At 58.7% G+C, this 57,671-nt stretch carries 41 protein-coding genes (1 of these 41 cut by a window edge); 33 read left to right on the forward strand and 8 right to left on the reverse strand.

Annotated elements, in window-relative coordinates:
* Positions 1–95: 95 nt before the first annotated feature.
* The 15 genes from ACFOTD_RS15520 to ACFOTD_RS15590 all read left to right on the forward strand — a co-directional run bounded on the left by ACFOTD_RS15520 (position 96) and on the right by ACFOTD_RS15590 (position 17,847).
* On the forward strand, positions 96–1,130 hold the full coding sequence (locus ACFOTD_RS15520; protein ID WP_378120250.1) for a Gfo/Idh/MocA family protein: 1,035 nt from the start codon (positions 96–98) through the stop codon (positions 1,128–1,130).
* Between the two features lie 208 nt (positions 1,131–1,338).
* The gene (locus tag ACFOTD_RS15525) at positions 1,339–1,680 is read left to right on the forward strand and encodes a DUF2512 family protein (RefSeq protein ID WP_378120252.1); all 342 of its coding nucleotides are present in this window, start codon (positions 1,339–1,341) and stop codon (positions 1,678–1,680) included.
* 131 nt (positions 1,681–1,811) lie between these two features.
* Positions 1,812–2,309, forward strand: a complete 498-nt coding sequence (locus tag ACFOTD_RS15530; protein WP_378120253.1) for a DinB family protein — start codon at positions 1,812–1,814, stop codon at positions 2,307–2,309.
* A gap of 50 nt (positions 2,310–2,359) precedes the next feature.
* Positions 2,360–3,355 carry a helix-turn-helix transcriptional regulator gene (locus tag ACFOTD_RS15535; RefSeq protein WP_378120255.1) on the forward strand — a complete coding sequence of 332 codons (996 nt, stop codon included), beginning with the start codon at positions 2,360–2,362 and terminating at the stop codon, positions 3,353–3,355.
* Complete coding sequence (locus ACFOTD_RS15540) at positions 3,352–3,657, forward strand: putative quinol monooxygenase (RefSeq protein ID WP_378120257.1); 306 nt, start codon at positions 3,352–3,354, stop codon at positions 3,655–3,657. Before ACFOTD_RS15535 ends, ACFOTD_RS15540 begins: the two co-directional genes overlap by 4 nt.
* Before the next feature lie 311 nt (positions 3,658–3,968).
* Positions 3,969–5,297, forward strand: a complete 1,329-nt coding sequence (locus tag ACFOTD_RS15545; RefSeq protein WP_378120259.1) for an ABC transporter substrate-binding protein — start codon at positions 3,969–3,971, stop codon at positions 5,295–5,297.
* Between the two features lie 105 nt (positions 5,298–5,402).
* Positions 5,403–6,290 (forward strand): carbohydrate ABC transporter permease, encoded by an 888-nt coding sequence (locus ACFOTD_RS15550; RefSeq protein WP_378120261.1) that lies wholly within the window; start codon positions 5,403–5,405, stop codon positions 6,288–6,290.
* Positions 6,278–7,120, forward strand: coding sequence for a carbohydrate ABC transporter permease (locus ACFOTD_RS15555; protein ID WP_378120262.1), 843 nt, complete (start codon positions 6,278–6,280; stop codon positions 7,118–7,120). Before ACFOTD_RS15550 ends, ACFOTD_RS15555 begins: the two co-directional genes overlap by 13 nt.
* Before the next feature lie 37 nt (positions 7,121–7,157).
* A complete protein-coding gene (locus tag ACFOTD_RS15560; protein WP_378120264.1) occupies positions 7,158–8,987 on the forward strand; it encodes a cache domain-containing sensor histidine kinase in 1,830 nt (609 codons plus the stop codon).
* Complete coding sequence (locus ACFOTD_RS15565) at positions 8,981–9,757, forward strand: response regulator transcription factor (protein WP_378120266.1); 777 nt, start codon at positions 8,981–8,983, stop codon at positions 9,755–9,757. The genes ACFOTD_RS15560 and ACFOTD_RS15565 overlap by 7 nt, the downstream gene beginning before the upstream one ends.
* A 12-nt stretch (positions 9,758–9,769) precedes the next feature.
* Positions 9,770–11,530 (forward strand): glycoside hydrolase family 35 protein, encoded by a 1,761-nt coding sequence (locus ACFOTD_RS15570; RefSeq protein WP_378120268.1) that lies wholly within the window; start codon positions 9,770–9,772, stop codon positions 11,528–11,530.
* 56 nt (positions 11,531–11,586) lie between these two features.
* Entirely contained in the window at positions 11,587–12,753 is a 1,167-nt protein-coding gene (locus ACFOTD_RS15575) for a Gfo/Idh/MocA family protein (RefSeq protein WP_378120270.1), read from the forward strand.
* Complete coding sequence (locus ACFOTD_RS15580; protein ID WP_378120272.1) at positions 12,750–13,937, forward strand: trans-sulfuration enzyme family protein; 1,188 nt, start codon at positions 12,750–12,752, stop codon at positions 13,935–13,937. The genes ACFOTD_RS15575 and ACFOTD_RS15580 overlap by 4 nt, the downstream gene beginning before the upstream one ends.
* On the forward strand, positions 13,927–15,600 hold the full coding sequence (locus ACFOTD_RS15585) for a DUF4091 domain-containing protein (protein ID WP_378120274.1): 1,674 nt from the start codon (positions 13,927–13,929) through the stop codon (positions 15,598–15,600). The genes ACFOTD_RS15580 and ACFOTD_RS15585 overlap by 11 nt, the downstream gene beginning before the upstream one ends.
* 171 nt (positions 15,601–15,771) lie before the next feature.
* A complete protein-coding gene (locus tag ACFOTD_RS15590) occupies positions 15,772–17,847 on the forward strand; it encodes a penicillin-binding transpeptidase domain-containing protein (protein ID WP_378120276.1) in 2,076 nt (691 codons plus the stop codon).
* Here the strand turns inward: ACFOTD_RS15590 and ACFOTD_RS15595 are convergent.
* On the reverse strand, positions 17,813–18,517 hold the full coding sequence (locus ACFOTD_RS15595; protein WP_378120278.1) for an FHA domain-containing protein: 705 nt from the start codon (positions 18,515–18,517) through the stop codon (positions 17,813–17,815). The two genes, ACFOTD_RS15590 and ACFOTD_RS15595, sit on opposite strands and share 35 nt — an antisense overlap.
* A gap of 148 nt (positions 18,518–18,665) precedes the next feature.
* Between ACFOTD_RS15595 and ACFOTD_RS15600 the strand changes: the two genes are divergently transcribed.
* From ACFOTD_RS15600 to ACFOTD_RS15615, 4 genes are all read left to right on the forward strand, one after another.
* Positions 18,666–19,622, forward strand: coding sequence for a D-2-hydroxyacid dehydrogenase (locus ACFOTD_RS15600; protein ID WP_378120280.1), 957 nt, complete (start codon positions 18,666–18,668; stop codon positions 19,620–19,622).
* Positions 19,623–19,884: 262 nt separating this feature from the next.
* Positions 19,885–20,385 carry a hypothetical protein gene (locus ACFOTD_RS15605; RefSeq protein WP_378120282.1) on the forward strand — a complete coding sequence of 167 codons (501 nt, stop codon included), beginning with the start codon at positions 19,885–19,887 and terminating at the stop codon, positions 20,383–20,385.
* A gap of 72 nt (positions 20,386–20,457) precedes the next feature.
* Positions 20,458–21,126 (forward strand): MarR family winged helix-turn-helix transcriptional regulator, encoded by a 669-nt coding sequence (locus ACFOTD_RS15610; protein ID WP_378120283.1) that lies wholly within the window; start codon positions 20,458–20,460, stop codon positions 21,124–21,126.
* A 103-nt stretch (positions 21,127–21,229) separates the two neighbouring features.
* Positions 21,230–21,613, forward strand: coding sequence for a VOC family protein (locus tag ACFOTD_RS15615; protein WP_378120285.1), 384 nt, complete (start codon positions 21,230–21,232; stop codon positions 21,611–21,613).
* 354 nt (positions 21,614–21,967) lie between these two features.
* On the opposite strand, the gene ACFOTD_RS15620 is transcribed toward ACFOTD_RS15615, so the two are convergent.
* Entirely contained in the window at positions 21,968–22,846 is an 879-nt protein-coding gene (locus ACFOTD_RS15620; protein ID WP_378120341.1) for a LysR family transcriptional regulator, read from the reverse strand.
* Positions 22,847–22,965: 119 nt separating this feature from the next.
* Between ACFOTD_RS15620 and zwf the strand changes: the two genes are divergently transcribed.
* The 4 genes from zwf (at position 22,966) to gndA (ending at position 28,678) form a co-directional block, all read left to right on the forward strand.
* Positions 22,966–24,501: a glucose-6-phosphate dehydrogenase gene (zwf, locus tag ACFOTD_RS15625; RefSeq protein WP_378120287.1), complete on the forward strand. Its 1,536-nt coding sequence runs from the start codon at positions 22,966–22,968 to the stop codon at positions 24,499–24,501.
* The gene (gene tkt / locus ACFOTD_RS15630; RefSeq protein ID WP_378120342.1) at positions 24,485–26,470 is read left to right on the forward strand and encodes a transketolase; all 1,986 of its coding nucleotides are present in this window, start codon (positions 24,485–24,487) and stop codon (positions 26,468–26,470) included. The genes zwf and tkt overlap by 17 nt, the downstream gene beginning before the upstream one ends.
* Positions 26,471–26,520: 50 nt before the next feature.
* Positions 26,521–27,186, forward strand: coding sequence for a fructose-6-phosphate aldolase (gene fsa / locus ACFOTD_RS15635; protein WP_090115946.1), 666 nt, complete (start codon positions 26,521–26,523; stop codon positions 27,184–27,186).
* A 73-nt stretch (positions 27,187–27,259) separates the two neighbouring features.
* Positions 27,260–28,678 (forward strand): NADP-dependent phosphogluconate dehydrogenase, encoded by a 1,419-nt coding sequence (gndA, locus tag ACFOTD_RS15640; protein ID WP_378120289.1) that lies wholly within the window; start codon positions 27,260–27,262, stop codon positions 28,676–28,678.
* A gap of 184 nt (positions 28,679–28,862) precedes the next feature.
* On the opposite strand, the gene ACFOTD_RS15645 is transcribed toward gndA, so the two are convergent.
* The 3 genes from ACFOTD_RS15645 to ACFOTD_RS15655 are packed head-to-tail and all read right to left on the reverse strand — an operon-like array spanning position 28,863 to position 37,412.
* Positions 28,863–29,030 (reverse strand): hypothetical protein, encoded by a 168-nt coding sequence (locus ACFOTD_RS15645; protein ID WP_378120291.1) that lies wholly within the window; start codon positions 29,028–29,030, stop codon positions 28,863–28,865.
* Entirely contained in the window at positions 29,023–30,702 is a 1,680-nt protein-coding gene (locus tag ACFOTD_RS15650; protein WP_378120292.1) for a hypothetical protein, read from the reverse strand. Before ACFOTD_RS15650 ends, ACFOTD_RS15645 begins: the two co-directional genes overlap by 8 nt.
* Positions 30,699–37,412, reverse strand: a complete 6,714-nt coding sequence (locus ACFOTD_RS15655) for a DUF7507 domain-containing protein (protein ID WP_378120294.1) — start codon at positions 37,410–37,412, stop codon at positions 30,699–30,701. Before ACFOTD_RS15655 ends, ACFOTD_RS15650 begins: the two co-directional genes overlap by 4 nt.
* Positions 37,413–37,684: 272 nt before the next feature.
* On the opposite strand from ACFOTD_RS15655, the gene ACFOTD_RS15660 reads away from it, so the two are divergent.
* Entirely contained in the window at positions 37,685–41,458 is a 3,774-nt protein-coding gene (locus ACFOTD_RS15660) for a cadherin-like beta sandwich domain-containing protein (RefSeq protein WP_378120296.1), read from the forward strand.
* Between the two features lie 77 nt (positions 41,459–41,535).
* Here the strand turns inward: ACFOTD_RS15660 and arsC are convergent, their stop codons facing one another.
* Genes arsC through ACFOTD_RS15675 form a run of 3 tightly spaced genes read right to left on the reverse strand, consistent with a single transcriptional unit; the run spans position 41,536 to position 43,598 of the window.
* Positions 41,536–41,961, reverse strand: coding sequence for an arsenate reductase (thioredoxin) (gene arsC / locus ACFOTD_RS15665; protein ID WP_378120298.1), 426 nt, complete (start codon positions 41,959–41,961; stop codon positions 41,536–41,538).
* A gap of 15 nt (positions 41,962–41,976) precedes the next feature.
* Positions 41,977–43,269, reverse strand: coding sequence for an arsenic transporter (locus ACFOTD_RS15670; protein ID WP_378120300.1), 1,293 nt, complete (start codon positions 43,267–43,269; stop codon positions 41,977–41,979).
* A gap of 14 nt (positions 43,270–43,283) precedes the next feature.
* Entirely contained in the window at positions 43,284–43,598 is a 315-nt protein-coding gene (locus ACFOTD_RS15675) for an ArsR/SmtB family transcription factor (protein ID WP_378120302.1), read from the reverse strand.
* Positions 43,599–43,868: 270 nt separating this feature from the next.
* On the opposite strand from ACFOTD_RS15675, the gene ACFOTD_RS15680 reads away from it, so the two are divergent.
* From ACFOTD_RS15680 to ACFOTD_RS15720, 9 genes are all read left to right on the forward strand, one after another.
* A complete protein-coding gene (locus ACFOTD_RS15680; RefSeq protein WP_378120304.1) occupies positions 43,869–45,710 on the forward strand; it encodes an assimilatory sulfite reductase (NADPH) flavoprotein subunit in 1,842 nt (613 codons plus the stop codon).
* Between the two features lie 29 nt (positions 45,711–45,739).
* Positions 45,740–47,458, forward strand: a complete 1,719-nt coding sequence (cysI, locus tag ACFOTD_RS15685; RefSeq protein WP_378120306.1) for an assimilatory sulfite reductase (NADPH) hemoprotein subunit — start codon at positions 45,740–45,742, stop codon at positions 47,456–47,458.
* A gap of 167 nt (positions 47,459–47,625) precedes the next feature.
* A complete protein-coding gene (locus tag ACFOTD_RS15690) occupies positions 47,626–49,056 on the forward strand; it encodes an extracellular solute-binding protein (RefSeq protein ID WP_378120308.1) in 1,431 nt (476 codons plus the stop codon).
* 428 nt (positions 49,057–49,484) lie between these two features.
* On the forward strand, positions 49,485–50,474 hold the full coding sequence (locus tag ACFOTD_RS15695; RefSeq protein WP_378120310.1) for a zinc-dependent alcohol dehydrogenase: 990 nt from the start codon (positions 49,485–49,487) through the stop codon (positions 50,472–50,474).
* A 24-nt stretch (positions 50,475–50,498) separates the two neighbouring features.
* Entirely contained in the window at positions 50,499–51,455 is a 957-nt protein-coding gene (locus ACFOTD_RS15700; RefSeq protein WP_378120312.1) for an ABC transporter permease, read from the forward strand.
* 31 nt (positions 51,456–51,486) lie between these two features.
* Positions 51,487–52,374: a carbohydrate ABC transporter permease gene (locus ACFOTD_RS15705; protein ID WP_378120314.1), complete on the forward strand. Its 888-nt coding sequence runs from the start codon at positions 51,487–51,489 to the stop codon at positions 52,372–52,374.
* Positions 52,375–52,520: 146 nt separating this feature from the next.
* The gene (locus ACFOTD_RS15710; RefSeq protein WP_378120316.1) at positions 52,521–54,137 is read left to right on the forward strand and encodes an extracellular solute-binding protein; all 1,617 of its coding nucleotides are present in this window, start codon (positions 52,521–52,523) and stop codon (positions 54,135–54,137) included.
* Between the two features lie 89 nt (positions 54,138–54,226).
* Entirely contained in the window at positions 54,227–56,293 is a 2,067-nt protein-coding gene (locus tag ACFOTD_RS15715) for a hypothetical protein (RefSeq protein WP_378120318.1), read from the forward strand.
* A gap of 592 nt (positions 56,294–56,885) precedes the next feature.
* Positions 56,886–57,671 carry the 5' end (the start) of a carbohydrate-binding protein gene (locus ACFOTD_RS15720; RefSeq protein ID WP_378120320.1) on the forward strand. Its footprint extends 1,689 nt past the window's final position, so the window shows 786 of its 2,475 coding nt (coding positions 1–786); the start codon lies at positions 56,886–56,888; its stop codon lies beyond the right edge, outside the window.

Here is a 57,671-nt window from a genome sequence, read left to right on the forward strand (position 1 = left end):
TGCAATCGAAACGAAAGCCTTTTCAGTCTAAAATATAAAAAGATAAGGCAAGCTTGCACCCATCACATTCGATACATAAAGGGGATTAATAAATCATGTTGAAGGTCGGCGTTATCGGTACGGGCGGCATTTTCAAATTCGCGCATTTGCCCGGTTGGCTATCCCACAAGGAAGTGGAGCTCGTCGCGTTCTGCGACGCCTTTCGCGCTTCCGCCGAATCCGCGGCGCTCGCGTTTCCCGGGGCCAAGGTGTATGAGGATTACCGCGAGCTGATCGCGGATCCGTCGATCGACATCGTGGGGATCAGCACGCCGAACCTGTACCACTCCGAGATCGCGATCGCGGCGCTTCGCAAGGGCAAGCACGTGTTCTGCGAAAAGCCGGATGCCGTGAATGCGGAGGAAGCGCAAAAGATGGCGGACGCCGCGCGCGAATCGGGCAGGCTGCTGATGACGATGCGCAACAACCGCTTCAGCGAAGAAGCCAAGTTCATCAAAAAGTTGATTATGCAAGGCAAGCTTGGCGAAATGTATATGGGCCGCTGCGGTTGGATCCGCCGCAGGGGCATTCCAGGACGCGGCGGCTGGTTCACGACGAAGGGCCTGTCCGGCGGCGGTCCGCTGATCGATCTTGGCGTCCATATGATCGACATGGCGATGTGGACCGCGGGCAATCCGAAGCCGGTCACCGTATCCGGCTCGACCTACCGCAAGTTCGCGGACCGTCCGGATGCCTCCGGCAACGTTCCCGAAGGAACGTTTGACGTCGAAGACCTGGCAGCGGGCTTTATCCGCTTCGACAGCGGCGCCTCGCTCCAGATCGAATTCAGCTGGGCCTCGAACATCGAAGAAGAGCAGAAGTTCCTCGAGTGGCGCGGCACGGAAGGCGGGTTCAGCCTGATCAACGACAAGCTGAAGCTTTATACGGAAAAGGAAGGCGTGCTGATCGACGAGCAGCCGCGGTTCCCCGAATCGGCGGTACCGCAGCATACGGCCAACATCCGCCATTTCGTGGAATGCGTACTCGGACACGAGTCGCCGATTTTCCTGCCGGAGCACGGCGTCGACATGATCAAGATTTTGTCGGCTATTTATGAATCCGCCGAGCGCGGCCAAGAGGTCAGACTGTAAAATTAATCCCCTCTATACACAATTGATCGAACAAATCCCCGTTCTTCGCCTTTCGGCGATGGGCGGGGGTTTTTGCGTTTGGATTTACCGCTCGTGATCGGGGCAAATTAAAAGCTGTGCAAAGAAAAAGGCTGGATCGTGCCGCCTCCGCTGCAAATTCAGCGTCCTGAAGCGGTACACGGTACATGCCTAACAAGGAGGCCTCCTAATGAAATTCGTATTGAAATGGCTTGTGAACGGCGCTGTCGTAACGACCCTGCTGATGTATTATTCCAACGCCTCGTTTCTTGGCGCAGCAACGACCGCCACGATTCTTACGATCATTGCGTATATCGTCGGGGATCAGATCATTCTTCGCTCGACCAACAATATGATTGCGACCGTATCCGATGGCATTATGGCTTACTTGGTGCTGTGGATCGCTGCTTCCACGATGAACTGGACAATCAGCGCCGGAGAAATTTTAATCGTTGCGATCATCACAGGCGTAGCGGAATTTTTCATTCATCGGTATGTATTCCAGTCCAGATTGTCCTACCAACGCGCTTAAACCAATACGTTAAAGCTCCGCGCCTCGACGCGGTTTTTATTTTTCCGTTATTAAAAATGACTGACCGATTCTGTCAGGGATTGAGGCTTATAATCGTGATCGTTAGAGAAAACGATCATGGAGGAATGGCTATGTTTACATCCATCGCAAGTTTCGTAGAAGAGTGGGAACGTGAAGCTAAAATGACAGCCGGTCTGCTGGACGCGTTGACGGATGAATCGCTTGACCGGAAAATCGACGGCAACCGGCGCTCGTTAAGCGGCCTTGCGTGGCACTTGATTGCATCGATCGAATATATGGGTCCGCTCGGACTTTCCTTTGAAGGCGCAGGCGATGAGGACGCCACCAAAAGATCGGCTGCGGCGCTCGCGCACGCTTATCGGTCGATCAGCGACCGCTTTATTGAAGCGATGCAAGAGCAATGGAGCGACGCCAATCTGGCGGACCAGCTGGAGATCGCGGGCGAGTTATGGAAAAACGGCGATTCGCTCCGTTTCTCGCTTATGCATCAAGCGCATCATCGCGGACAGATGACCGTCCTGATGAGACAGGCCGGACTTCGGCCGCCAGGCTTGTACGGCCCGGTCTACGAGGGTTGGATCGAACGGGGAATGGCGCCGCTGGCTTGATTGACTTACAATAGACGGGACGGTAACGACGATCGGAAGCAGGTAGGACCATGACCAAAGCGGATAACATGCTGTCGATCTTGTGGATGCTGCGAACCGGCAGGCGCAAGACCGCCAAGCAGCTTGCGGAAGCGCTCGACATTCATGTGAGAACGGTCTATCGCTGCATCGATTCGCTTTGCGCAAGCGGCGTGCCTATCGTCGCGGATTCGGGGCCGAACGGCGGGTACACGATTCTGAGCCGGTTCGCAGATTCGCCGCTCTTATTCGATGCCGAAGAGCAGAAGGGATTGGTCCATGCCGCGATCTTCGCCAGGGAAGCGGGCTATCCGCATTCGGACGCGCTGAACAGGGCGACGAATAAGCTGAAGCGCTACGCGAACGACGAACAGCTGACGGCGCTAGAGCGTCACGGTCTTGGGTTGTCGGTAATCGATTTGCCGATCGACGGCGCCTACCAGTCGCATTTGCAGTGGTTGGAGGAAGCCGCCGGCCAAGGACGTACATTAGAAATGGATTACGATAAAGGCAGGGGCGAGCCTTCGTCATCGCGTCTTTTCGATCCCTACGGCATCGTCTATTGGAAGGGCCATTGGTACGCGGTCGGACATTGCAGATACCGGGAGGAAGTGAGAAGCTTTCGGGTCGACCGCATACGCGGACTCCGGCAGACCGACGAACAGTTCGATCGGCCCGCATCTTTTTCTGCCAAGGATTATTTGCTCGGTCAGCTGCTTCGCGATTCGGCGGATCACGCGGACTGGGAGACGGTACGGATCCAAGCCCAAGAAGAGGTGCTGAACGAACTGTGCAGGCATTGGCTGTTCGGACATGCCCTGATGGAGCGCCAGCCTGAATCGGCGACATTTAAATTGGAACGATCGACGTTATCGACGTACGTACCTTATTTTCTGATGCCTTACGGCACGGCCTTGCGGATCGAATCTGCGCTGTTGGTCCGGCGAATGCGGGAAGCCGGCGCAAAGCTGCTCGCACATTACGAAGACATGCTGCCTTCGGACGCTAAAAGAGAGGATGAGAAATGATGAACAAATTCGCGATGTTCGGAAAACTGACAGCCTTGCCGGGTAAACGGGGGGAACTCGCCAAGATGATGCTGGCGTCGAGCGATACGCTTCGGGGCATGGAAGGTTGCATATACTATATCGTTCACGAGGCGGAGGAAGAGCCCGACGTGCTGTGGATCACCGAACTGTGGGAGAGTAAAGAAGCGCATGCCGCCAGTCTCCAAAACGAGCAAGTGCGCGAGCTTATCGGCAGCTGCATGCCGCTGATCGCGGAAGCGGGCGGCATCAAGGTCAATCCGATCGGCGGAATAGGGTTTTAAAACTTGAACGAAACCTTGAACGGCGATGAGCCGCGCAAGGTTTTTTTTAACGTGCGCAGCTGAAAATACGTAATGTGTACGTTGGATCGTGAGTGGATGTTAGGTAAAATTACATATAAATCAACCGGACACAAGTATACGCTTCCACCAATAAATGTAAGCGAGCGCAATTGGATTTCAAGCTGCCGAATCCGGACAATAAACAAAAATAAGCTAATAAAAACAATTTGCGGCCATTTGAATGTAATTTAAATTAACATACTATTGGTTTAGGCCAGAACAATAAGCAGAAGCGGGGAGAGAAACGAGAGATGAAAAAAAATGTAGCGGCAACAATGGCAATGGCACTGGGCGTCGGCTTGCTCGCGGGCTGCGGCAGCGCCAATAACGACGATGCGAACGCGTCGGCATCCGCGCCGGCAGCAAGCGCATCCGGTTCGGCGGCGGCAAGCCCATCCGGCTCCGCGGCGAGCGGAGAAGCGGCCGAGGGCAACCTCACGGGCACGATTACCTGGGCGACGCACCGTACCGAGCTGGTCGATACGGACCTTAAAAAGTACGTCGAAGCGTTCGAGGCAAAGTACCCGGGAACGGAGGTCAAGATCGAAGGCCTCAAGGATTACGAGCAGACGATCCGCGTGCGGATGGCGGCGAACGAATTGCCGGACGTCCTGTCGCTCGTCGAGACGACGAAGGCGGACCTGCCGAAGTTCTACGAGCCGCTCGACGATCTCGGCCTCGACGACAATATTTACTTCAAAGACTACAACTCCTATGAAGGCAAGCTCTACGGGATCACGCAGCAAGTGGCGATCAACGGTCTGCTGTACAACAAGCAGGCGTTCGAAAAAGCGGGAATCACCACGCCGCCGAAGACGCTCGACGAGCTATATGCAGACGCCGACAAGCTCAAAGCGGCAGGCATCGTTCCGATGGCGACGGCGTTCAAGGATGCCTGGACGCTGCAGTACTGGACGGATCCGGCCGAGTTCATCTACGGCAGCACGAACCTGCGCAACGACAAGATCAACTCGGACGCGCCGTTCACGGCAGACGGCGCCTACGGACAAGGCCTGGGCATCCTGAAGAACCTTTACGACAAGGGAGAGCTGGAAAAGGACGTATATTCCGCAACGTGGGATCAGACGCAAAAAGATCTGGCTTCGGGCAAGGCGGCCATGATGTACATCGGCAACTGGGCAATCTCCAACCTGATCAGCAACGGCCTGCCGCTCGAACAAATCGGCTTCGCGCCGCTGCCTTACGACAACAGCGGGACGGTCAAGGGCATGATGCGCAACGACTGGGCGTATGCAGTCAGCTCCACGAGCAAAAACAAGCCGCTGGCCAAAGCGTTCATCAAGTTCATGATCGAGGAATCCGGCGACTATGCGGACCACATGATCATCTCGCCGCTTAAGGACCAGCCGCAAGACCTGGCGCCGATCGCGGATTTCATGGCCAACAAGCCTGAAATGCTCGAAGCGCAATCGGTGAGCGAGCAAGTGACGGCTGTAGAAAACAAGATGCAGTTCGATCCGTTCAAGTTCATCCAGGAAGTGACGGTCGGCAAAATGCAAGACGTGTTCGACAGCTATAACAAGAAATGGAAAGCAGCGAAAGCCGCCGTCGCGAAGTAAGCGAGCGACAGGTTCCGCCGCTCGATCCGACCGACAAAACGGATGGCCGGTCCGCGCCGTCCGTTTTGTCGTCTCTCGGGCACGGATGAAAAGGAGTTGAATCGGATGACCGATCGTCTATCGTATGCCAAACAGAAAAAAATGCTAATCATCCTGTTCTTGCTGGTGCCGATCGCACTGCTGGCGATGTTCGCCCTTTATCCGGCGCTATACCTGGTCTATCTCAGCTTTATGAGCTGGGACGGCTTCAGTCCCGAGAAAACATGGGCGGGCGTCGGCAATTATAAAGAAGTATTCGAAAACAAGGAAATCTGGGCGGCCTTCCTCCACAATCTCGTCTACCTCGGATGGGGTCTTTTCCAAAACGCGCTCGGTTTGTTCTTCGCGCTGCTGCTTAATTCGCAGCTCAAAGGCCGCAACGCTTACCGGGTCATGCTCTTCATGCCTTATATCATGAATGGCGTCGCGGTCGCTTACATGTTCAACTACGTATTCAATTCGGAGTACGGCTCGTTCAATACGCTGCTGCGCAGCGTCGGTCTCGACTCGCTCGCCATCAGCTGGTTCGGCTCGCCGCATGCCGTCAACCATGTACTCGGCTTCATCACGTTATGGAAGTTCATGGGACTCAATATGGTTATCTATCTGGCAGCCTTGCAGTCGGTTCCGTCGGAAATCATCGAGGCCGCGCGCATGGACGGCGCGTCCCGCCTGCAGACGTCGCTCCGCGTCGTACTGCCGAATATTACGAAGGTCATCGAGCTGAATCTGTTCCTGACGATTATCGGCACGCTCGAGATTTTCGATCTGCCGTTCATCCTGACGGGCGGCGGTCCGCTCGGCGCGAGCGAGACGTTCCTGACCAAGACGATCGATACGGCGTTTAAGTTCAACAACTTCGGCATGGCATCCGCGATGAGCGTCACCTTGATCGTCGCCGTCATTGTCGTGCTAGGCATCCAGCGTTTTGCGACCAGGAGGTGGTCGGATTGACCGCGGCGAAGTTTAGTCCGTTTTCCGTCGTCAAGCACGCCATCTTGTGGGTCGCCGTCGTCATGATTCTTTTCCCGCCGTCGATTCTGATGCTGAACGCCTTCAAGAGCAAAACCGAGTTTTCGCAAACGAGCGTGTTTAAGCTGCCTTCAAGCTTTCTGAACTTCGAGAACTTCGGCACGGTCATGACGAGAGCGCATCTGGACCGCGCGTACCTCAATACGCTGACGATTATCGTCGCAGCGGTCATCGGCAACGTGCTGCTCGGCACGATGGTGGCCTATATCCTCGGCCGCTTCGACTTCAAGCTGAAGAAGACCGTCATGGGCGCCTATATCGCCGTATCGTTCGTACCGACCATCACCACGCAGGTGGCGACGTTCACCGTCGTCCACAACCTGCATCTGTACAACACGATCTGGGCATCCATCGTGCTGCATCTGGGCACGAGCGTGCTGCAGCTATTCATTTATTTGCAGTTCCTGGTCAACATTCCGCGGGAGCTTGACGAGGCGGCGATGATGGAGGGCGCGTCCCTGTTCCGCATTTACCGTACGATCATTTTCCCGCTGCTGACGCCGGCGACGGCGACCATCGTCATCATCAAGACGATCGACATCTACAACGACATGTTCATTCCTTATCTGTACATGCCCGCGCAGAAGCTCGCCGTCGTCTCGACGAGCCTGATGAACTTCTCCTCGGAGCGCAGCACGGAGTGGGAGCTCATGTCCGCGGCGATTCTGATGATCATGGTGCCGATCGTCGTCATCTACTTGTTCTTTCAACGGTACGTGTTTGCCGGGATCGTAAACGGTGCAGTAAAATAGCTGTACTCGCAAAGGCAGACACGGAGGGGTACGACGGATGAGAGGAAGCATTAAGGGAGCGGCCGGCAAAATAGGAGAGCGATTGTGGCTCGCGTTCGCCAATCTGAACATGCAGCAGAAGCTGCTGATCGTCTTCCTGACGCTGGTCTGTCTCCCGCTGGTCATGATCAGCTATGCTTCCTCTTATTATTACACGCGGTCGATTAAGGCCAACACGTCCGCTTACGGCACCGAGATGACGTCGAAGATGCTGCAAAAGCTGGACGACTACGTGACCGACCTTTACAACATGTCCGCCATGCCGCTTTACAACAAGGACTTCCTCAATTGGCTGGCCAATCCGGAGACCTCGCTCGATAAGACGCGCGGCATGGATTTGTATATCACGAACCTGAACAAAATCAAGCCGGATACCGTGTCGGTCTACGTGTTCGACAACTACGGCACGGTAACATTAAACGTTAAAACGGGCGGCAAACGCAACAATCTGGACCAGGTACGAACCGAATGGGCGAAGACCGCCGCGGAAGGCGACGGCAAGCCGATGCTCGTCAGCACGCAGGAGGTGACCACGGGCAAAGAGGCTTATTATGCGTTCTCCGTCATCCGCGAGCTGAAGCAGACTCAGGATTTGAGCCCGATCGGCTTCATCGTGTTCGACACGAACATTACGGCGATCAAGCGTCAGATTCAAGATTTCGACCAAGTGACCAAAGGCAAGACGGTGCTCGTCGACGACCGCGACCGCGTCGTGTTCGACAGCGAAGGCCAGATGACGACCCGCGATCTGTCCGCCGACGCCTCGATCCGGAGAGCGACCGGAAACGAGGGTTCTTTTCCATATGAGATCGACGGCAAAAAGTATATTACGACGTACGCCAAGTCGTCGCTCACCGGTTGGAAGATGTTCGTCTATATTCCGATGGCGGACGCGACCCGGCAGGCGACGGTCACGCGCAATGTCACGCTGCTCACGTCGGCAGGCTTCGTCATTCTGGCGCTGCTGATTGCCATCGCGATCTCGTACGCCCTGACGCGGCCGCTCAGCAAGATCAAGACCCTCATGCAAGAGGTGCAGACAGGGAACCTGGACGTGAGCTTTAATCAGAAATACCGCGACGAGGTCGGACTGCTCGGACGGCACTTCAACATTATGGTGACCCGCATCCGCGATCTGCTCGAGGAAGTCAAGGAGACGCAGACGCGCAAGAAGGAAGCCGAATATGCCGCCCTTCAGAGCCAGATCAATCCGCATTTTATTTACAATACGCTCGAGACGATCCGCATGAAGGCCGAGCTGAACGACGACGAGGAAGTCGCCGATATGACGTTCACGCTCGGCAAGCTCCTCCGTTACGGCGTGAATCACGGCGAACAGAGGGTCGCGATCGCGGACGAGCTCGAGCATTTGTATAATTACGTCGCCTTGCAGAACATGCGGTTTTCGAACAAATATACGCTGATCGTCGACATCCCGGAGCGGGACTTCAAAATTCCTTCGATCAAGCTGATGCTGCAGCCGGTCGTGGAAAACGCAATCCACCATGCCTTCAAGCAGCGGATGGGGCCGGGCACGATCCGGATCGGCGTCCGGCACGAAGGCGAGCAGAGCGTATTTACCGTGACGGATGACGGCAGCGGCATGAATGAAGACCAGCTCAAGGAAATTCGCGATCACGTATACGGCAGGCGGCCGCTCGCGGTGGCCGGCAGGGGCATCGGACTGCGCAATGTGCATGAGCGGATCAAAATGCAGTTCGGAGAGAGCTATGGGCTTCGCATCGACAGCCGTCCCGGCGAAGGGACGACCGTGGAGCTCGCCATTCCGGGCCGTCAGGACGAAAAGGAGGCGGAAGATCGATGCTGAAGGTGATGATCGTCGACGACGAGGAGCACATCCGGCTGGGCATCGCGAAGATATTGTCGAGGTACCCGGGCGGACTCGAGATTGCGGGCCAGCATGCCAACGGACTCGAAGCGATGCTCCGGCTGTCGGATATGGAGCCGGGCGATCTGGACGTTATCATCACCGACATCGAGATGCCGATGATGGACGGCCTGCGCTTCATCGAGCAGGCGAAGGCAAAGCTGCCCGACGCATTTATCGTTATGCTGAGCGGCTACAACGATTTTGAGTATGCTCGCCAGGCGCTGCGGGCCGGCGCGGCCGATTACTTGCTCAAGCCGATGGACAAGGTCGAAGTGTTCAAGCTGCTCGACCGCTTCGCCGCGCAGAAGAGCGAGCGCCTGGACGGTGCCGACGACGCTGTATCGCAGCGGGCCGCGGTCGCATCAACGCCTGCCGAAAGCGTCTCGACGGCCGACCGAATCTGCCGTTTGATCGACCAAGAATACAACAAGGAGCTCGATCTGTCTTATATCGCGGACAAGGTCGGCTTTAACGCGAGCTATATCAGCAAGCTGTTCAGCCGCGAGCGGGGAGAGACGATCACGGACTACTTGAACCGGGTGCGCATCGACAAGGCCAAGCAGTTTCTGCGCGATCACCCGGGCCTTAAGGTGTACGAGATCGCCCATATCGTCGGCTACGGCGACAAAATTTATTTTCAGAAGCTATTCAAACGAACGGTCGGCGTCACGCCAAACGAGTATCGGGGCGGAGGGGCCGACGGCTAGGAGCGATTCGACATGGCTACATTCGCGATCCAAGGCGACGGCTTCGCGTATAACGGCGAGCCGATGCGCATCATCAGCGGGGCGATGCACTACTTCCGCATCGTGCCGGAGTACTGGGAGGACCGGCTGCGCAAGCTTCGCGCCTGCGGCTTCAATACGGTCGAGACGTACGTTGCCTGGAACCTGCACGAGCCAAAGGAAGGCGGCTTCCGGTTCGAGGGCATCGCGGACGTGGAGCGCTTCGTCCGGCTGGCGGGCGAGCTCAGGCTGCACGTCATTTTGCGTCCGAGTCCTTATATATGCGCGGAGTGGGAATTCGGCGGCCTGCCGTCCTGGCTGCTTGCCGAACCGGACATGCGGCTGCGTTGCAGCCATCCGGTCTATCTGGCGAAGGTGAAGGCTTACTGCGACGAGCTGCTGCCGCGGCTGAAGCCGCTGCTGTGTACGTCCGGCGGCCCGGTCATCGCGCTGCAGATCGAAAACGAATACGGCAGCTACGGCAATGACAAAAATTATTTGAAATTTCTAAAAACGGAGCTTGAAAACGGCGGCATGGACGTACCGCTCTTTACGTCCGACGGGTCGGAGGATTATATGCTGCAGGGCGGTACGTTGCCAGGCGTCCTCGCTACGCTGAACTTCGGCGCAAGGCCCGAGGAGGCGTTCGCCAAGCTGCGCGAATATCGGCCCGAAGGACCACTCGTCTGCATGGAATATTGGAACGGCTGGTTCGACCATTGGGGCGACGAGCATCACGTGCGCGGCTTCGCGGACGTGGTCGACGTGCTTGACCGCATCCTGGCGGCGGGCGCTTCGGTCAACTTCTATATGTTCCACGGCGGCACGAACTTCGGCTTCTACAACGGCGCCAATCATATCGAGCATTACGAACCGACGGTGACGAGCTACGACTACAATGCGCTGCTGTCCGAATCGGGGGAGCCGACGGACAAGTATTGGGCGATCCGGGAAGTGATCGGACGTTACGTCGAGCTGCCCGAGAAGCCGTCTGCGACACCCGCGAAGCGAAGCTACGGTACGGTGCGGATGGAGGAACGCGTATCGCTGTTCGATGCGTTCGAGTCGTTGGGCAGCGCCGTGCAGGCGGTCGTCCCCGAGACGATGGAGCGGCTTGGGCAGGACTACGGCTTCATCTGGTACGAGACGGACATCAGCGGACCGCAGGCGGACTGCGAGATTATGCTGCAGGAGGTGCGCGACCGGGCGACCGTATACATCGACGGCGCATGCTGCGGTACGGTCGAGCGTTGGAGCGGCGATGATTCGGTGAGAGCGGACATTCCCGCCGGAGGCGCGAAACTCGGCATCCTGGTCGAAAATATGGGACGCATCAATTACGGCGCGAAGCTGCGCGATCCGAAAGGCATCACCGAGGGCGTCAAAGCGGGCGCGAAGCTGTACCACCATTTTATGTTCGGCTGGAACATTCGCTGTCTGCCGCTGGACGATTTGTCCGGACTACGCTTTGGGCCTGGCGATGGAGCGCCGCAAGCGGAGGAGCCCGCATTCTACCGCGGTTTTTTCGAGGTGGATGACGCTGGGGATAGTTTTTTGAAATTGGACGAATGGAAAAAAGGCGTTGCTTTCGTGAACGGGTTTAATCTGGGACGCTACTGGGAAAAAGGTCCGCAGAAAACGCTGTACGTGCCCGGTCCGCTGCTGCGCAAAGGGCGCAACGAGCTCATCGTGTTTGAGCTGCATGGAACGTCTTCGCCGCATGCGATGCTGCAGGATACGGCGGAGCTCGGTTAATGCCGTCAAGATTGAGCGGACGGTGGACTGTCGCAAGCTGAAAGGAGTTCATCGAAATGAAAATCGGAATCATCGGCTACGGCACGCGGATGCACTATTTTCTCGATCGGTTATTGGAGCTGGATGCGGGCGTCGAAGTGGCTGCGATCGCGGATATCGACACCGCCAAGGCCGCGAGGCTCCTCGCGGAAAAAGGAATCGAGGCGCCGGACGTGCGCTTTTATGAGGACGCGGACGAGATGCTGGCGCAAGAGGCGCTTGACGGCGTCATGATCGGTACCCGCTGCGCGCTTCACGCCGAGATGGCTGTCAAGGTCATGCAGCGCAATCTGCCGCTTTTCCTCGAGAAGCCCGTCGGGATCACGTTCGCGGATTTGCAGCTGCTGTCGGAGGCCGAGGAAGCGTCCCGTTCGGAAGTCATCGTCTCGTTCCCGCTGCGCAACACCCCGATCGTCAAGCTGACCAGGGAGATCGTAGATTCGGGACGGCTTGGGACGATCGAGCATGCCCAAGCCGTCAATAACGTGCCTTACGGCGGCGTCTACTATCACAGCTGGTACCGGGACGAAGCAGAGACCGGCGGCCTTTTTTTGCAGAAGGCGACGCACGATCTGGACTGTCTGAATTACTTGATCGGCCAGCAGCCGGTATCGGTCGCCGCGATGGCATCTAAGCAGGTTTTCAAGGGAGACAAGCCGGCAGGCTTGCGCTGCGGCGACTGCGCGGACAATCGCGTCTGTCCGGAAAGTCCGTACGTGCTGAAGCGGTTCAGGGACGAAGAGGTGACCGGCGATCAGTGCGCGTTCGCGGTCGATACGGGCAATCACGATTCGGCGAGCGTGCTTATCCGTTACGCGTCGGGCATGCATGCGGTCTACTCGCAGAACTTCTACTCGCGCAAAGCGGCCGCCCGGCGCGGCGTCCGGCTCATTGGCTATGAGGGCACGGCTGAGTTCGACTTTTACCGCGACGAGGTTAACGTATTCATGCACCATACGCGGCGGGTAGAAAATTATAAACTGGAAGCGGCCGAGCTGCCGCACTTCGGCGGGGATTCGGCGCTGGCGCTTAACTTCATCGGCGTTATGACAGGCCAAGAAAAATCGGCGACGCCGCTCTCCATGGGCATCAGGAGCGCGCTGACCTGCCTCGAAGCCGAGCGGTCGTCGAAGAGCGATGCCTTCCGGGGCATCCCTGCCATGACGGCGGGGGCCGCGATATGAAGAGCGGCATGTCGATGCATTCCGCCGTGACGCATGACGCCCATGACGAACGGCACTTCGGCGCCGTGCACACCCCCATTTACGACAGCAGCCTGTTCACGTTTTTGAACGTCGCAGATATGGAGCGCGCGGGAGGAGACGTTGACGCCTTCATTTATTCGCGCGGCAACAATCCGACCGTCCGCGCGCTCGAGGACAGGCTCGCGGAGCTGGAGGGCGGGGAGCGCGCGCGCTGCTTCGCTACGGGCATGGGCGCAATCTCGGCGGCCGTGCTGTCATCCGTGAACGCGGGCGATCATATCGTATGCGTCGATCAAGCTTACGGGCCGGCGCGCGCGCTGATGGGCAGCTACCTGAAGCGGCTTGGAATCGAGACGAGCTTCGTCGACGGCGCCGATATCGACGATATCTTCTCGGCGATCCGGCCGGAGACGAAGCTGCTCTATCTGGAGAGTCCGACCAGCCTGATGTTTGAGCTGCAGGATTTGCGCCGTTGCGCATCGCTGGCGCGGGAGCGGGGGATTCGCACGATCATTGACAATACTTGGGCGACGCCGTGCTATCAGAACCCGCTCGCGCTCGGCGTCGATCTGGTCGTTCACTCGCTCACCAAGTACGCGGGCGGACACAGCGACGCGATGGGCGGCGCCGTCGTCGGCAGCGCGGAAGCGATTCTGGCGCTGAGCCGAAGCGAGCTCGTCCTTCTGGGGGCGGTCATGCTGCCGCAGACGGCCGCAGCGATCATGCGCGGACTTCGCACGCTTCCGCTGCGGATGGAGCGTCATCAAGCAGGCGGCTTCGCCGTGGCCGAATATCTGGCATCGCTGCCTTACGTCGATGGCGTCCGCCATCCGGGATTGGCCTCGCATCCGCAGCACGCGCTTGCAAAGTCGCAAATGTCGGGTTTCGGTGGACTGCTCTCGTTCGAGGCCGGCACGGATCGGGAACGACTGGAGCGGTTCGTCGATTCGCTCGCTTATTTTCGCATCGGCTTTAGCTGGGGCGGCTACGAAAGCCTGGTCTCGCTTCAGGAAGGCGCTGCGGGACGGCCGCGCACGACGCGGCCCGTCGTGCGGCTGTATGTCGGGCTGGAGGAGCCGGCCGAGCTGATCGCAGACTTGGCGCGCGGGTTCCGCGCGGCGGGTTTCGATTCTCAAGAGGAGGTACAGGAGAATGTCGGGTAAGATCGCGTTTGAAACCCGTTGTTTAAGCTCGCTCGCCAAGGTGTTCCCGGACGCATCGCTAGCGCCGGACGAACGCTTCGGAACGGGTACCGCGCTGCGGGGAGAATTTTATTCGTTCCAGGTCGCCTATCGGGCGCCGGATCTGACAAGGGCTGCGCGCGTTCGCGTGAAGGTCGCGGCGCCCGGGCTTGAAGGCAAGATCGTCGTCAAAGCCGTCGGACTCGCGCCGTCCGCGCTGCCGTGCTACGGCGATCCGGACGAAGGTATTTTGCGCGGCGTGCCGGGGCTATATCCGGATCCGCTGCTCCCGCTCGGCCGGGACGACACGATCAAGGCGCCCCCGCGTCAGTGGCGATCGCTATGGATCGAGATCGCGGTCGGCAGCGACACCCGTGCGGGCGCCCATGCGATCGAGATCGCGTTTGTCTCCGAAGACGGCGATGCGCTGGGACATGAAGTTTTCGCGCTGGAGGTCGTGCCGGCCGAGCTGCCGGAGCAGCAGCTGATCCATACGGAGTGGCTGCACGCCGATTGTCTCGCGACGGAATACGGCGTCGATATATTCGGCGAGCGGCACTGGGCGTTGATCGAATCGTACGTCGGTACGGCGGCGGCGCATGGCATGAACATGCTGCTCACGCCGCTGTTCACGCCGCCGCTCGATACGGCGATCGGCGGGGAGCGGCCGACGGTGCAGCTGATCGACGTACGGCTGGACGGAGAGGCTTACCGCTTCGGCTTCGACAAGCTGACCCGCTGGATCGAGCTGGGGCTTCGCAAGGGCATCCGTTACTTCGAATTCTCCCATTTGTTCACCCAGTGGGGCGCAAAGCATGCGCCTAAGATCGAGGCGCTGGCGGAGGGCGTGCCGGTCAAGCTGTTCGGCTGGCATACCGATGCGGCCGGCGAGCCTTACCGCCGTTTTCTCGAAGCCTTCCTCCCCGAGCTTGTCGATTATATCCGTGATCGCGGTCTGCAGGACCGCGTTTATTTCCATGTATCCGACGAGCCGCACGAAGCCGACGTCGAGTCGTACCGCGCCGCCGCCGCGATCATGCGCAAGCATTTGCCCGGGTTTCCGATCATCGATGCGCTGTCCGACTTCGCATTTTACGAGTTGGGGCTGGTCGGGCAGCCGATCCCTGCGAACGACCGGATCGATCCGTTTCTGGCGGCCGGCGTGCCGGATCTGTGGACGTATTACTGCTGCGCGCAGTACAAGGACGTCGCCAACCGCTTTTTCGACATGCCTTCCGCCCGCAGCCGCATTCTCGGCTTGCAGCTATACAAGTACGGAATCAAGGGCTTCCTGCACTGGGGCTTCAACTTCTGGTACGCGCAGTATTCGGAGCGCCCGATCCGGCCGTTCGAGGTGACCGACGCGGACGGCGCATTTCCGTCGGGCGACGCCTTCCTGGTGTATCCGGGGAGAGAAGGGGAGGATCCGATCGAATCGATCCGGATCAAGGTCGTGCGCGAGGCGCTGCAGGATCTGCGCGCCCTGCGGCTGCTCGAGACATTGGCCGGCCGAGAGGCGGCGACGGCGCTGATGGAAGGCGGACTCGAAGAACCGCTGACCTTTGCCGCATATCCGCGCGACGCCGACTGGCTGCTGCGCAAGCGGGAGCGAATCAATCAGGCGATCCGGGATTTTAACCGGTAACAGCGTCGTTTAGCGTTCGAAGCAGCTTGGATTTGCGCTTATCAGCCGTCTATCATTTTTCTTCTATTGAATGGAAAGAGTTGCCGCTCTATGATAGCAGTAGAATCGATTGCATGTTAAAGCGGTCGAAGCAGCGTCGTTAGCGGACAACTCGAGCCGGGAGGCGGAAAAATGATCATACGCAAAGGGGCGATAGCGGCCCTGCTGGTTTTGACTGTGCTAAGCGGTTGCAAGGGCGGCGCCAACAACCTGAAGCCGGAACCGACGCCGGAGCCGACGGCCGAAGACGCGATCGGCGCCTATCTTAAGGAATGGCAGCAGCTCGATTATGCGGGCATGTACGCGATGCTGACGCCCGATGCCCGGGGCAAGCAGACCGCGGAGCAATTCGCCGAACGCTACGGCAAAATTTACGAGGGCATCAAGGCTGCCAAGCTTGAAGTCGAGGACGTCTCTCCGGCGCCGGCAAGTTCGCCATCAAGTTCGCCGGCCTCTACCGCTTCGACTGCTCCTGTCGTCCAGAAATTCCAGTATGCCGTTCAAATGGAAACGGTCGCCGGGCCCGTGACGTTCAAGCACGAGGGCACGGCGAGGAAAACGCTGGACGGCGAGGAGCAGAAGTGGCGGATCGACTGGGATTCGTCGATGATTTTCCCCGAGATGAAGGACGGTGACAAAGTGCGGGTACAGACGCTGGCCTCCGAACGGGGCGAGATCGTCGACCGCACGGGCGAAGGGCTTGCCGTTAACGGTACTGCGCCGCAGCTTGGCATCATTCCCGGGCAGCTCGGGGACGACCCCGCGGCCGTCAAAGCCAAGGTAGCCGCGAAGCTTGGCATTACCGTGGCCGATATTGACCGCAAGCTTGGCGCTTCCTGGGTCAAGCCGGGCCTGTTCGTACCGATCGGCATCGTGGACGAAGCCGAAATGGATGTTTTCGACGGCGTGCCCGGCGTCACCTTTCAGCAAAAAAAGCTGCGCGAATATCCGCTCGGCGAAGCCGCGGCCCATTTGACCGGGTACGTCGGAGAGATCAATGCCGAGCAGCTGGAGCGTCTCAAGGACAAAGGCTACAAGACCGGCGACGTCATCGGCAAAGCGGGACTGGAGCAGGTGCTTGAGGACAAGCTGAGAGGAACGGACGGCGTCGTCGTCGCGATCGAGGACGCCGGCGGCCAGCGGAAGGCCGTGCTTGCCGAGAAGCCGGCTGAGCCGGGAACGTCGTTTCAACTGACCGTGGACGCAGGCCTGCAAAAAACGATTTACGAGGAGGTTAAAGCGGATGCGTCGTCGGCTGCGGCGATTGAGCCCCGGACCGGCGAGGTGCTGGCGCTGCTCAGCAGCCCGTCCTACGATCCGAACGCCTTCGTGCGCGGCTTGTCCTCCAAGCAGTATGCGGCCTGGAACGACGATCCGCGTCATCCGTTCCTGAACCGCTTTTCCAAAGGCTACGCGCCCGGCTCGTCGTTCAAGCTCGTCACGGCGGCGATCGGACTGGACGAGGGAACGCTCGATCCGGATAAGGCCGTCGAGATTTCCGGCATGAAATGGACGAAGGACGGCTCGTGGGGCAGCTATTACGTGAAGCGGGTTCATGCCGTCAATCCGGTCGACTTGTCCAAGGCGCTCACGTACTCGGACAACATCTACTTCGCGCAGGCGGCGCTCGCGCTCGGCAAGGACAAGTTCGCGGAGGACGTCGCCAAGTTCGGCATCGGGGAAGCGATTCCGATCGTCTATCCGCTGGCCAAATCACAGCTGTCCAATAAGGGTCTCAAGAATGAGATTCAGCTCGCGGACTCGGGCTACGGCCAAGGCGAAGTGACGATGACTTCGCTTCACGTGGCGCTTGCTTTTTCGGCGATCGTCAACGGCGGTAATATCGCCTATCCTCGCTTGACGCTGGAGGACGATCCGGATTCGCCGCAGATCTGGAAGGCGGCCGCGATGACGCCCGAGTCGGCAGAGCTTTTGAAGAAGGATCTCGTTCAGGCGGTGGCGAGTCCGGAGGGCGTCGGTCACGGCGCCTATATTCAAGGGGCGGCGATCGCCGGCAAGACGGGCACGGCCGAGCTCAAGGCGACCAAAGGCGTAAAGGGCGAGGAAAACGGCTGGTTCGTCGGCTTTGACGCGAACGATCCCAAGCTGCTGCTCGCCGTCATGGTCGAAGACGTCAACGGGCGCGGCGGCAGCACCTATGTCACGCCGAAGGTCAAACGGATTTTTCAGCAAGCGATGAAAGGCTGAGCACGAACCCTTTGCCGCGCACGTTTTCGATGGAGAGGACGGGACCCGTTTTTTTGCGGATACGGTACAGAAGAGAGTTGATCTCTTCCGATCCGGCCGCCGGGCTCCCGTCCTTGCCGGTTCGTTCGGGCCATACGCAGCGGGCGATTTCCTCTTTGCCGACGAATCTCCGCTCCTTGCGCAGGAGCAGCTCGATGCATTTGTATTCTTTGTCGGTAAACGGGTAGGTCGTGTCGCTAACGGTGAGCGCTTGCCTGACCGGATCCAGTGCGTAGTCGTCCTTACCGGTGCCGGGCTGTATCGGTTTTTCGCGCTCGATCTGGAGCTCCAGCGTTTCTTCCAACGCCCGGCTGGAAAAAGCCAGGCAAACCGAGCCTTTGGAAAAGGCGACGGTGTCGGAGGCCCGCAGGATGACGGGTTTGAATGGCAACGCCCGGGTGCCGTTTACCGTGGTACCGTGCTTGCTGCCAAAGTCCGTCAATGTGCAGATTCCTTTTTCGCAAACGATTCCGGCATGTTTTCTGGACACATAGGCATTGTCGAACCCGATATCGGGCGCCCACTCGGCGTCCTTGCGGCCCAGAACGACGTTCGGCCGTTCCAGTGCCAGAACGGTACCCTCGTCGTAGGGATAGCCGCGAATGACGACGAGGCAAGGGGATGGATTCATTTTTTTCTGCACCTCGATTTTTACAGATTCTGAGATTATGCTGTAAATAAGACGTGCGATGAGGCCTGCAGGTTACGTCCTGTGCCGTCCCGTCATCGCTGGATGGAGCCGCAGTGATGCGGACCCGCTGGAAAGGGAGATGATCATTATGAAAATCGTCGTGCTAGACGGCTATACGCTAAATCCTGGCGATCAGTCCTGGAGGGATTTCGAGCGTCTGGGCCAAGTGGAGGTATACGACCGTACGGCGCCGGAGCTCGCGGAGGAGCGGGCGCGCGATGCGCGCATCGTGCTGACTAACAAGACGCCGATCCGTGCCGAGCTGCTGGCAAAGCTGCCTGCGCTCGAATATATCGGCGTGCTGGCAACCGGTTACGATATCGTCGACGTCCGGGCGGCTGGCGAGCGAGGCGTCGCCGTTACGAACGTCCCGGGGTACGGGACGGATTCCGTCGCGCAATCCGTATTCGCCTTGCTCCTTGAGCTTTGTCAGCATGCGGGAATGCACGATCGCTCCGTCAAGGCTGGAGAATGGGCGGGCAGCCCGGATTTCAGCTATTGGAAAACGCCGCTCACGGAGCTGAGCGGGAAGACGCTCGGCATCGTCGGCTACGGCCGCATCGGCGAAGCGGTTGCGCGTATTGCGCACGCCTTCGGCATGAAGGTCGCCGCGTACAAGCGTCATCCCGACGGGGCGCCTCCGTTCGAAGGCTTCGAGTGGGTATCCTTGCCCGAGTTGCTGGGAAAATCGGATGTAGTCAGCCTGCACTGCCCGCTCACGCCGGATACGGAGGAGCTGATCAACCGCGACAGTCTCGCGAGGATGAAGCAATCCGCTTTCCTGATCAACACGGCACGCGGACGCTTGATCGCGGAGAAGGATCTCGCCGACTGCCTGAACGCCGGCGGCATCGCAGGCGCGGGGCTGGACGTATTGTCCGCGGAGCCGCCGCCGGCCGATCATCCGCTGCTGTCCGCCGTCAACTGCATCATTACGCCGCATCAGGCGTGGGCGACGCGGGAAGCGCGGGAGCGGCTGATGGCGATCGCCGTCAGCAATCTGGAGGCGTTTCTGGCCGGGAAGACGGCCAATCGGGTCGTGTGAGGGGCGGGAAGGCGCGCATCGCCTTCTATACGAGAGGGGATGCGGCGGTTGGAGCCTCCGTGGCGCTCATCGCCTTCTGTACGAGAGGGGATGCGACGCTTAGAGCCTTTGAAGTGCGCATCGCCTTCTGTACGAGAGGGGATGCGGCGGTTGGAGCTTCCGTGGCGCTCATCGCCTTCTGTACGAGAGGGGATGCGGCGAGTGAACTTCCGTGGCGCTCATCGCCTTCTGTACGAGAGGGGATGCGGCGGGTGGAACCTCCGTGGCGCTCATCGCCTTCTGTACGAGAGGGGATGCGGCGGTTGGAACCTCCGTGGCGCTCATCGCCTTCTACACGAGAGGGGATGCGGCGGTTGGAACCTCCGTGGCGCTCATCGCCTTCTGTACGAGAGGGGATACGGCGGTTAGAGCCTCCGTGGCGCTCATCGCCTTCTGTACGAGAGGGGATGCGGCGGTTGGAACCTCCGTGGCGCTCATCGCCTTCTGTACGAGAGGGGATGCGGCGGGTGGAACTTCCGTGGCGCTCATCGCCTTCTGTACGAGAGGGGATGCGGCGGTTAGAGCCTCCGTGGCGCTCATCGCCTTCTGTACGAGAGGGGATGCGGCGGGTGGAACTTCCGTGGCGCTCATCGCCTTCTGTTTGAGAGGGGATGCGATGGTTAGAGCCTTAGCTTTTCGATCGATGTGCCCTATCCAAGCTTATCTGAGTCTTGCCGATTTCGGCGAGGCTTTTTTTATGGCTAATAAGGGTTTGACTAATTAATAAGGTACCTGTATTATAAAAACAAGGCACCTGATTATCAGGCCCCTGAATAAAATGTAGGAGGCTATCGCCATGGAAAATAGTCAATCGAATTTAATGGAGCAATTGTTCCGGATCGTCATATTACTGCGTCGTTATCAACATCATTTGCTGAGAGAAGGCGCGGGGGGCGGCGACCCGCTTCGCGGGCAAGGACGCGTTCTGTCGCTGCTCAAGCTAAAGCCGGAAATCACCCAAAAGGAGCTGTCGTATTTGCTGGATATGCGCAATCAATCGCTGGGCGAGCTGCTCGGCAAGCTGGAACGCAACGGGTATATTACCCGGATGCCGTCCGAGCAAGACCGCCGGGTAATGAACGTGAAGCTGACGGAAGCGGGCTCGCAGGCAGCCGAAGAAATGGAAAAGCAGCAGGAGAACCATAACAAACTGTTCGAGTGCCTCAGCGAGGAGGAGCAGCGAACGATGGGCGAGTACCTGGACCGGTTGATCGGGGAGCTGGAGCGGCAATTGGTCGGAACGGATGGTCAGGATGGACGTGACGACGATCGGCGCGGAGGGAGAGGACTTCACGGGCATGGCTTCGGACCTCGGGGCTTCGATCCACACGGAAGAGGATACGGCGAACATCCGGAACGCGGAAGAGGACACGGCTTCGATCCGAATGGCGGACGCCATCGCAGACCCACGCTTGGCGGAGAAGGCTGGGGTCTCCGCCCGAGACCGGGCCGGGATTCGTTTTGATTTGACGGACTGCTATCTGATCGAATTGAGCAATCGAAAAGAAACGGTTGCTGGCGGGGCATGTTAGACTGGAGTCATCCGAAACGAAGGGCGGAGGATGGGCTTGAAGCTCTCACATGTTCGACTGCTGGCGTCGAATATCCACGAATGCTTTTTGTTTTATCGCGACGTTATCGGTCTTGAAGTTCGTTACGGCGACGAGACGACGCCGTTTGCGGAGTTTGCGACGGGAGACGTCAGCTTCGCGCTCGAAACGCCGATGGCAGAAGATCCGGTTGAAGCGAGATCGGCTTCGATGCCGTTCAGCGGCCGCGACCAAGTCGCGCTCGTATTCCGAGTAGGAGATATCGATGCTGTATACGAGAAGCTGCAGTCAAAGGGCGTTACATTTGTTCAACCGCCACGCGATACGCCTGAGTGGGGCCACCGCGTTGCCTATCTCCGGGATCCGGCGGGGAATATACTCGAGTTGAATCAAGGTATTTAATGAGGTTAATAAACGAGCATGCAGACATATTGCCTGCATGCTCGTTTTTTGTTGAGTTTGTTTGATTGAAGCGGACCATAGCGTCGTTATTTTGGAGGTTATGGCTATTTTAGAGGATCAACGGACCGTGGATCCGCTAAGTTAGGCGAAATCGGCACTTATACGGGGAATGGACACAGCTAGCGGATTCTCTGTCCTTAAGTGGGCGCATTAGCCGAAAAACAGCCAAATAGCGGACCCACGGTCCGCCAGCCGCTCTGAGTACCCAAGTTCCAACCCGCCAGCCGCCAACCGCCAACCGCCAACCCGCCAACCGCCAACCCGCACACGCCTAAACACATTCGCCTTTACTCTCTATTTCACCAAGCCGATAAACGCATGCGCCGCGCTGGACAGCGGCATATTTCGCATCGTTAACAATCCGACGTGGGACGGAGGCAGCGGAATGTCGATGGCCACCTCGAATAACGAGCCTTCCTCAAGCTCTTTAGAAACAAACTCCCGGGTTACGTAGGAGATACCGAGCCCCCGCCTCGCGAATTCGATGAGCAGATCGACGCTGCCGACTTCGATCTCCGGCTTGATCGAGTAACCATAGTTGTGAAAAATCTCCGTTATCGTCATCCGGGCCCGGCTGTTCCGCGAGAACAAAATGATTGGATGCTGCAGCAGGGCATCGATCGTCAGCACCGTGTTTTTCAACTCGGCATACCTGGCGCCGGCGACGAAGCAGTCCTGCAGCTGAAAGCTCTCGGTCACCTGGAGCTGGGGATCGACGATCGGCATGCGCACGACGCCCAGATCGATTCGGCCTTCCTTCAGAAAAGTGATGACCTCCGGCGTCGTGCCGTGATTCAGATGCAGCTTCACGCCGGGATGGCGCTTGTGGAACTGCTCCAGATAGGGCAGCACGTAATGCTTGAACAAAGAATCGCTGCCGCCGATTCGAAGCTCGCCGCTGTCCAAGTTTTTAAGCGCGGCCATTTTCTCTTCGGCCAGCGTGATCAGAATTTGCGATTGCTCGATGTACGAGTACAGGACCATGCCTTCCTGCGTCAGCTCGACGCCTTTGGAATTGCGGTAAAACAGCGAAACCCCGAAGCTTTCCTCAAGCTGCTTGATGGCATGACTCACGCTTGGCTGCGTCAAAAATAGCGCCTTAGCCGCCTGCGTCAAACTCCCCGTTTTGGCCGCCCAATAGAACACCTTGTAAAGCTCGTAATTGTTACCCATAGACATGGTCTATATCTCCTGTGAAATATATTAATTACTTGTATGGCTTCGATTCGTATTATAGTGAAAATACAAATCAGAAACCAGAGCGAATCCTCGCTCGGGGAAGGAGAAGGAAGATGGAACCGACTACCTTTGTACTATTCGGTGCGACAGGAGATTTGGCCAAGCGCAAAATCTATCCTGCCCTTTATAACTTGTTCATCCGCGGCAAGCTGCCGCAAGCCTTCTCCGTCGTCGGCCTCGGCAGAAGGGAATGGACCGACGAAGTTTTCCAGGCCGCCGTCGAACGCTCGTTATATCAGTTTTCGAGAACGGAGCCCGACAACAAGGAACAGCTGAACGCCTTCTTGGAGGCTTTCCGATACAGCGTGCTTGACATCAGCCGCGAGGAGGACTACCGCAAGCTGCTGGCGCTCGTCGAATCGCGCGAGCAAGCGCTGCAGATGCCGCCGAACCGCTTGTTCTATCTGTCCGTCGGACCAGAGCACTTCGAACCGATCGCCGACAACATTCGCGCAAGCGGGCTTGGCTCCGCCGACGGCTGGAAGCGGCTCGTCATTGAAAAGCCGTTCGGCCACGATCTCCCGTCCGCTCGCGCGCTGAACGCGAAGCTGTCCGAATCGTTTGCCGAGGAAGAAATCTTCCGCATCGACCACTACCTGGGCAAGCCGGTCGTGCAGCGCCTCGAATCGCTGCAGCAGGCCAACCCCGTGATCCAGGCGCTGTGGACCAACCGGTATATCGCCAACGTGCAAATTACGGCCAGCGAAGCGGTAGGCGTGGAGGAGCGCGCAGGTTACTACGATCACGTCGGCGCGATCCGCGACATGTTCCAGAACCATCTGCTCCAGCTGCTCATGATGGCGGCGATCCACCTGCCTTACGACAGCAGCTCCGAGAAGGTTCGTTTTAAAAAGAAAAAGATCATGGAGGCGCTGGTCCCCGTCGCGGAAGAGGACGTCGGCCTGCATCTCGTGCGCGGTCAATACGCGGAAGGCAGCATCGGCGGACAGCCGGTCGAAGGCTACAAGTCCGAGCCGGGAATCGCGCCGGACTCCATGAACGACACGTTCATCGCCGCCCGGCTTCGCATCGACAACGGCGATTGGCGCGGGGTGCCGTTCTACATTCGCACCGGCAAGCGCATGAACAAAAAATCGACGCGAATCGTCGTCGAGTTCAAGGAACCGCTGAAGCAGGCTTGGTCGCAATCGGAAGAAGACGGCGTCGCGCCGAACCTGCTTGTCATCGAGATCGGTCCCGGCGAGAGCATCACGCTCAGGCTGAATACGAAGGAAGCGGGAGCGAACGGCGGCTTCAAGCCGATTCATGTGGACCTTCATTCGACGCCGGCCGATTCTCCCGAAGCCTACGAGAACTTGATCGGCGACGCCATGAAGGGCGATCCGACGTTCTTTGCGCATTGGGACGAAGTGGAGATGTCCTGGGAATGGGTGCAGCCGGTGCTGGACGCATTTGCGGAAAATACGGTGCCGCTGGTCAGCTACGCCGCCGGCAGCCACGGACCTGCGGAGTCCGACGCCTTGCTGGCCGAGGACGGGTATCACTGGTGGTACGACGAACAATCCGAAGCGCTGCCTAAATCCGATAATAAAGAAGGAGCAGATTATGCCTATCACGCAAACCATTGAACAATTGTCCGTCGATACGATCCGGACGCTGTCGATCGACGCCATCAACGCGGCCAACTCCGGTCACCCCGGACTGCCGATGGGAGCGGCGCCGATGGCGTACGCCCTCTGGTCCGAACATCTGAATCACAACCCTTCGAACGCCAAGTGGTTCAACCGCGACCGCTTCGTGCTGTCGGCCGGACATGGCTCCGCGCTGCTGTACAGCTTGCTTCATCTGTTCGGCTACGGAGTAACCATCGATGACCTCAAGCAGTTCCGCAAGCTCAACAGCAAGACGCCGGGCCACCCCGAATTCGGCCACACGGACGGCGTCGACGCGACGACAGGGCCGCTGGGCCAAGGGATCGCGATGGCGGTCGGCATGGCAATGGCCGAAGCGCATCTGGCTTCGAAGTTTAATCAGTCTGGCTTCCCGGTCGTCGATCATCATACCTTCGCGCTCGTCGGCGACGGCTGCCTGATGGAAGGCATCTCGTACGAAGCGATGTCGATGGCCGGACATATGAAGCTGGGCAAGCTAATCGTGCTGTACGATTCCAACGACATCTCGCTGGACGGGGACCTGAACCTCAGCTTCGGCGAAAACGTGCAAAAGCGCGCCGAATCCTCGAACTGGCAGTACCTGCGCGTCGAGGACGGCAACGATCTGGCGGCGATCTCGGCAGCCATCGCTGCGGCGAAGGCGCACGGCGATCAGCCGACGCTCATCGAGGTCCGCACGATCATCGGCTACGGCAGCAAGGCGGCCGGTACTCACAAGGTTCACGGCAACCCGCTCGGTCTCGAGGAAGCGAAGTCGACCAAACTGAATTACGGTTGGGCATACGAAGAGGAATTCACGGTGCCGGACGAGGTGCGCGGACACTTCGAGCTGCTGAATCGGAAGGGCGCCGCCAAAGAAGAAGCCTGGCAAAAGCTGTTCGCCGCCTACGGCGAGGCGCATCCGGCGCTCGGCCAGGAGCTGGCAGGCGCGATTAGCGGCAAGGTCACGCTTGAGGACGCCGACATTCTGACGTTCGATACGGCGAAGTCGATCTCGACGCGCGTAGCCAGCGGCGAAGCGATCAACCACTATGTGAAAAAGGTGCCGTCCATCTTCGGCGGCAGCGCGGATCTGTCGCATTCGACGATGACCGACATCAAGGGCGAGCCCAAGTTTGCGATCGATTCCTACGCGGGCCGCAACGTGTACTTCGGCGTCCGCGAGCATGCGATGGGCGCGGCCGGCAACGGTATGGCGCTGCATGGCGGCGTCAATGCCTTCGTCAGCACGTTTTTCGTATTCAGCGATTATTTGCGCCCGTCGATCAGACTTGCCGCGCTGCAGAAGCTGCCGGTCGTCTACGTATTTACGCACGACTCGATTGCCGTCGGCGAAGACGGCCCTACGCATGAGCCGGTCGAGCATCTGGCGGCGCTTCGCACGATTCCGGGCCTGACGGTCATTCGTCCGTCGGACGCCAACGAGACGGCAAACGCCTGGGCTTATGCGCTGACCCAACAGAAAGGACCTGTAGCGCTGATCCTCAGCCGGCAAAATCTGCCGACGTACGAACAGACGAAAGCGAACCGCGAGCAAGTCGCGAAGGGCGCTTACGTGCTGGCCGAGACGAATGAACAGCCGGACCTTATTCTCATCGCCACCGGTTCGGAAGTATCCCTCGCGGTGAACGCGAAAGCGGAGCTCGAGAAGGACGGTGTCTCCGTTCGCGTCGTGGCGATGCCGAGCCGCGAATTGTTCGACCGTCAGCCGGATGACTACAAGCAATCCGTACTGCCCGATGCCGTAACGAAGCGGTTGTCCATCGAAGCGGGGATCTCGCTCGGCTGGGACCGTTACGTGGGCAAAGACGGCAAAGTACTGTCCATCGACACGTTCGGGGCATCCGGCTCCGGCGGCGCGGTTATGGAATACTTCGGCTTTTCCGCAACGAATGTCGTGCGCATCGCCAAAGAACTGCTATAATTTGTAACGGCAGCACAGCCAAACTTAAAAATAATGGAGGTTTTTGAATCATGAAGTTTTTCATCGATACCGCGAACCTGGCCGACATCAAAAAAGCGTACAAAATCGGCGTACTATCCGGCGTTACGACGAACCCTTCCCTGGTTGCCAAGGAAGGCGTTAAGTTCGAAGACCGCATTGAAGAGATTCTGAAGGAAGTGCCCGAAGTCGAATCGGTATCCGCCGAAGTAACGCCGGACGCCCTTACGGCAGAAGAAATGATCGCCCAAGCCAACGAGCTGATCAAGATCAACAACAACGACAAGAACATCACCATCAAGCTGCCGATGACGCTGGCCGGTCTCGAAGCTTGCCGCTATTTGACCAAGAAAGGCGTCAAGACGAATGTCACGCTGATTTTCACGGTCAACCAGGCATTGCTCGCCGCACGCGCCGGCGCAACCTATGTATCTCCGTTCCTGGGCCGCCTGGACGACATCTCCGAAGACGGCGTCCTGCTCGTCGCGAAGATCGCGGAGCTGTTCCGCATCCATAACCTCGACGCGCAGATCATCGCGGCTTCCGTCCGCCATCCGGACCACGTAACCCGTGTCGCCATGGCAGGCGCGCATATCGCTACGATTCCTTTCTCGGTCATCGAGCAGCTCACCAAGCACCCGCTTACCGAGCAGGGCATGGAAAAGTTCGCGGCCGACTGGAAAAAAGCGGTTCAATAATCAGCGATAAGCGTTCCGCTAAAATAGCGTTTGAAAAATAGAGAGAGCATGAAGCACAGGAGGATGGGGAAAGATGAGCAAGCAGCAAATCGGCGTGGTCGGACTTGCGGTAATGGGCAAAAATCTCGCCTTTAACATCGAGAGCAAAGGCTTCTCGGTCGCGGTATACAACCGTTCGCCAGAGAAGACGAAGGAACTGCTGGAAGAAGCGAAGGGGAAAAATTTCGTCGGCGCGTACAGCGTCGAAGAATTCGTGCAATCGCTGGAGACGCCGCGCAAGATCCTGATCATGGTCAAAGCGGGCAAACCGACGGACGATACGATCGAGCAGCTGGTACCGTACCTCGATCAAGGCGACATTTTGATCGACGGCGGCAATGCGTACTTCCCGGACACGCAGCGCAGAAATAAGGCGCTGCAGGAAAAAGGCTTCCGCTTCATCGGAGCCGGCGTATCCGGCGGGGAAGAGGGCGCACTGAACGGTCCTGCGATTATGCCGGGCGGGCAAAAGGACGCTTATGCGCTCGTCGAGCCGATCCTGACGGCGATCTCCGCCAAGGTGAACGGCGATCCTTGCTCGACGTATATTGGCGCCGACGGTGCAGGCCACTATGTCAAAATGGTGCATAACGGCATCGAGTACGGCGATATGCAGCTAATCGGCGAAGCCTATCACTTGCTGAAGGACGTGCTGGGTCTGGGCGCCGGCGAGCTGCACGAGATTTTCGCCGAGTGGAACAAGGGCGAGCTGGACAGCTACCTGATCGAGATCACGGCAGACATCTTCTCCAAGACCGATCCGGAGACGGGCAAGCCGATGGTAGACGTCATCCTCGATTCCGCGGGGCAAAAGGGAACGGGCAAATGGACGAGCCAAAGCTCGCTCGATCTGGGCGTGCCGCTGTCCATTATCACCGAATCCGTCTTCGCCCGCTTCCTGTCGGCGATGAAGGAAGAGCGCGCGATCGCGAGCCGCAAGCTTACCGGTCCGGAGACTTCGAGCTACGACGGCGATCCTCGCGAATTCATCGAAGCGGTACGCCAGGCGCTTTTCGCCAGCAAGATCGCTTCTTATGCCCAGGGCTTCGCGCAGATGCGCGCCGCTTCGGACGCATACGGCTGGGATCTGAACTATGGCGGCATCGCCATGATCTTCAGAGGCGGATGCATTATCCGCGCCGGCTTCCTGCAGAACATCAAGGACGCATACGACCGCAATCCGGAGCTGCAAAACCTGCTGTTGGACGAATACTTCGGCGGCGTCGTTCGCGACTATCAGGGCGCATGGCGCAAAGTCGTCGCCGCGGCCGTTACGAGAGGCATTCCGGTACCGGCCTTCGCCTCCGCGCTCGCCTACTACGACAGCTACCGTACGGAGCGTTTGCCGGCCAACCTGCTTCAAGCGCAGCGCGATTACTTCGGCGCGCACACGTTCGAGCGGCTTGACCGCGAAGGCAGCTTCCATTTCCAATGGATCGGCGGCCAGCAATAATCGGAATAGACGATCGCAGGTGTTGGGCTAGCGTCGTACTTTCGACGTAATGCCTGCAATTATACATCCAATTTTACCTATGACTGCCATTTGGGACGGGATAGGTGCAAAAGCGCAGTTATTTTAGTCCAGTTTCCCGATTTTCGGCTTTTGTTTTAAATATACCTGCATATTTGCAGGCTTTTCATCCCGATTCGCGCATCGGCGGAAAATAGATGTATAAATGCAGGTTATCGGCCCCCGCCAAGCTTTCGATAGGCTCGGGCACGCCGAACGCAATAAAGCACGCCGCATCCTCGGCGTGCTTTTTGCATTCGAATTCTGCTTGTTCCCCTATGAGGCGCTCATTCATCGCTACCCTCGACCAGCACCCTGTACTCGTTCGATTGCGACGCGCCGGCGTGCTCCCGGCCGTTCAACGAGAACGTAAACCTCGCCGTCAAAAATCCTTCGATGATTTCCAATATCGTGTTGTCGGGAACGATCACGCGGTAGCCGATCCGTTTGATCCGATCCGGGTCCAGCGTTCCTAATACGGCGGATCCGTCCAGCGAGATCGCGACGGGCGTGCCGTCGACCTGGATGCCGTAACCCGCGAGCCGGGTTCCCGCGGGAACCAGTCCTTCCACCACGACGGATGCCGCGATATTGCCCGTGTTCTTCACCTCGACCCGGAAAACGATCTCGTCGCCCGGGAAGACTTCGGCGGGCTTGGCTGTTACCGATATGCCGATCAATGGAGCTACGGTTACGGTAACGACGGTACCGGATGCCGTGACCGCTCGCACAGCCCGACCGTCGTTCAATCGGAACGCATAGATCAGTTGTGCTTGATTCGTATAGGAAGGCAAGATGTCGGCACCGCTGGCGAGCGATGGAATGCGCGCTTGAAAGGTGACGGTCACGCTGCCGCCCGGTCCGATCGTGCCGAGCGCTATGCCCGATGCGGGCGAAGCCGAAGAAACGGGCTGCCCGGCGACGATTACGCTGCCGGCGATAAAGGTCAGCCCGCCAGGCAGCAAATCCTGAAGGGTCGCTTCGATGGCGATCCGCGAAGCGTTGTATGCGACCAGCGTGTACGTGATCGGGTCTCCAGGCGCCGCTTGACTCGGGCTTACCGATAACGTCAGCGATACCTCGGGCTTAACGACGACGACGGAAACCGTGTTCGTGCCGGTCGAATACGACTCGCCCGACGACGAATAGGAGACGAGGGCGTTCACCTGCAGGACGCTGCCGTCGGGCAGGTCTCCGACCTGCCCGGCAAACGTAACGATCGCGGACCCTCCAGCGGCAATCGTCCCGACCTCGACGCCGGACAACGGCGAAGCGCCGGGCGCGCGGACCTGGTCGACCGTGACGCTGCCCGCGAGGAAGGTCAAGCCCTGCGGGAGCGCTACGACGACATTGACGCCGGAGACAGGCGCCGATCCTTCGTTCATCACGACGACATCGTAATACACAACGTCTCCGGCGAACGTCTGGCTCCACCTGGTGCCGACCATCGCCGACAGCTTGACGCCGATGACCGTTATCGTTACTTCGTTGGACTCCGCCTCTCCGCCGGAGGTTCTGCCGTCCGGAGTCGCGAATTCGAACGCTGCGCGCGCCCGGTTCGAGATTTCTCGCGAGTCGGGAATCGCGGTCACGATAAGCTGAAACGTTACGGCGACTTGCCCGCCGGGCGCAAGGGTGCCGAGCGGGATGCCGGCAGGCGGATCTGCGCCGGGCAGCGGCATGCCGTCGAGCAGAACCGAGTTCGAGACGAGGGACGTGCCGGCCGGGAGCGGATCGTACAGCACGGTATCGGCCGGCGCATTGCCCCCATTGGCGACGGTCAGCCGGTACACGATCGTGGATCCAAGCTCGGCCTTCGCAGCGTCCGTCGTCTTGCTGACGGAGATCGCCGGTCCGTATAGCGGAATCGAAACGACGTTGGAATAGGTGACGGACGGATAAGTCCCCGACGTGAACCGGACATGCGATTGATTGCGCAAATACGGATCCGGCAGGAGGGGCGTCATATCGTTACGACCCTGACCTGGAACGTAACGGTAACGGTCGCACCGGCCGCGATCGGGCCGATTACGATGCCCGTATTCGGGTTAGCTGCGGGCCGTGCGGCGCCGTCGACCGTGACGCTGCCGCTAACGAATACCGTGCCCACGGGGACGGGATCGACGATAACGACATTGTTAACGGCCTCGATACCGCTGTTCGTTACCAGGATCGTATACGTGATGACATCGCCTACGATGGCGTCGACGGCGTTCGTGCTCTTGGTTACGACGACGTTCGGCGCGGACACCGGAATGACGAGCGTATTCGATGCGGCGCTTCCGGTGAGCACGCGGCCGTCCGGCGGCGAATACGTGTAGGTCGCCGTCGCCTGATTGGACAACTGCTGCGGAGAAGGCAGCGCGTCAACGGTTACTTCAAGGTTGACGGTCACGTTCACGCTGGCGCCGGGAAGCACAAGGCCGACAGGCACGCCGTTCGACGGATCGACCCCCGGCTGCGGCACGCCGTTTACCAGGACGCTGTTCGGCACGAAGGCAGCGCCGGCAGGAATCGTATCCGTCACCGTCAGGTCGGCGGCCAAGTTTCCGGTATTCGTAATATTGATGCTATAGAGAACAGTATCGCCAACGGTAGCGTTCGTCGTATTCGCGGACTTCAGCATGCCGATAATCGGCTGGAACACCGGCGTATCGACCGTATTGGAGAACGTAGTCGCAGAAAATGCGCCGGACGTGAAGCTGACGGATGCGCGGTTGCTGAGCGTATTGGGAACCGGCAGCGAAGTGACGTTAATCGTAAACGATACGGTAACCGTGACGCCCGGCGCGATCGAGCTAAGCGAGATGCCCGCCTGCGGATTCGCGTTCGCCCGGGGCACGCCGTCGACGAGCACGCTGCCGGGGACGAAGACGGCGCCGCTTGGCGTCGGATCGCTCAGAACCACGTTGTTGACATTTTCGATTCCGTTGTTCTGCACGGCGACGGTATAGACGAGATTGTCGCCCACGACGGAGTCGGTCGCCGAGGCGGTCTTCACTACGCCGACGTTCGGCGCGCTGACCGGCACGACGAGCAAGTTTGAAAGAAAAGAGCCGCCGAATAGCCGTCCGTCAGGAAGCGTATAAACGTACGTGGAGGAAGCTTGGTTAGAAAGCAGTTGACCGGGCGGCAGGGAGCCGATGACGACAGAGAAAACGACCGTTGCCGTCGTGGCGACGCCGGGCACGAGGATGCCCGCGGATGGATCTGCGCCTGCGGCCGCCTGTCCGTTAATCAGTACGCTGTTCGGCACGAGCGTAGTTCCGGCAGGGATATTATCCGTTACCGTAACGTTCGCGGGATAATTCCCGGTGTTCGACAGCGTGATCGTATAAGCGACGGTATCGCCGACCGTAGCGTTGGAAGTGTTGGCGGTTTTGGCCGCGGACAGGATCGGTATATAGACCGGCGTCGTGACGGTATTCGAAAAGGTAACGCCGGAAAACGCGCCGGACGTGAACGTCACCGTCGACTGGTTGGATAACGTCTGCGACGGCGGCAGCGAAGTGACCGTCACGTTAAATGCCACCGTAGTCGTCGCGCCTGCGGCGATCGTCGTAATGCTGACGCCAGTCGCCGGATTTGCCGCAGGACGGGCGACGCCGTCGACCGTCAGCGAGCCTGGTACGAATGCCGTTCCCGCGGGGAACGGATCGGTGAAAATAACGTTGTTAACGCTGGCGATGCCGTTGTTCGCAATGACGGTCGTATACGTGACCGTATCGCCGAGTGTCGTCGATGTCGTCGGCGTGCTCTTGGATACGGCGACATTGGGCGCGGATACCGGAATCGTAACCGTATTGGATAGGACAGATCCCGTCAGCGTGCGCGAATCGGGCAGCGTGAACGAATACGAGGCCGTTCCCTGATTGACGAGCTGCTGCGGCGACGGCAAGGTGTCGACGACGACGGAGAACATGACCGTGCGGGTGCCGCCGGCTTCGACCGGGCCTAGCGCGATTCCCGTCGACGGATCGGAGCCGGGGATCGGGAAACCGTTAATGATGACGCTGTTAGGCACGAAGATCGTGCCGGCAGGCACATTGTCCGTCAAGGTCGTCGTCGCGGGGTAATTGCCCGTATTCGACACCACAAGCGTATAGGTAACCGTATCGCCGACCGTCGCGTTGGCCGTGCTGGCCGACTTCGCGGCAGAGATCGACGGCTGGAAGACGGGGGTGGAGACCGTATTCGAGAACGTCGTCCCTGAGAAGGCGCCAGATGAGAAGCTTACGGAAGCTTGGTTGCCGATCTGCGCAGGACTCGGTACCGAGACGACAGTTACGCTGAAAACGACCGTCGAGGTGCCGCTTGGCGCAATCGTGCCGAGCTGAATGCCGCCCGAAGGTATCGCCGCAGGAGCGGGAACGCCGTTTACGATCACGCTGCCGGTCACGAATGCGGTGCCGGCGGGGACCGGATCCGTGAACAGGACGCTGGTGACGGCTGCGATGCCGCTGTTCAGGACGGTCACCGTATACGTGACCGTGTCGCCCAGCGCGACCGAAGTCGAAGGCGTCGTCTTGGAGACGGACACATTCGGTGCGGATACGGGGAACGTGACGGTATTGGACGTCACGTTCTGCGTGATGGTGCGTCCGTCCGGCGGTACGTAGGTTAGTACGGCGGATGCCGTATTGGACAGCTGCTGCGGCGAAGGCAGGGAAGTGACGACGACGGCAAACGTCACGACGACGGTCTGTCCGGGGACGACGATACCGATCGGAATCGGCGTCGTCGGGGTGGCGCCGGGCTGCGGGACGCCGTCAACGATGACGCTGTTCGACGAAAAGGTGGTACCGGCAGGGATGGTGTCGGTAACGGTGACGCTTGCGCCGAAATTGCCCGAGTTTGTGGCGGTTATCGTATATACGATCGTATCGCCGACGGTTGCGTTGCTCGTATTTGCGCTTTTGACGAGCGCGATTTGCGGTTGGTACACGGGCGTGACGGTCGTATTCGAATTCGACGTGCCCGAGAAGACGCCGGACGTGAAGCTGACCGTCGATTGGTTGGTAATTTGAGACGGTATCGCCATCGTGATTATCACCTCGAATGTGACGGTAGCCGAAGCGCCGGGGGCCAAGGCTCCGATTATAATGCCGGATGTCGGATTCGCGAGCGGCCTCGCGGCGCCGCCCACAAACACGCTTCCGGGCACGAACGAGACGTTCGCCGGAAGAGGATCGCTGAATACGATATTGTTCACCGCAGTGATCCCGTTGTTTGTGACGACGGAGCTGAACGTCAGCGTATCTCCGACGATGCCAGACGCAGGCGCGACTGCTTTGACGACGCGCACGTCAGGTGCGGAGACCGGAACGGACAGCACATTGGATACGGCGGAACCTGGAATCTGCCTGCCGCCGGGCAGCGTGTACGTATACGAAGCGGAGGCTTGATTGTCCAGGCGTTGGGACGCCGGCAGCGAGTTGATCGTGACGACAAAGCTGACGACGACGGTCTGCCCGGCACCGACGGTGAGCGGTATGCCCGTGGCGGGATTCACGCCGGGCGTCGGAACGACCCCGACGATGACGCTGTTGGTCTGGAACGTAAGGCTCGGCGGCAGAATGTCGGTAATCGTCGTTTGCGCTGCGGTATTGCCTGTATTGGAGGCCGTAATGAAATAGGTGAACGTATCCCCTACGGTCGTGCGCGTCGCACTTGCGGATTTAACGAGCGACAAAGCAGCCTGGAATACGGCGGTAACGGCCGGCGCGGAAGCCGAAGTGCCCTGGAATGCCCCTGACGTGAAGCCGACGGTCGCCTGATTGGACAGCTGGGCCGGATTCGGCAAAGAGACGACGGTTGCCTGGAAAACGACAGTGACGGGTACGCCGGGAGTGAGCGTGCCGAGCGGGACGCCGGCGAACGGATTGGCGGTCGGCTGAGCCACGCCGCCGATCGTAAGGCTGCCTGGCACGAAATTGGCGCCGGTCGGAACCGGATCCGTCAAGATCGCATTCGTGACGGCAGAGATGCCATTGTTGGCGACGACGATCGTATAGACGACCGTATCGCCGACCGCCGCGTTCGCCAGGTTTACCGACTTCGTGACGGAGACGTTCGGTGCCGAGGCGCCGATCGTCAGCGTATTGGATGCCGCCGTGCCGGACAGCGTACGTCCGCTTGGCAGCTGGTACGTGTAGCCCGCGGCGCCCTGGTCCACCAGCGTGGGCGGAGTGGGGAGCGAGTTAAGCAGCGTGCGGAAGGTCACGGACACGGAGGCGCCCGCCGCGATCGCGCCGATCGGAATGCCCGTCAGCGGCGATGCGGCAGGCTGCGATACGCCGCCTACGGTGACGCTGCCCGACACGAAGGTGGAGCCTGCCGGAATATTGTCGGTGAGCGTTGCTTGAGTGACGGCGATATTGCCTGAATTCGCCACGTTTAGCGTATATAGAATGGTGTCCCCAACCGTGGCGTTCGTACGGTCCGCGCTTTTCGCGACGGTGACGATCGGCTGATAGACCGGCGTCGTTATCGTATTGGACAGCGACTGGCCGTTAAATGTGCCGGAGCTATATGAGACAGACGACTGGTTATTCAGCTGTGCAGGATTCGGCAGCGACACGACCCGCACTTGGAAGGTTACGGTAACCGAAGCTCCGGCTGCAAGGGTGCCGAGCGCGATGCCGCTTGCTGGCGAAGCGGCAGGACTCGAAGTGCCGCCCACGACGACGCTCCCCGCAACAAACGAGGTCCCGCCGGGCAGCGCATCGGAGAAGATCGTGTTCGATATCGCTTCGGTGCCGTTGTTGGCGACGATCGACGTATAAGTAAGCGTCTCGCCCACCGCGACATCCGTCAGACCGGCGCTTTTGACGACAGATACGTTCGGCAGCCTCACGGGAACGGTAACCGTATTGGAGGACGAGGAGCCGGAAACGGTTCGCAAATCCGGCGGCTGGAACGTATACGTACTCGTCGCCTGATTGACGAGCTGCGACTGGGCCGGCAGCGCATTGACGCGCACCTGGAAGCTGACGTTCGTCGTCGCGCCCGCCCCGATCGTACCGATGGCGACGCCCGTCGCAGGATTCGCGCCCGGAACGACGACGCCGTTCAGACGGAAGGTGTTCGGTTCGAATGCAGTGCCGGCCGGAATATTGTCAAAAAACGTCGTCGTCGCGCCGATATTGCCGGAGTTCGCGATCGAGACCGTGTATGTCACCAGACTGCCGACCGTCGCATTGGCCGTACTCGCAGTCTTGGTCATCGTAAGCACCGGCGAATACACGGGGATCGTGTACGTATTCGACGGAATGACGCCCGAAATGATCGAACCGCCGGCAACGCTCTGGAACGTAAAGGCGGCATTCGCGACATTGGTTAATTGCTGCGGACTTGGCAGCGAAGTAATTCTAGCCTGGTAGGTCGTCGTGATCGAAGTGCCGAGCGCCAGCGACCCGAGCGATACGCCGGTCGTGATGTCGAAGGTCGGGCGAGAGACGCCAGCCACGACGACGCTGCCCGCGACGAAGGTCGCGCCGGGCGACAGGGCGTCGGTGAGCACGACGCTTGCCGCGCTGGCGGTTCCGGAGTTGCTGACCGTGACCGAATACGTCACGGTATCGCCCACGATCGGCCCCGTTACATTCGAGCTCTTGGAGACCGTGATGATCGGCGCGTTGATGTCGACCTGGATGGCGTTGCCGTTCAGGACATAAGCGTCGCCGGACGTCGTCAAGCTGAGCACGGCCGAAGATTGGTTGTTCACCAGACGCGCGGATACGTCGACGTTGGTAATATCCCAGCCTTGACGTCCGCCTACGATATTCGAGCCGGGCGCGCCGTTGACCTGGTTTCGCGTGCCGAACGTGCCCGTCGTATTCAACTGTCCGAGATCGTTGTTGATTTGCGACGCGAAGAAGTTGGCCGCGAAGTTATTAGGTCCGGACAATGCGACAAGGGAAGAAGCCGTCGGTCCGAACAGCGCCTGGTCGCCGGTCCGGTTCGCGTCGCCCTCCTGCGCGCTGAACAGCGCCCTGCCGCCCAGCGCGCCGGAGATCGGCGTCGCGAAGCCGGTGAGCGTCGTATTGACGGGACCCGACGAGGCTTGAACGAGCACCGCCCCGGCCCGCAGCGACATGTTGCGAAACGGCAGCGTCGGATTCTGATAAATAACGCCAAGCGTCCAGCCCGCGTGGTTCGCCGTTCCGTCGCCAGGGATGACGATCGTGCCGACGACGCCGGCGGTCACGTAAGTTCCGGCGCCTCCCGCTTGAATAAGCGAGGTGACATTATTGGAGCGCACGTAAGCCAACGCGCCGTTGCCCAGATCGACGGAGTTGGCGGTTGCCGCATCGGGCGAGATGCTGAACGTGCCTGCCGGCGTCGTCAAGCTGACCGGGTTATTGATGGCCGCGGTCAGGTTGACGTTACCGTTGACATAAGTCCCGCCCCAGATCAGCTCCGCATACAGCACGGTACTACCCGCAGGGAGGACGAGGACGGCCGCGGCGCTGTTGACTAAATAATTGCTTGTCGTACCAACGGGATAAGTACCGAATTGCGAGGCGGCGCTCGTCGTCGTAAAAGCCCCGATGCTGTCCAGCGTGCCGGGGACGCCAGCCGTATCTGAACGGCTGAGCCCGAGCGTATTGCCGGTGAACGTAATGGCGCCCGTCGCGTTGAAGGTCGCCCGGACGATAAGCGGAATTGGGAACACCTCCTTTCCGACCCATTAGCGATGACAATGCGCGCTTGCCGGCGTGCATTGCGCATTATTTGAACTATATGAGAGATAAGGCGGAGAATTGTTCGTCCACCTATAAATTTTACCGAGGTGCGAAGGACCTGGACCGAAGATCTTGTTTCGTAAAAATCCATATAGATGAATTTCCAGTTTTTCGATTATAATCGAGTGATTGTGACAATATTTTCAGGCGGATGATGCGATGTGACCCTGCCGCGGTTCACGCAACTTAAAGGAGTGTAGCCATGATTCGTAGTTGGGGGATTTTCGCGCTCGTATTTTTGCTGATCGGGGTGCCTGTATTGACGTCGTTCGGCGGGTCCGCCAACGCGGCCGCATCGTCGCGCATCGCGGTGATCAGATCGCTGAGCGGCGACGTGCAGGTACAAAAGGCAGGCGGCGCCAAGACGTTCAAGGCGTTTGCGAAGCTGAGCCTGAACCAAGGGGACAAGCTCATGACCGGGAGCGACGGCGCTGCCGAGCTTCAATTCGCGAACGGTACGACCGAAGACGACCTGCTCAGCGTAGGCGAGCATACGACGCTCACCTTTTCGAAGCTGTCGGATAAAAAAGGAACGGTCACCAAAGTAAGCATGCTGAAAGGGACGGCCTGGGTTGACGTGAAGTCCATCAAAAGCAAGGAGGACGACTTCCGCCTGGAGACGCCGACGGCGGTCATGGGCGTCCGCGGAACGGCTTTCTATGCGGCCGTGAATCCCGCGTCGGGCTCGACGACGACGGCCGTATTGTCCGGCGTCGTTCAATTTGCGAAAACAGGAAAAGCGTCCGCGGGACAGAAGGCGCTGAGCCTGTATCCGACGCAGGAGATCACGGCGCGTCCGGACGGCGGCCCGGTCGTACCCGATCAGGTCACGCTCATGAACATCGGCGAGCTTGTGAAGGGAATGCCGCAGGCAGTCGTCGGCTCGCTCCTTCGAAGCAAGCAAAAAATCGACGATGAAAATCGGGAGATGGCCGTCCGGTTCGCACAGGACAAGCTGCCTACCTCGCTAGGGACGACAGCCGAGGATCTGGCCCGATTCAGGCAAAATACGCTCGACCTATCCGGCATTTTCGCGAAGCAGGCGATCGAGCAGAAAAAACTCGACCTCGCGCAGCTGCGGCAGATCGAGCGGGAAGAGCGGACGACGTTTAATCTCGACAAAACGGATTTGCAGCTGACGGAAGCGGACATACAAAAGCAGGAAGCCGCCAAGCAGCAGGAAGTCGAAGCTGTCAAAAAGCAGGCAGCTGGTGACGCGGCGAAGCTCAAGGCGCTACAAGATCGGCTCGCGGATCGGCTGCAGACGATCGAGCAAGCGAAGCAGGCTCAGCAGGCCGCCAACAAGCAAGCGGCAGCGGCAGCGCAGGCGAAGGCGGAGGCCGCGCTGCTGTCGCAATTGAACGAGTCTCAGCAGCAGCAGTTTTTGACGGATAAGACGTCGAACCAGAACTCTTCCGGCGTGCCGGCTGCTGCACCCGTTACGGCGCCGGCGCCCTCTTCCGAAGCGGGACTAGCTTCCTTAGCCGTTTCCGGCGTCGCGATTAACCCGGCCTTCTCGCAAAATCAGCTGAACTACTCGGCGATCGTCAACGGCAGCGTAGCAAGCGTAGAGATTAGACCAGTCGCGCTGGATTCGGCCGCGGCGATCGCCGTAAACGAGCAATCGCTCACAAGCGGGGCCAGGACGTTGGCGTTGGACTACGGCGCGAATGCCATCGATGTTCAAGTAGTGTCGCCGGACCGATCGCTCACGCGCCACTATAACATCTCGATCGCGAGGGAGCTTCTAGGCGTAGCGGATATTGCCGTTGGCTCAGGCAGCCTTCAGATCGACTTCGCAAGCGTCAGCCTGTCGACGCCGTTCAGCGTGCCCGGCGATATCGCTTCATTGGAAATGACGCTAAAAGCGGCGGAAGCTCCCGACATCCAGGTGAACGGGACAGCCGTAACCGCAATGCCTGCGCTTATCGGCGCCTTGACGACGAACGTGGCGGATGTCTCCTGGCGCTTCAGCTTGCCGCTCCAGACCGGCAACAACTCGATCGCCATCGCGGCCAAGGCAGGCGGCAAGACCAAAACCTATACGCTAAACGCGAAACGCCTGTCGCTGAATACGAATTTGTCGAGCTTGTCGATCAAAAGTTCGGACGGACAGCGCAGTTTCGGCGCGTTCCTCGAACAGGACGGCAAGTTTAAGGCGACCGTGCCCGCCGCGATGACTGAAGGTCTGCTTTATTTCTGGCCAGGCGACAGCAGTTCTACGCTTGTGCTCAATGGCACGTCCTACAATTTCGGGGACGGGGCGCCGATATCGCTGACTTCCGATATTACCGAGCTGCATGCGAGCATTCGCTCCGAGGGCGGAACGACCGCGAACTATACGCTGGCGCTCGACCGGATCCCGCTTGGCAGCGGAAGCAGCGCGGCGCTGGGCGGCGTCAGGTTGTTCGAAAACGGTTCGCCGGGCGCGTTCCTGACGCCGGATTCCAATCTGCGCATGAACTCGGAAGCGGCCGTCGCGCAATCCAGCGTTACGTTCACGATTTCGTTTCCGGAAAACGATCCTTATTGGCGCTACTTGTCCGTATATCGGATGGACACCAATCAGAATGTGTTGCCGGACTCGAACGGCAGATACACGATCCCGCTAAGCGCGAGCGGCGACACGACGATCGAATTCCGCCTGCGTTCCGCAGATCAAACGGCATCGAATACGTACAGCTGGACCGTCAAAAAGGTAATCATGGCCGGTGCCGCCAGCTGGGATAACGTTGCCGGGCAAGCTTTGAACCGACAACTGGCGGGCAGCGATCCTGCCGGATTGCCGCTCACCTATGCCTTGGTATCGGGGAGCGGGCCGGCGTTCGGTTCGCTGACACTGAATCCGGACGGGACGTTCCAATATCAAGCGGCGGCCGATGCGCAAGGGTTTGTTACCTTCGAGTATACGGTTTCCAACGGTATTGACATTTCGAAGCCCGCTACCGTGTCCATACTCGTTAAGCAGCCTGCCCCGACGCTGGCCGGACTGGATCAGTGGAGCTTGGCAAACAACGGTACGCCGGTCGACCCGTATTACATGGGCGAGTCTCCGCAAGGATCCAATACGTTTGTCTTTGCCAAGTATATCGACGCTATGCCGGACGCGCTCGATCTGACTTATCACTTCGATAACGATGTCCAGGCGGCGAATTTGAGTTATAGCGACTTGCAGGGCACGCCCCGCAATATCGACCTGATCGCAGCCGCGGGCACCGTAGCGCTGACGAATCTCCGATACGGCGAAAATCGGATTCAAATCGAATACGCGTGGAATAACGGCGGGGGAGCGACGGTTAACTATATCGTTCAAATCAAGCTGTATATCAACTCCCTGTCTTTGTACACCCCGCGCGCGATGTCGGACGGTGCGACGATTCCGGTGTTCATGGCTGGAATGAACGCCTTTATCGCTTCAGTGCCTGCCGGCACCGCTCAGATCCGTCTGCAGCTCGAAGCCGCGGAACCGTACAGCACCATCCAAGTCGAATCGGGCGGCGTTCCAATCGCCAATGACGGCAGCGGTTACCTTGCCGGGCTCTCAGAAGGCTGGAACCGTGTCACCGTCCGCGTGAGCCGACTCGGGATCGGCAATATCGTCGACGTGTACGACATCGATATTTACCGGGGTGACGACGAGCCGAGCGGGTACTCGCTTAGCTTGACGGGGACGGCCGTCTCAAGCGGGACGCCGGTCTCCTTTATTCGGGACGTATCCCGGTCCACGCGCTGGCTAAGCCAGGCGCCGGCCGAATCGACGGCAGTCATGCTGACGCCGGTTGCCGATCTCTCGGACACCTATATCGGCGGCGTATATCTGATGAAGCCGGGCGGCATCTGGGAATGGGTGAACGCCACCGCGCAAGGGTCGGGAATTTACCGCATCCCGCTTGAGGGCGACAGTGCCCGCGCTTACGTCCTGGTCAACAAGTACGGAAGACCGCCGCTCGTTTACGAAGTCCAAATCACGCCATAAACCGACCGGATTCAATAGCAAGCCGCTCCTGCCTTGAAAAAGGAGGAGCGGCTTTTTGTCTCCGGCTTCTCGGCAAATTAAGCCTCGGTCCGAACGAATGTATGAATTCGAGCCTTGATCGCATCCCGAACGGCGCGGAACTGCGCAAGAATTTGTTCTTCTGTCCCCGTCGCCTTGGCCGGATCTTCGAACCCCCAGTGCCATTTGACGACCTCTTTGTTAGGGATTGCCGGGCAATGCTCGTCCGCATGACCGCACAGCGTGATTACGTAGGTCGCCCGGTCAAGCAGCTCCGGATCGATGACGTCTGAACGATTGCCGCCGATGTCGATGCCGTCTTCCATCATGATCCGAACGGCTCTCGGATTGAGACCGTGCGCTTCAAGACCGGCGCTGCGAACTTCGTAGCGGTCTCCGCCAAATTCCTTCAGATATCCGTCCGCAATCTGGCTGCGGCAGGAATTGCCGGTACAGAGAAAGTAGACAAGCGGTTTTTCGTTCATTGCGACGCTCCTTTGCTATCCGATTATTTTAAGCCAGAGATACAGGCCCGAGAGGGTGATGAACAAGACGGGAACAGTAAGGATGATGCCGGTTTTAAAGTAGGCGCCCCAAGTGATTTTTACGCCTTTGCCGGACAGCACGTGAAGCCACAGCAGCGTAGCCAGCGATCCGATCGGCGTAATCTTCGGACCGAGATCCGACCCGATGACGTTGGCGTAAATAAGCGCTTCGCGGACGATGCCGGTTGCATGCGCCTCCTGAATGGCGAGCGCATTGATCATGACCGTCGGCAGGTTGTTCATGACGGAGGAAAGGATGGCTGCGATGAAGCCGGCGCCGACCGCTGCCACGAACAAGCCCCGCTCGCCGACCCACGCGAAGACGTCTCCCAGCTCGTCGGTCAAACCGACGTTGCGAAGGCCGTACACGACGACGTACATGCCGACGGAGAAAAAGACGATGGCCCATGGCGCGCCTTTAACGAGCTTACCGGTATGAATGTGCGGACTTTGCCTGGCCAAGAGCAAGAATATAATGGCGGCGGCTCCGGCGATGGCCGATACGGGTACGGCGATATATTCGCTGAGCAAATATACGAGAAGTAGGACGGACAGGACGATCCATGAGATTTTGAACAGGCGCATATCCTTGATGGCGTCCGCTGGCGGCCGCGCCTGGGTCCAATCGTACGTTTTCGGAATTCCTCTTCTATAGTATAAGTAGAGAACCAGCAAGCTTCCGCCGACGGAAAACAACGTAGGCACGATCATTCGTCCCGCATATTCCGCGAATCCGATGCCAAAGTAATCGGAGGATACGATGTTAACCAGATTGCTGATCACAAGCGGGAGCGAAGCCGTATCGGATATAAATCCGCTGGCCATCACGAAGGGAAGAATCATTCGCTCGTCGAACTTGAGCGCTCTTACCATGGCGAGGACGATGGGCGTTAAGATGAGCGCGGCTCCGTCGTTCGCGAAAAAGACGGACACCGCGGCGCCGAGCAGCACGACGTATACGAACATGACATTGCCGTTTCCTCTTGCCGCTCTCGCCACATGGAGCGCGGCCCATTCGAAGAAGCCGATCTCGTCGAGCACGAGCGAGATGAGGATGATCGCGACAAATGTCAGCGTGGCGTTCCATACGATCCGGGTGACGTCTCCGACGTCGGCGAAGTCGACGACGCCGCACGCCAGGGCGATCAACGCGCCGCCGCACGCGGACCAGCCGATGCCGAGACCTCTGGGCTGCCAGATCACGAACACGAGCGTGACTAAAAAAACGATAAAAGCGATCGCCAGCATAAATCCTCCTCAGGTTATGTACAAGCTTGCGGTTTTGCGGCTTCGATCTGCATACTCATGGAGGGCAACTGCTCGATGATCGGGTTCAGATAGGGCTTGTCTGCGATATCCAGCGCATAATAAATCCATTGGCTTTTGCGCGTCTCGCGGACCAACCCGCCGCTTTTCAATTTCTTCAAGTGCTGGCTCACGTTCGGCTGCGTCGTGGCGAGAATCTCGACAATGTCGCAGACGCACATTTCTTTATGCTTGAGCAGCGCCAGAATGGTAAGGCGGCTCTTGTCAGAAAGCAGCTTGAGCGTATCGGACATTTCTTCGATTGACGCCATCGGCATTTCCTCCTTTCCCATGCGCATTTCATTGTCGTTTATTCGTAGTCATTATATATTCAAACATTTATATAAGTAAATAATTATATTAATAATTCGACAGCATTCCTCCGGATTTTATAATGGCTATCAAAAATCCTTATATTCGCATCTATCCTCTTGGCGCGATACATGTGGTATAGTTTTCAAAAGGATCATGAATCGCGCGGCGCGGCTTCGGCGCGTCCGGAGCCGTCATTCGTCATTCGAACTATCGTGAGGTGGAGAACGTTGCAATTGCAGGCAACCAACAGTCCGTTCAGCCAGGAACAGGCCGATCTTCTGAATAAGCTGCTGCCGGGGCTGACCGACGCGCAAAAAATTTGGCTCAGCGGGTATTTGATCGCATCCGCTTCGACGCAGGCGGCGCCTGCCGCAGCCGCTCCGGCCGCTTCGCCGGCCGCGGCGCCAGTGAGCAAGGATATTACGATTTTGTACGGCTCGCAGAGCGGCAACGGCCATGGCATCTCCAAAAAAGCGGCTAAAATGCTCGAGGAAAAGGGATTCCGGGTGACCTTGTCCTCGATGAGCGATTATAAGACGAACCAGCTCAAAAAGGTGGAACAGCTTCTCGTCGTCATCAGCACGCACGGCGAGGGCGAGCCGCCGGACAATGCGATTTCCTTCCACGAATTTTTGCATAGCAAGCGCGCGCCTCGCCTCGAAGGGGTGAAGTTCTCGGTGCTGTCGCTCGGCGACAGCTCGTACGAGCAATACTGCCAGACAGGCAAGGAATTCGACGCGCGACTCGAGGCGCTCGGCGCCACGCGCCTTCACGATCGCGTCGACTGCGACGTCGACTTCGAGGAGCCGACGAAGGGGTGGCTTGAAGGGGTATTGACGCGCCTGACGGAATCGCAGGGAGGCGCCGGCATCGTCGCAGCGCCTACTGCAGCTCCGACGGCCGAGACGCCAAGCGCGCCTAGTGCGCCTGCGGCGGAATCCGCCTATTCCCGGACCAACCCGTTCGAGGCGGAGGTGCTCGCGAACATTAACCTTAACGGCCGCGGCTCGAATAAGGAAACGCGCCATCTCGAGCTTTCGCTCGAAGGCTCCGGCCTTGTATACAAAGCCGGCGACGCGCTGGGCATCTATCCGCACAACGATCCGGAGCTCGTCGATCTGCTGCTCGCGGAGACGAAGTGGGATCCGCAGGCCGAAGTGGTCGTAGGCAAACAAGGCGACAAGCGCCCGCTGCGCGACGCCTTGATCGAAAACCTGGAGATCACCGTCCTGACTAAGGCGCTGCTCGAGAAGCTGGCGCCGCTGGCGACTAACCCGGATCTGGCCCAACTGACGGCGGCAGGGAACGAGGCAGCCGTCAAGGCATACGTCAAAGGACGCGATCTGCTTGACTTCGTCCGCGATTACGGCCCGCTGCAAGGCAGCGCGCAGGACGCGGTCTCGCATCTTCGCAAGATTCCGGTACGGCTGTACTCGATCGCGAGCTCCCAGACCGCGAATCCGGACGAGGTGCATCTGACGATCGGCGCGGTCCGCTACGACGCGTTCGGGCGGGCCCGCAAGGGCGTCTGCTCCACGCAGACCGCCGAACGTCTCGAAGCCGGGGACAAGATATCGGTATACGTGCAGCCCAACAATCACTTCAAGCTGCCCGAAGATCCAAGCACGCCGATCATCATGGTGGGACCGGGCACGGGCATCGCGCCGTTCCGTTCCTTCATGCAAGAGCGCGAGGAGACGGGCGCGACGGGGCCTTCGTGGCTGTTCTTCGGCGACCAGCACTTCGTGACCGACTTCCTGTATCAGACCGAATGGCAGCGCTGGATCAAGGACGGCGTGCTGACGCGCATGGACGTCGCATTCTCGCGCGACACGGACGAGAAGGTATACGTGCAGCACCGCATGCGCCAGCATGCCAAGGAGCTGTACGAGTGGCTCGACAAGGGCGCCGTCTTCTACGTTTGCGGCGATATGAAAAACATGGCGAAGGACGTTCATCAGACGCTGGCGGAGATTATATCCGCAGAAGGCGGCAAGAGCCTCGAGGAAGCCGAAGCCTACCTGACCGAAATGAAAAAGAGCCACCGTTACCAACGGGACGTATATTGATCGCGAGATAGAGGGGAGTACCGTTCAGCATGGCAGAAAATAAACTAAGCGCGCCGGGAGGCAATCCCAGCGACGTCGAGCGCATTAAGCAAGAGAGCAATTATTTGCGCGGTACGCTTGCCGCTTCGATGCTGGAGCCGATCAGCTCCGGCATTTCGGACGACGACAACCGGCTTATGAAGTTCCACGGCAGCTACCTGCAGGACGACCGGGATCTTCGCAACGAACGGCAAAAGCAAAAGCTGGAGCCGGCTTATCAGTTCATGCTGCGCGTCCGCATGCCGGGCGGCGTCGCCCAGCCGGGCCAATGGCTCGTCATGGACGAGCTCGCCCGCAAATACGGCAACGGCACCTTGAAGCTCACGACCCGCCAGACGTTCCAGATGCACGGCATCCTCAAGTGGAACATGAAGAAGACGATCCAGGAGATCCATCAGTCGCTCCTCGATACGATCGCCGCTTGCGGCGACGTCAACCGTAACGTCATGTGCAACCCGAACCCGTACCAATCGGACATTCACGCCGAGGTATACGAATGGTCCAAGCGGCTCAGCAACGACTTGCTGCCGCGGACGAGAGCGTATCACGAGCTGTGGCTAGACGAAGAGATGGTCGCCTCGACGCCGGAGCAGGACGAATACGAGCCGATGTACGGACCGCTCTATCTGCCGCGCAAGTTCAAGATCGGCATCGCCGTCCCGCCGTCCAACGATATCGATGTCTTTTCCCAGGACCTCGGCTTCATCGCGATCGTGGAGGACGGCAAGCTCGCCGGCTTCAACGTCGCGATCGGCGGCGGCATGGGCATGGCGCACGGCGACAAGGAGACCTATCCGCAGGTCGCTAAGGTCATCGGTTATTGCAAGCCGGAGCAGATCTACGACGTCGCGGAGAAGATCATTACGATCCAGCGCGACTATGGCAACCGGTCGCAGCGCAAAAACGCGCGCTTTAAATATACCGTGGACCGCCTTGGTCTGGACAACGTCAAGGCCGAGCTGCATAGCCGCCTCGGCTGGTCCCTCGAAGCGGCCAAGCCGTATCACTTCAACGACAACGGCGACCGCTACGGCTGGGTGCAGGGCGTAGGGGACAAGTGGCATTTTACGATGTTCATCCAGGGCGGCCGGATCGCGGATTTTGAAGGGTTCGAATTGATGACGGGATTGCGCGAGATCGCCAAGGTGCACACCGGCGACATCCGCCTGACCGCTAATCAGAACCTCATCATAGCAGACGTTACGCCGCAGAAAAAAGAAGAGATTACCGAGCTGCTCGGCCGTTACGGCCTGATCGACGTTCAGCAGTACTCCGGTCTGCGCCGGAGCTCGATGGCATGCGTCGCGCTGCCGACATGCGGACTGGCGATGGCCGAAGCCGAACGTTATCTGCCGGTGCTGATCGACAAGATCGACGGCATTCTGGACGAGACCGGTCTGCGCAACGAAGAGATCACGATCCGCATGACCGGCTGCCCGAACGGCTGCGCGCGTCACGCGCTCTCCGAGATCGGGTTCATCGGCAAGGCGCCGGGCAAGTACAACATGTACCTCGGCGCCGCGTTCGACGGCAGCCGTCTGAGCAAGATGTACCGGGAGAACATCGGCGAGGAAGAAATCTTGCGCGAGCTGGGCACCTTGCTTCCGCGGTACGCTAAGGAAAGAACGAGCGGGGAGCACTTCGGCGACTTCGTCATTCGTTCGGGCGTCATCGCGGCGACGACCGACGGCACGAATTTCCACGAATAACAGCCAATCAAGGCTATGATGAACGGTAAGATAGAGACCCGAGGGAACGGTTCGCTTTAAGCGATACTGGCCTCGGGTCTTTTTTATGGCCTGCCGCGTTGACTTTTCCTATGAAATGGCTGAGAATATAGCTGATGTTCAAGATGAGAGAGACAGGTGAAATATACATGAGTTATAAATCAGATCGCCCCTCTTTCCAGGAACGGCTCGATTATTTCGTGAATGTCCTCCGCACGGATATTATAAACGGCATCCGGCAGGAAGGCACGTACTTGCCTGCCGAGAGCGCGCTCGCCAAGCAGTATCAGCTGAGCAACAAGTCTATCCGCAAGGGACTCGATCAATTGGTGGAGGAAGGTCTCATCCAGAAGATCGACCGGGTCGGCAGCATGGTGACGCCGCGTCCGAAGGCATCGATCACGCTTAACTTCGGTTGTCCGATCTCGCTCACCACCGACTTCCTGATCGACGATCTGATCGCGGAGTTCGGCCGTCGCAATCCCGGTATCCATGTCCGCAGAATTACGCTTAATCACCTGAGCTACGCCCAATCCGCGCAGGAGATGATCGATAACGGCCTGCTGGACGTCGTCGCGTTCAACAGCCCGCAGTTCCAGGAGTGGACCGAGGAAGGGCTGATTCCGCTTCTCGAAAAGCTGGAATCGGACCCGGAGATTTATCCGATCGCCGAAGAGGCGTTTTTTGTGGACGGCGCCAGCTACGCGAAGCCGATCTCCTTCTCGCCGGTCGTCCTCTGCTACAACAAGCGGCACTTCCGGGAAGCCGGCATCCACGAGCCGGACAGTTATTGGACCTGGAGCGACCTGTTGCGCGAGTCGACGCGGCTGTCCAAGGCCCGCGGACGCCACGGCATCTATTTTTTGCCCGCCTCCGAGAACCGTTATCCCGCGTTCCTGCTGCAGGGCATGAACCGCCGCCCGAACGGCGCAATCGCGCGGGAGCGAAGCGACGACTTGCAAAAAGGGCTGCTAGCGCTGGACGGCCTGATCGGCAACCGGGAGGTGTTCCCGAATTATTGGGCGCAGGGCAACGACGAGACCGTGCAGCTTTTCGCCGATGGCCAGGTATCGGTCATTCTTTGCACGTACTTCAACTTGAACGAATTCGCGCATCTGCCGCTGGAATACGATATTTGTCCGCTGCCGAGCCTGCAGAGAGGCGATCCGCAGCGGACGCTGCTGCTCTCCATCGGCATGTCGCTCGTCCGGCATTCCAAATGGAAGGAGGCGGCGCGGCGATTCGTCGACTTCCTGGCTTCGGCAGACGCGCAAAATGTCATCCGCGAGCGAACCGCAAGCATCCCTGCGCGCAAGGCATCTGCGGAAAGGCAGGTCGCGGAAGGCCGGAATCAGCCTTCGCGATATGCCATGTTCCGCGAGATGTTTCCGTCCTTTTCATACCACCGGGATTTGGGGCTTCAGATCAAGGATCTCAAGCAATTCACCAAGTGGCTGAAGGAGTACTGGTCCGATATGATCGATGCGGATACGCTTCGCCTCAAGCTGGAGGAGCTGTACGGCAAAGGGTTAAAGCCTGGACAAGCGAATACATCAGCTGGCGAATATTCGCACCGATAAGATTTTGAAATTATACATCAGAGGCCGTTTCTAATGTCATTTTGATGACATAGAAACGGTTTTTTTGTTGTTTTGATTTTTTGAAGGCGCCCATAAAGCGCTATTTGCTCCGTATAAAGATCCATAGATCGTCATGTACGGCGAATGAAGCAGTGGATGACGGTCGCTTCGATGAGAAGAATCGGGGAAAAAACTGTCCACATTTTGATAGCGATTACACGATTGATACGTCTGCATGTTACCGCATTCATGACAAAGGCGCCGCGCGATAAATGTGGAGGGTTCATAAAAGATGCGCAATCGACGATTTAGGGTTGACGGTCTTTTTGTTAGCTGTGTATAATCAGTACATCAGATGTACATCAAAACAATTATTTGGAGATTGACAATGATTAACATGTAAATCAAGTATAAACCAGGAGGCGCATATGCGAGCGATCAAGAGCCGAAACGGTACAGCGGAAGTCGTCGATCTGCCGGAACCCGAGATTAAACCGCAGCATGTCAAAGTCAGGATCGATTACTCGTCCGTCAGCATCGGTACCGAGCTGCTCATGATCAGGACGAACCCCGGAGCGGCGCTGGGCTACAGCGCGACCGGCATTGTCCTTGAGACGGGGGAGGGCGTCAACCATGTCGTACCCGGACAGCGCGTCGCCTGTTACGGCAGTCCGGCGCATCGCGAGGTGATGCTATCGCCCAAGCATCTGACCGTCCCCGTGCCGGACGGCGTCTCGCCGGAGGAGGCGGCGTTCAGCGGCCTCGGCGCGATCGCCGTGCATGCGCTCCGCCAAGCGGAGCTGAAGTTCGGAGAAACGGTGCTGGTCGTAGGCGTAGGCATACTGGGCCAGATCATCGCGCGAATCGCGCATGCCTCCAATTATCGTGTGATCGGCTTGGAGACCTTCGAAGAGAGAAGAGCGATGCTTGTCTCCTCAGGCATCCGGCACGCCTGCAAGGACGGCGAGCAGGTGGCCCAAGCGCTGCAGGAGACGACGGGCGCCTTGGGCGCGGACGCTGTGCTCGTTTGCGCCAGCAGCCGGCAGACCAGCCTGATCGACGACTCCATTCGATGGCTGCGCGACCGCGGACGGGTCGTCATCGTCGGTGACACGGGCACCGCGTTCGACCGGGACTTGCTCTTTTCCAAGGAAGCGAGCGTGCACATCTCGCGTGCCGGCGGCCCCGGTCGCTACGAGCCCGACTACGAGCAGCGCGGCGTCGACTATCCGATCGGATACGTACGCTGGACCGAAGGACGCAACGTGCAGGATTTCCTGAGGATGATCCAGGAGAAGCGCATCGACATCCGGTCGCTGATCTCCGATCGGGTCTCGATGCACGAGCTGCCCGAGCTGTACCGGCAGTATGCCTCGGCGCCGCAGAATAAAATGGGCATCGTCGTCCGCTTCGATTAGAGCGGAGGGAGAGGAGCGATCGGCATGTCGAAAGCAAACGCGAAAGCTGCCAATATTCCGGGCGGATCCGTCCATAAAGCTTCGCTGCGAAGCAAGCTCTGGCGCTACCGCTGGCTTTACGTCTTTATGATACCGGGCATACTCTACTACCTCATCTATCATTATGTACCGATGTTCGGATTGGTCGTGGCGTTCCAGGACTACAACCTGATGAAAGGCGTAACGGGCAGCGCCTGGGTCGGATGGGACAACTTCAAGGCGGTATTCGAGTCGCCCGACTTCCCGCAGCTGATGAAAAACACCGTCCTGCTTAGCTTGTACCGTCTCGTTTTCGGCATGCTGCCCGATCTGCTGCTGGCGCTCATGCTGAACGAGATCCGGGTCAGGTGGTTCAAAAAAACGATCCAGACGCTTACCTACGGGCCTCACTTCCTGTCCTGGATTATCGTCTACGGCATCATGTTCTCCTTTTTCGCGCCGGGCTCGGGCTTGGTGACGACGTTCTTCCGGGATATGGGCTGGGGCGACATCGACGCGTTGACCAACTCGGGGTTGTTCCGGCCGATGCTCGTCATGACGGACATCTGGAAAAGCACCGGATACGGCGCCATCATCTACTTGGCAGCGCTTGCTAACATCAACCATGAGCAGTACGAGGCCGCCGCGATCGACGGCGCCAACCGATGGAGCCAGCTGTGGCACGTGACGCTGCCCGGCGTCAGAGACGTTTTCATGCTGCTTGTCATCCTCCGGCTGGGCGGCATCCTGGATGCGGGCTTCGAGCAAGTTTACATTTTCCTGAACGTTCGCGTTTACGACGTCGGCGACATCCTCGACACCTGGATCTTCCGGCGCGGCATCGAAGAGATGAATTATAGCGTGCCGGCTGCGGTCGGAGTGTTCAAGTCGGTGATCGGCTTCGTCCTCGTGCTGGGCGCGAACAAGCTGGCGAAGCGATTCGGCGGCTCAGGCATCTGGTGAGGCCAACAAGCATCGAACGGAGGTGGCGCAATTGCCCTATATTTTCAAAAAGTCGATTCCCGACCGCATCGTGGACGTATTGATCATCGTCATTCTCTCCGTATTCGGACTGGCGACCTTATTCCCGCTCTATTACGTCGCCGTCGTCTCGATTACGCCTTATACGGAAGTGCTCCGCAACGGCGGCTTCCTCTTGATCCCCAAGACCTTCACGTGGGACGCCTACAAGGCGATCTTTAACAGCGGCGTCGTGCCGCGGGCGCTGAACGTGACGATCTTCGTCACGCTCACAGGAACCGCGCTGAATCTGATGGTCACCACGCTGCTCGCATACCCGCTCTCCAAAAAGTACTTGCCGGGACGCAACGCCGTGCTCATGAGTATCGTGTTTACGATGCTATTCTCGGGCGGTCTCATCCCGACGTTTCTTACCGTCAAGGCGACGGGCTTGATGAATACGCTCTGGGCGCTCATCATCCCCGGCATGGTATCGACCTTCAACCTGCTCGTGATGAAAACCTACTTCGAATCGCTCCCGTCGGAGATCGAAGAAGCCTCGAAGGTAGACGGCTGCTCGGATGTCGGTACGCTGCTCCGGATCGTGCTGCCGCTATCGATGCCGATCATGGCGACGCTCGGACTTTTCTACGGGGTCAACCACTGGAACGCCTACTTCGGCGGCATCATGTACCTCAACGATCGGGATCTGTATCCGCTGCAGGTCGTCCTCCGCAATATGATCATCACGCCGAGCGTCAGCCAGGAGCTGTCCGTGCCCCAATCCCAGCTCAGCTCGCTGCCGCCGGAATCGATCAAGATGGCGACCGTCGTCGTCGCGATCGTTCCGATCATCGCCGTTTATCCGTTTCTCCAAAAATACTTCATTAAAGGCATGCTGCTCGGCGCCGTCAAAGGCTGAGCAGCCGATCGCGTCGAGGGGGGAATGCGTCAGCCGAAGCGCCGCGGCGCCGGCGATTCACAGTCGGATAGGCATGAAAAAAAGCGATCATCACATTCCAGGCAAGCAGGCTCGTCATGCAACCCAATCCAGGGAGGTCATTGCACATGAAACGTACAAGCGCCATACTGGCAAGCCTTACCGCCGCATCGTTATTGCTATCCGCCTGCGGCAACAACGACAACGACGCGTCGTCCTCGTCGTCCGCAAGCCCGTCCTCGTCCGGCTCCTCTTCGTCGTCCGCGCCGGCCGCGGCCAAGCTTAAGCTGAACTGGTACGTCATCGCCTCGGCGGACGCCCAGCTCCCGAAGGGAGACGCCGACTTCGTCAAGAAAGCTATCGACGACAAGTTCAACGTCGACCTCGTGATCGATTATATGCCGCTCGGCACGGACTTCCAGAACAAATTCAACTCGCTGGTCGCTTCCAACGATATTCCCGACGTCTTCTTCGCCGAAGGTATTCCCTCCAACCAGTACATCAAGGACGGCATCGCCCGCGAGATGACCGGACTCGTCACGCCTGCCAACATGCCGAATTACTTCAAATATTGGGTCAGCGAAGAAGAGCTGCCCAAGTATCAAGTGCAAGGCAAGTTCGCGCGCGCGCCGGTCCCTTACGAGAAAAATTACTACCGCTCTTATTACGTCCGCAAAGATTGGCTCGACAAGCTTGGCTTGTCCGTACCGAAATCGTACGACGAAATGGTGGAGGTCATGAAGGCCTTCACGACTGGCGATCCGGACGGCAACAAAAAGAACGATACTTACGGCTTCACCGCCTACGGCAACGGAACGAACATGTCGCTTGAATTTCCGACCTACGTGAAAAACGGCTTGTTCGGCGACTTCATGGTCGAAGGCGACCAATTTATCGACACCCGTACGGACCCCCGCATGCAGCAGGTGCTGACCGATACCCGCGCGCTTTTGGATCTTGGCGTCGTCGACAAGGACTGGCTGCTCAACAAAAACGGACAGCAGCTCGAGAAGGCGGAGCAGGGCAAGGCGGGCATCGTGCTCGGCTTCGGCAAAAACCTGGCGTTCGACAATAACCCCGAAGGCCTGCAAGCGAAGACGAAGGAAATTACGAAGGTCGAGACCGCGAACTGGGTCGCGTTCGATCCGTTCGCCGAGACGGGAACGTACCTGACGCCGGTACCTGGCAATCCGTTCCTGTTCAGCTCGAAGTCGACGGACGAGGAAATTAACCGATCGATGCAAATTCTCGATTGGCTCGCCGGCGAAGAAGGCTTCCTGATGACCCACTACGGCCGCGATGGCACGGAGTTCACCCGCAGCGGCAGCACGATCACGCTGAATCAGGATGCGTTCAAGACGAACGTCACGGATAAAGGCAACTTCTTGTCCGTGTACCAATGGTTCACGCCGATCTCGGGGCCGGAGGCGTTCGGCGTCGAGGTGTCCGATCCGAACATCACCGATCGCGACAAAGAAATTTTGGCGACGATGAACGGGTACAAGCTCGTACCTTCCGTCGGCACCAGCCTCGTCGTCAAGGAAGGCATGGACCTGGCCGCGCTTCGCAAGCGCATGAACGAGCTTCAGGTCAAGGTGCTCTATGACGATAAGACCGCGGACAACTGGCCGGCTTATCGTCAGGAGCTGATGACCAAGTATGCGGGCAAGGAAATCTTCGAGTACTACGCGCAGCAGGTGTCCGAGGCGCGCGGCACGGCGGTTTCCTTCGACGCGGGCAACTGATCGGCAAAGGATTGTATGGTATGAAGGCGGAGAGTCGGCATCGGCGGCTCTCCGCTTTCGCTTAACATCGAAGCGAAGGGGGAACGTTTATGGACGGTTGGCAACGACAGGCCGATAACGTAGCTGCGCTGAAGCTTCTCCCGTCGGACGGACTTCAATCTGGCGAGACGATCTGGGTGCGCGGCTATGCGAGGGCCGGAGACGGCGGAGCCAAGGCGGCCATGTGGATGCCGGCATGCGAAAAGGCGGACGATGGAGGCATCGTTCACGCGCCGGCGGACGGCGGGAGAGGGAGGTGGGTCGTGTTACATGCCGGTATCGGCAGATTTCGTTACTTTGGCGTATTCGGGCCAGAGACGGCAGCGGATGCCGCGCTCGAAGCGATGCTGGCCGATCCCGCGATCCGCCGGATCGAAGCGGACTGCGATCTGAACTTCACGCAGCGGCATCGGATCGGTCGCAGCTTCATCGATCTGGACTTTAACGGCTTTACGGTCACGACTGCGGGGATCGAGCCGGCGCCGCCGAACGATCCGTTCGCGGCGGTCTTCTTCTTCCGCGGCGAGGAGACGGGCGACCTGCAGCGCGTCGCGCTGTCGGATTCGCTCGCGGAGCTGGAAGAGCGCTTCGAGGTGGCGGATGCCGGCGCGTTCGAGGTCGGCGACTGGTGGATCGTCAGATGCTGCAGGCGATCGGGAGGAGGAAGCGCCGAGCGCGAGCTGGAAAAGCTGGTCAAGGTGACGGAGGTGCTGGATCGGACGCATGTACGTTTGCAGTATAAGAACGGATGGGCGCTGGAGGCTGGCCGTGCGGTCGAGTATCGAAGGGTGAAGCCTGTCGTGCAGGCGAACGTGCGGAACATGAAGTTCGTCGCCACGGGCACGACGGAGGCGTCGGGCTCGCATCCGCTCGCCTTCGAATACGCGGTCGAATGCGACGCGGTCGGAATCGACGCGACCGGTACGTACTGGCCTGTCGTTATGCGGCGCTACAATACCTTTTACGTGACGGAGCGCTGCCAGCTGTTGAATCCGGCCGAGGTCGTCGTCGGAGGCACCGGCTATCTGACACAGCAGATCTACTGCTTGTACGGCCATGTGCGGGACTGCCTGACGAGCAATGGCAGGCATCTGAACGATTTTACGGGCTCCGCCTATTGCCATGTTGAAAATTGCCACGCGGACGGGGACGATCTCGGCGCGTTCGTGACGCACGGACAATACGAGCACGACCTTACCTATGTCGGCAATTCGGGTCTGATGTCGTTCGCGAACAGCGGACCGACTTGGGGAGAGAGCGCGAAGCGGATCACGGTCAAGCAGCATGTCGCTTCCTGGTTTTTGGCGTTCCGCAAGGTGACGGATCTGACGCTGGAGGACGTTCACGTGTTTGCGCGGACAGGCTGCGAGAACGCGGAGAACACCGGCTCCTTTTGGTTGAACGCGGACGGGGTGCAGATGAAAAACTGCACGGCGGAAAGCATGGTGAAATTTAAACAAGTTTCCGCTCGTTCTAGCCGCCCGGTCGTCGTGGAAAATAGCGCATTCGCGCTGACGGCGGGACGGCGCGTCTCCCACAAGGAGGTCGCCGCCGAGCTGACGTTCCGCGGGTGCCGCTTCACGGCGGCGAATGGCAACGCGTTCGCGGGTTCGGGGAGCGTTCGGTTTCAGGATTGCCGACTGGAAGGGGCAAGTTCGGACGCGCTTCCGATGCAATTCGCGGGATCCGAGCTGGTCTTCCGCGGCGGGGAGATCTGTAATTCGGGCTTTCGGTTAACCGGCGGCGCGGTCCGGCTCGAGGTTGGCTCGGGCGCGACCATTATAGGAAGCAATGGCGAGAAAGCTTTTTTCAGCAGAAGCAGGGAGGCGGGCGCCAGCCCGGCAAGCTGGAGATTCGACGGCGCGAACAGCGTGGCGACCGACCGGACGACGGCGCATTTCTCCATCGAGGACAGCGGAGCGGTACTGGAGTGCTTCGTGACAGGTTCCTCGTACGTAGGCGGCCGCTTCGCGGTGACCGATGGAGCGTTAGGCGCAGAGGGGGGCATGCTGTATGTATCGAACGTCGAGCGCGGCGTAGACCGCAGCGCGCTGCCGCCCGAATCCGCATCGATTAGACATCGGGAAGGCAACTTGATACTGCCTGCCCGCACTTGAATACTTAACATCTGGAAGACCGTTGATCCGGAGCGCTTTGGCAGTTTTACGTATCTGATGTATTGCGGATCTGCTGTTTTTCAGATCATAAGAACTGCCTTTGTGCATCTATTTTACGCTGACTCATGAGAAATGATGAAAAGCCTGCAAATGTGCAGTTAAATTCTAAGGACATGCTGAAATTCTAGCAGACGGAGGAAAATAACTGCGCTTTTGCATCTATCCTGTCAAAAAGGGGGAGTTGGCGGAAATAACTGTATATTTGCAGGCATTACGTGACTTTACGTGGCATTGCGTAGTGAGAGAACAATGCGGGCGACGGCCGGTTATCCTACCGGAACGGGCATCCTAACAGAACGGCTGTCCTACCGCAACGGCTGTGTGAAGCGTCATCAAAAAGCGTTACTTTGGAATCAAATTTTGAATATTTTCCAAGTCAAAAAGACCGTCAGGGTGGATTTTCTTGTCCCCCGGCGGTTTTTTTATGTAATTTGGTCTATTGCCGTGTGCAATCCTACTATTAAATCCATATTTTAGTGATATAAGAAGATGAAAATATTTCCGATATATATGATAACAAAGGAGGTTTATGATGATAAAATCATATAAATGGAAATTAAGGTTAGTAATGTTTATATTGTCGGCGATTGTATCCGCCTCGGCCGTTACGCCTGCCAGCTTCGCTGCCGAGGAAAATGTACCGCTCAAAACCGGTAATTACTTTTACAGCCCTACGCCTGACGCGGGCAGCTCGCCCGATCGCGTGACAAGCGGCTTGGTGTCATCCGCCAACGGCGTGATCTTGGACGGTTTGAGCACCTATGCCGGCTGGATGGGAAGCGCGACTGCACCGCTCACGGTAAGAGTCGTATTCGACCTCCTAAAAGATTACCCACTGGATCAGATTCGAATCATCATGAATTCGCAAAATATTTATTGGGGTTTTAAAGACATTACCGTTAAATATCGCCCGGAAGCGAAGCTCGGCTATTATATCGCCGCGAGACACGTCAGAACGGGCACGGATTTAAACTATACGGTATCCGTACCGATGGCCAATGCCATGGCGAGATACGTCATCCTGGAAATTCGCCGGACGCAAGCCTATCAGCACATCCCGCTTACTGAAGTTGAATTTTACAAAGGCGCCGGCGATGCGGGCAAAACTTCTTCAACGGCGCTGACCGCGCCGGAGATCAAAGCGGAGCTGTCCAAGGATGCATTGATGGTCGACAAATACGGTCAATGGATGAGCGAGACATGGGCGGGCAAAGTCGGGTACGACGTGCAATTGCAGCTTGAATATGCAAATGAGGCGGCGCAGCTGGCAACGACCTCACTGAACCTTTCCAAGTATGACGCTTACGGCGGGATCAAG

The organism is Cohnella sp. GCM10012308, assembly GCF_042649185.1.
Classification (GTDB): Bacteria; Bacillota; Bacilli; order Paenibacillales; family Paenibacillaceae; genus Cohnella.

Bases quoted from the DNA above. Each gene is read 5' to 3' on its own strand.
- ACFOTD_RS15610 (WP_378120283.1), top strand. From the start codon at position 20,458: ATGGAAAATAGTCAATCGAATTTAATGGAGCAATTGTTCCGGATCGTC.
- ACFOTD_RS15580 (WP_378120272.1), top strand. From the start codon at position 12,750: ATGAAGAGCGGCATGTCGATGCATTCCGCCGTGACGCATGACGCCCAT.
- ACFOTD_RS15695 (WP_378120310.1), top strand. From the start codon at position 49,485: ATGCGAGCGATCAAGAGCCGAAACGGTACAGCGGAAGTCGTCGATCTG.
- ACFOTD_RS15560 (WP_378120264.1), top strand. From the start codon at position 7,158: ATGAGAGGAAGCATTAAGGGAGCGGCCGGCAAAATAGGAGAGCGATTG.
- ACFOTD_RS15710 (WP_378120316.1), top strand. From the start codon at position 52,521: ATGAAACGTACAAGCGCCATACTGGCAAGCCTTACCGCCGCATCGTTA.
- ACFOTD_RS15700 (WP_378120312.1), top strand. From the start codon at position 50,499: ATGTCGAAAGCAAACGCGAAAGCTGCCAATATTCCGGGCGGATCCGTC.
- ACFOTD_RS15660 (WP_378120296.1), top strand. From the start codon at position 37,685: ATGATTCGTAGTTGGGGGATTTTCGCGCTCGTATTTTTGCTGATCGGG.
- ACFOTD_RS15675 (WP_378120302.1), bottom strand. From the start codon at position 43,598: ATGGCGTCAATCGAAGAAATGTCCGATACGCTCAAGCTGCTTTCTGAC.
- arsC (WP_378120298.1), bottom strand. From the start codon at position 41,961: ATGAACGAAAAACCGCTTGTCTACTTTCTCTGTACCGGCAATTCCTGC.
- ACFOTD_RS15600 (WP_378120280.1), top strand. From the start codon at position 18,666: ATGAAAATCGTCGTGCTAGACGGCTATACGCTAAATCCTGGCGATCAG.
- ACFOTD_RS15540 (WP_378120257.1), top strand. From the start codon at position 3,352: ATGATGAACAAATTCGCGATGTTCGGAAAACTGACAGCCTTGCCGGGT.
- cysI (WP_378120306.1), top strand. From the start codon at position 45,740: ATGGCAGAAAATAAACTAAGCGCGCCGGGAGGCAATCCCAGCGACGTC.
- zwf (WP_378120287.1), top strand. From the start codon at position 22,966: ATGGAACCGACTACCTTTGTACTATTCGGTGCGACAGGAGATTTGGCC.
- ACFOTD_RS15595 (WP_378120278.1), bottom strand. From the start codon at position 18,517: ATGAATCCATCCCCTTGCCTCGTCGTCATTCGCGGCTATCCCTACGAC.
- ACFOTD_RS15570 (WP_378120268.1), top strand. From the start codon at position 9,770: ATGGCTACATTCGCGATCCAAGGCGACGGCTTCGCGTATAACGGCGAG.
- ACFOTD_RS15545 (WP_378120259.1), top strand. From the start codon at position 3,969: ATGAAAAAAAATGTAGCGGCAACAATGGCAATGGCACTGGGCGTCGGC.
- ACFOTD_RS15715 (WP_378120318.1), top strand. From the start codon at position 54,227: ATGGACGGTTGGCAACGACAGGCCGATAACGTAGCTGCGCTGAAGCTT.
- ACFOTD_RS15565 (WP_378120266.1), top strand. From the start codon at position 8,981: ATGCTGAAGGTGATGATCGTCGACGACGAGGAGCACATCCGGCTGGGC.
- ACFOTD_RS15530 (WP_378120253.1), top strand. From the start codon at position 1,812: ATGTTTACATCCATCGCAAGTTTCGTAGAAGAGTGGGAACGTGAAGCT.
- gndA (WP_378120289.1), top strand. From the start codon at position 27,260: ATGAGCAAGCAGCAAATCGGCGTGGTCGGACTTGCGGTAATGGGCAAA.
- ACFOTD_RS15585 (WP_378120274.1), top strand. From the start codon at position 13,927: ATGTCGGGTAAGATCGCGTTTGAAACCCGTTGTTTAAGCTCGCTCGCC.
- ACFOTD_RS15590 (WP_378120276.1), top strand. From the start codon at position 15,772: ATGATCATACGCAAAGGGGCGATAGCGGCCCTGCTGGTTTTGACTGTG.
- ACFOTD_RS15535 (WP_378120255.1), top strand. From the start codon at position 2,360: ATGACCAAAGCGGATAACATGCTGTCGATCTTGTGGATGCTGCGAACC.
- ACFOTD_RS15690 (WP_378120308.1), top strand. From the start codon at position 47,626: ATGAGTTATAAATCAGATCGCCCCTCTTTCCAGGAACGGCTCGATTAT.
- ACFOTD_RS15525 (WP_378120252.1), top strand. From the start codon at position 1,339: ATGAAATTCGTATTGAAATGGCTTGTGAACGGCGCTGTCGTAACGACC.
- ACFOTD_RS15670 (WP_378120300.1), bottom strand. From the start codon at position 43,269: ATGCTGGCGATCGCTTTTATCGTTTTTTTAGTCACGCTCGTGTTCGTG.
- ACFOTD_RS15620 (WP_378120341.1), bottom strand. From the start codon at position 22,846: ATGGGTAACAATTACGAGCTTTACAAGGTGTTCTATTGGGCGGCCAAA.
- ACFOTD_RS15650 (WP_378120292.1), bottom strand. From the start codon at position 30,702: ATGACGCCCCTCCTGCCGGATCCGTATTTGCGCAATCAATCGCATGTC.
- ACFOTD_RS15645 (WP_378120291.1), bottom strand. From the start codon at position 29,030: ATGAATGAGCGCCTCATAGGGGAACAAGCAGAATTCGAATGCAAAAAG.
- ACFOTD_RS15550 (WP_378120261.1), top strand. From the start codon at position 5,403: ATGACCGATCGTCTATCGTATGCCAAACAGAAAAAAATGCTAATCATC.
- ACFOTD_RS15520 (WP_378120250.1), top strand. From the start codon at position 96: ATGTTGAAGGTCGGCGTTATCGGTACGGGCGGCATTTTCAAATTCGCG.
- ACFOTD_RS15575 (WP_378120270.1), top strand. From the start codon at position 11,587: ATGAAAATCGGAATCATCGGCTACGGCACGCGGATGCACTATTTTCTC.
- fsa (WP_090115946.1), top strand. From the start codon at position 26,521: ATGAAGTTTTTCATCGATACCGCGAACCTGGCCGACATCAAAAAAGCG.